This window comes from Parahaliea aestuarii (genome assembly GCF_008064635.1).
GTDB classification, from domain to species: domain Bacteria; phylum Pseudomonadota; class Gammaproteobacteria; order Pseudomonadales; family Halieaceae; genus Parahaliea; species Parahaliea aestuarii.
In genome coordinates this window covers 57,411-115,081 of record NZ_VRYZ01000002.1, presented here as the reverse complement: position 1 = coordinate 115,081, position 57,671 = coordinate 57,411, and the positions used below count along the sequence as shown (strand labels likewise).

General features: G+C 62.9%; 49 protein-coding genes and 2 tRNA genes (2 of these 51 cut by a window edge). 38 read left to right on the top strand and 13 right to left on the bottom strand.

The features are described from left to right. Positions 1-3,309, bottom strand: the 5' portion of a protein-coding gene (gene mfd / locus FVW59_RS04775; RefSeq protein ID WP_148063108.1) for a transcription-repair coupling factor. Its footprint begins 156 nt before the window's first position; 3,309 of the gene's 3,465 nt are visible here — the first part of the coding sequence; it begins with the start codon at positions 3,307-3,309; its stop codon lies off the left edge, out of view. Positions 3,310-3,526: 217 nt separating this feature from the next. On the opposite strand from mfd, the gene FVW59_RS04770 reads away from it, so the two are divergent. The 12 genes from FVW59_RS04770 to FVW59_RS04715 all read left to right on the top strand — a co-directional run bounded on the left by FVW59_RS04770 (position 3,527) and on the right by FVW59_RS04715 (position 15,590). After that, on the top strand, positions 3,527-4,996 hold the full coding sequence (locus tag FVW59_RS04770) for a glyceraldehyde-3-phosphate dehydrogenase (protein WP_246139635.1): 1,470 nt from the start codon (positions 3,527-3,529) through the stop codon (positions 4,994-4,996). 242 nt (positions 4,997-5,238) lie between these two features. After that, entirely contained in the window at positions 5,239-6,588 is a 1,350-nt protein-coding gene (locus FVW59_RS04765) for a Na(+)-translocating NADH-quinone reductase subunit A (protein WP_148063106.1), read from the top strand. Positions 6,589-6,592: 4 nt separating this feature from the next. Beyond that, positions 6,593-7,792, top strand: a complete 1,200-nt coding sequence (locus tag FVW59_RS04760) for an NADH:ubiquinone reductase (Na(+)-transporting) subunit B (protein WP_148063105.1) — start codon at positions 6,593-6,595, stop codon at positions 7,790-7,792. After that, a complete protein-coding gene (locus FVW59_RS04755; protein WP_148063104.1) occupies positions 7,782-8,555 on the top strand; it encodes a Na(+)-translocating NADH-quinone reductase subunit C in 774 nt (257 codons plus the stop codon). Before FVW59_RS04760 ends, FVW59_RS04755 begins: the two co-directional genes overlap by 11 nt. A gap of 1 nt (position 8,556) precedes the next feature. Continuing rightward, positions 8,557-9,219 carry an NADH:ubiquinone reductase (Na(+)-transporting) subunit D gene (locus FVW59_RS04750; RefSeq protein WP_148063103.1) on the top strand — a complete coding sequence of 221 codons (663 nt, stop codon included), beginning with the start codon at positions 8,557-8,559 and terminating at the stop codon, positions 9,217-9,219. Next, on the top strand, positions 9,220-9,828 hold the full coding sequence (gene nqrE, locus FVW59_RS04745; RefSeq protein ID WP_148063102.1) for an NADH:ubiquinone reductase (Na(+)-transporting) subunit E: 609 nt from the start codon (positions 9,220-9,222) through the stop codon (positions 9,826-9,828). 18 nt (positions 9,829-9,846) lie between these two features. Beyond that, the gene (gene nqrF, locus FVW59_RS04740; protein WP_148063101.1) at positions 9,847-11,073 is read left to right on the top strand and encodes an NADH:ubiquinone reductase (Na(+)-transporting) subunit F; all 1,227 of its coding nucleotides are present in this window, start codon (positions 9,847-9,849) and stop codon (positions 11,071-11,073) included. Positions 11,074-11,214: 141 nt separating this feature from the next. Then, positions 11,215-12,168 carry an FAD:protein FMN transferase gene (locus FVW59_RS04735; protein WP_187275766.1) on the top strand — a complete coding sequence of 318 codons (954 nt, stop codon included), beginning with the start codon at positions 11,215-11,217 and terminating at the stop codon, positions 12,166-12,168. A gap of 2 nt (positions 12,169-12,170) precedes the next feature. Then, the gene (gene nqrM, locus FVW59_RS04730) at positions 12,171-12,404 is read left to right on the top strand and encodes a (Na+)-NQR maturation NqrM (protein ID WP_148063099.1); all 234 of its coding nucleotides are present in this window, start codon (positions 12,171-12,173) and stop codon (positions 12,402-12,404) included. Between the two features lie 27 nt (positions 12,405-12,431). Beyond that, entirely contained in the window at positions 12,432-13,694 is a 1,263-nt protein-coding gene (locus tag FVW59_RS04725) for a lipoprotein-releasing ABC transporter permease subunit (RefSeq protein WP_246139634.1), read from the top strand. Continuing rightward, positions 13,687-14,367, top strand: a complete 681-nt coding sequence (locus FVW59_RS04720; RefSeq protein WP_148063098.1) for an ABC transporter ATP-binding protein — start codon at positions 13,687-13,689, stop codon at positions 14,365-14,367. Before FVW59_RS04725 ends, FVW59_RS04720 begins: the two co-directional genes overlap by 8 nt. After that, on the top strand, positions 14,364-15,590 hold the full coding sequence (locus FVW59_RS04715) for an FtsX-like permease family protein (RefSeq protein WP_148063097.1): 1,227 nt from the start codon (positions 14,364-14,366) through the stop codon (positions 15,588-15,590). The genes FVW59_RS04720 and FVW59_RS04715 overlap by 4 nt, the downstream gene beginning before the upstream one ends. Here FVW59_RS04715 and FVW59_RS04710 read toward each other — a convergent pair. Next, a complete protein-coding gene (locus FVW59_RS04710) occupies positions 15,587-16,120 on the bottom strand; it encodes a DUF2062 domain-containing protein (protein WP_148063096.1) in 534 nt (177 codons plus the stop codon). The genes FVW59_RS04715 and FVW59_RS04710 overlap by 4 nt on opposite strands. Positions 16,121-16,240: 120 nt before the next feature. Here FVW59_RS04710 and FVW59_RS04705 point away from each other — a divergent pair, with 120 nt between their 5' ends. The 13 genes from FVW59_RS04705 to FVW59_RS04645 all read left to right on the top strand — a co-directional run bounded on the left by FVW59_RS04705 (position 16,241) and on the right by FVW59_RS04645 (position 28,400). Continuing rightward, complete coding sequence (locus tag FVW59_RS04705) at positions 16,241-18,559, top strand: DNA internalization-related competence protein ComEC/Rec2 (protein ID WP_148063095.1); 2,319 nt, start codon at positions 16,241-16,243, stop codon at positions 18,557-18,559. 70 nt (positions 18,560-18,629) lie between these two features. Then, positions 18,630-19,253 carry a MotA/TolQ/ExbB proton channel family protein gene (locus FVW59_RS04700; protein WP_148063094.1) on the top strand — a complete coding sequence of 208 codons (624 nt, stop codon included), beginning with the start codon at positions 18,630-18,632 and terminating at the stop codon, positions 19,251-19,253. Then, positions 19,250-19,681, top strand: a complete 432-nt coding sequence (locus FVW59_RS04695) for an ExbD/TolR family protein (RefSeq protein ID WP_148063093.1) — start codon at positions 19,250-19,252, stop codon at positions 19,679-19,681. The genes FVW59_RS04700 and FVW59_RS04695 overlap by 4 nt, the downstream gene beginning before the upstream one ends. Then, the gene (msbA, locus tag FVW59_RS04690) at positions 19,662-21,518 is read left to right on the top strand and encodes a lipid A export permease/ATP-binding protein MsbA (RefSeq protein WP_246139633.1); all 1,857 of its coding nucleotides are present in this window, start codon (positions 19,662-19,664) and stop codon (positions 21,516-21,518) included. The genes FVW59_RS04695 and msbA overlap by 20 nt, the downstream gene beginning before the upstream one ends. Beyond that, complete coding sequence (lpxK, locus tag FVW59_RS04685; protein WP_148063092.1) at positions 21,518-22,510, top strand: tetraacyldisaccharide 4'-kinase; 993 nt, start codon at positions 21,518-21,520, stop codon at positions 22,508-22,510. The genes msbA and lpxK overlap by 1 nt, the downstream gene beginning before the upstream one ends. 44 nt (positions 22,511-22,554) lie before the next feature. Next, a complete protein-coding gene (kdsB, locus tag FVW59_RS04680) occupies positions 22,555-23,331 on the top strand; it encodes a 3-deoxy-manno-octulosonate cytidylyltransferase (protein ID WP_222711429.1) in 777 nt (258 codons plus the stop codon). Further along, positions 23,328-23,810, top strand: a complete 483-nt coding sequence (locus FVW59_RS04675; RefSeq protein ID WP_148063091.1) for a low molecular weight protein-tyrosine-phosphatase — start codon at positions 23,328-23,330, stop codon at positions 23,808-23,810. The genes kdsB and FVW59_RS04675 overlap by 4 nt, the downstream gene beginning before the upstream one ends. Beyond that, entirely contained in the window at positions 23,794-24,822 is a 1,029-nt protein-coding gene (murB, locus tag FVW59_RS04670; RefSeq protein ID WP_148063090.1) for a UDP-N-acetylmuramate dehydrogenase, read from the top strand. Before FVW59_RS04675 ends, murB begins: the two co-directional genes overlap by 17 nt. Further along, positions 24,819-26,645, top strand: coding sequence for an excinuclease ABC subunit UvrC (uvrC, locus tag FVW59_RS04665; protein WP_148063089.1), 1,827 nt, complete (start codon positions 24,819-24,821; stop codon positions 26,643-26,645). The genes murB and uvrC overlap by 4 nt, the downstream gene beginning before the upstream one ends. Before the next feature lie 15 nt (positions 26,646-26,660). After that, on the top strand, positions 26,661-27,224 hold the full coding sequence (pgsA, locus tag FVW59_RS04660; protein WP_148063541.1) for a CDP-diacylglycerol--glycerol-3-phosphate 3-phosphatidyltransferase: 564 nt from the start codon (positions 26,661-26,663) through the stop codon (positions 27,222-27,224). Between the two features lie 97 nt (positions 27,225-27,321). Continuing rightward, a tRNA-Gly gene (locus FVW59_RS04655) sits at positions 27,322-27,397 on the top strand. Positions 27,398-27,535: 138 nt separating this feature from the next. Then, positions 27,536-27,609: transfer RNA gene (locus FVW59_RS04650), tRNA-Cys, on the top strand. A 98-nt stretch (positions 27,610-27,707) separates the two neighbouring features. Further along, positions 27,708-28,400, top strand: coding sequence for an SOS response-associated peptidase (locus FVW59_RS04645; protein WP_148063088.1), 693 nt, complete (start codon positions 27,708-27,710; stop codon positions 28,398-28,400). Between the two features lie 78 nt (positions 28,401-28,478). Here FVW59_RS04645 and FVW59_RS04640 read toward each other — a convergent pair whose 3' ends face one another. Beyond that, entirely contained in the window at positions 28,479-29,111 is a 633-nt protein-coding gene (locus tag FVW59_RS04640; RefSeq protein ID WP_148063087.1) for a pseudouridine synthase, read from the bottom strand. A 149-nt stretch (positions 29,112-29,260) separates the two neighbouring features. Between FVW59_RS04640 and icd the strand changes: the two genes are divergently transcribed. The 3 genes from icd to clpA all read left to right on the top strand — a co-directional run bounded on the left by icd (position 29,261) and on the right by clpA (position 33,388). Then, complete coding sequence (icd, locus tag FVW59_RS04635) at positions 29,261-30,514, top strand: NADP-dependent isocitrate dehydrogenase (protein ID WP_148063086.1); 1,254 nt, start codon at positions 29,261-29,263, stop codon at positions 30,512-30,514. Positions 30,515-30,754: 240 nt separating this feature from the next. Beyond that, positions 30,755-31,078 (top strand): ATP-dependent Clp protease adapter ClpS, encoded by a 324-nt coding sequence (clpS, locus tag FVW59_RS04630; protein WP_148063540.1) that lies wholly within the window; start codon positions 30,755-30,757, stop codon positions 31,076-31,078. A gap of 21 nt (positions 31,079-31,099) precedes the next feature. Continuing rightward, complete coding sequence (clpA, locus tag FVW59_RS04625) at positions 31,100-33,388, top strand: ATP-dependent Clp protease ATP-binding subunit ClpA (protein ID WP_148063085.1); 2,289 nt, start codon at positions 31,100-31,102, stop codon at positions 33,386-33,388. Positions 33,389-33,491: 103 nt separating this feature from the next. Here the strand turns inward: clpA and infA are convergent, their stop codons facing one another. The 4 genes from infA to trxB all read right to left on the bottom strand — a co-directional run bounded on the left by infA (position 33,492) and on the right by trxB (position 36,186). Beyond that, complete coding sequence (gene infA, locus FVW59_RS04620) at positions 33,492-33,710, bottom strand: translation initiation factor IF-1 (protein ID WP_148063084.1); 219 nt, start codon at positions 33,708-33,710, stop codon at positions 33,492-33,494. A 100-nt stretch (positions 33,711-33,810) separates the two neighbouring features. Continuing rightward, positions 33,811-34,524: an arginyltransferase gene (locus FVW59_RS04615; RefSeq protein WP_148063083.1), complete on the bottom strand. Its 714-nt coding sequence runs from the start codon at positions 34,522-34,524 to the stop codon at positions 33,811-33,813. Next, complete coding sequence (aat, locus tag FVW59_RS04610; RefSeq protein ID WP_148063082.1) at positions 34,521-35,231, bottom strand: leucyl/phenylalanyl-tRNA--protein transferase; 711 nt, start codon at positions 35,229-35,231, stop codon at positions 34,521-34,523. The genes FVW59_RS04615 and aat overlap by 4 nt, the downstream gene beginning before the upstream one ends. A gap of 1 nt (position 35,232) precedes the next feature. Beyond that, complete coding sequence (gene trxB / locus FVW59_RS04605) at positions 35,233-36,186, bottom strand: thioredoxin-disulfide reductase (RefSeq protein ID WP_148063081.1); 954 nt, start codon at positions 36,184-36,186, stop codon at positions 35,233-35,235. A 205-nt stretch (positions 36,187-36,391) separates the two neighbouring features. Here trxB and FVW59_RS04600 point away from each other — a divergent pair, with 205 nt between their 5' ends. The 4 genes from FVW59_RS04600 to crcB all read left to right on the top strand — a co-directional run bounded on the left by FVW59_RS04600 (position 36,392) and on the right by crcB (position 41,196). Further along, positions 36,392-38,710 carry a DNA translocase FtsK gene (locus FVW59_RS04600; protein WP_148063080.1) on the top strand — a complete coding sequence of 773 codons (2,319 nt, stop codon included), beginning with the start codon at positions 36,392-36,394 and terminating at the stop codon, positions 38,708-38,710. Positions 38,711-38,786: 76 nt separating this feature from the next. Then, positions 38,787-39,398 (top strand): outer membrane lipoprotein periplasmic chaperone LolA, encoded by a 612-nt coding sequence (lolA, locus tag FVW59_RS04595; RefSeq protein WP_148063079.1) that lies wholly within the window; start codon positions 38,787-38,789, stop codon positions 39,396-39,398. A 2-nt stretch (positions 39,399-39,400) separates the two neighbouring features. Continuing rightward, positions 39,401-40,726: a replication-associated recombination protein A gene (locus FVW59_RS04590; protein ID WP_148063078.1), complete on the top strand. Its 1,326-nt coding sequence runs from the start codon at positions 39,401-39,403 to the stop codon at positions 40,724-40,726. Between the two features lie 95 nt (positions 40,727-40,821). Beyond that, positions 40,822-41,196, top strand: a complete 375-nt coding sequence (gene crcB / locus FVW59_RS04585; protein ID WP_148063077.1) for a fluoride efflux transporter CrcB — start codon at positions 40,822-40,824, stop codon at positions 41,194-41,196. Positions 41,197-41,265: 69 nt separating this feature from the next. On the opposite strand, the gene FVW59_RS04580 is transcribed toward crcB, so the two are convergent. After that, positions 41,266-41,661, bottom strand: coding sequence for an H-NS histone family protein (locus FVW59_RS04580; RefSeq protein ID WP_148063076.1), 396 nt, complete (start codon positions 41,659-41,661; stop codon positions 41,266-41,268). 395 nt (positions 41,662-42,056) lie between these two features. Here FVW59_RS04580 and serS point away from each other — a divergent pair, with 395 nt between their 5' ends. Together serS and cysG are read left to right on the top strand one after the other, a co-directional pair. Beyond that, positions 42,057-43,355, top strand: coding sequence for a serine--tRNA ligase (gene serS / locus FVW59_RS04575; protein WP_148063075.1), 1,299 nt, complete (start codon positions 42,057-42,059; stop codon positions 43,353-43,355). 1 nt (position 43,356) lies between these two features. Next, on the top strand, positions 43,357-44,745 hold the full coding sequence (gene cysG / locus FVW59_RS04570) for a siroheme synthase CysG (RefSeq protein WP_148063074.1): 1,389 nt from the start codon (positions 43,357-43,359) through the stop codon (positions 44,743-44,745). Between the two features lie 26 nt (positions 44,746-44,771). On the opposite strand, the gene FVW59_RS04565 is transcribed toward cysG, so the two are convergent. The 4 genes from FVW59_RS04565 to FVW59_RS04550 form a co-directional block, all read right to left on the bottom strand. Further along, the gene (locus tag FVW59_RS04565; RefSeq protein WP_342779687.1) at positions 44,772-46,952 is read right to left on the bottom strand and encodes a carboxy terminal-processing peptidase; all 2,181 of its coding nucleotides are present in this window, start codon (positions 46,950-46,952) and stop codon (positions 44,772-44,774) included. Between the two features lie 150 nt (positions 46,953-47,102). Beyond that, complete coding sequence (locus FVW59_RS04560; protein WP_148063073.1) at positions 47,103-47,603, bottom strand: DUF6702 family protein; 501 nt, start codon at positions 47,601-47,603, stop codon at positions 47,103-47,105. Positions 47,604-47,715: 112 nt separating this feature from the next. Beyond that, a complete protein-coding gene (locus FVW59_RS04555; protein WP_148063072.1) occupies positions 47,716-50,073 on the bottom strand; it encodes a M1 family metallopeptidase in 2,358 nt (785 codons plus the stop codon). Positions 50,074-50,188: 115 nt separating this feature from the next. Then, complete coding sequence (locus FVW59_RS04550; protein ID WP_222711428.1) at positions 50,189-51,109, bottom strand: cation diffusion facilitator family transporter; 921 nt, start codon at positions 51,107-51,109, stop codon at positions 50,189-50,191. Positions 51,110-51,280: 171 nt separating this feature from the next. Between FVW59_RS04550 and FVW59_RS04545 the strand changes: the two genes are divergently transcribed. From FVW59_RS04545 to FVW59_RS04535, 3 genes are all read left to right on the top strand, one after another. Then, positions 51,281-52,927 carry a M28 family metallopeptidase gene (locus FVW59_RS04545; protein WP_148063071.1) on the top strand — a complete coding sequence of 549 codons (1,647 nt, stop codon included), beginning with the start codon at positions 51,281-51,283 and terminating at the stop codon, positions 52,925-52,927. Positions 52,928-53,194: 267 nt separating this feature from the next. Continuing rightward, positions 53,195-53,947, top strand: coding sequence for a glucose 1-dehydrogenase (locus FVW59_RS04540; protein ID WP_148063070.1), 753 nt, complete (start codon positions 53,195-53,197; stop codon positions 53,945-53,947). Between the two features lie 9 nt (positions 53,948-53,956). Beyond that, entirely contained in the window at positions 53,957-54,790 is an 834-nt protein-coding gene (locus FVW59_RS04535; protein ID WP_148063069.1) for an SDR family NAD(P)-dependent oxidoreductase, read from the top strand. 63 nt (positions 54,791-54,853) lie between these two features. On the opposite strand, the gene FVW59_RS04530 is transcribed toward FVW59_RS04535, so the two are convergent. Further along, the gene (locus tag FVW59_RS04530) at positions 54,854-56,236 is read right to left on the bottom strand and encodes an FAD-binding oxidoreductase (RefSeq protein ID WP_148063068.1); all 1,383 of its coding nucleotides are present in this window, start codon (positions 56,234-56,236) and stop codon (positions 54,854-54,856) included. 170 nt (positions 56,237-56,406) lie between these two features. On the opposite strand from FVW59_RS04530, the gene FVW59_RS04525 reads away from it, so the two are divergent. Next, on the top strand, positions 56,407-57,671 hold the 5' portion of the coding sequence (locus FVW59_RS04525) for an acetolactate synthase large subunit (protein WP_148063067.1). 298 nt of this gene lie beyond the right edge of the window; the window shows 1,265 of its 1,563 coding nt (coding positions 1-1,265); the start codon lies at positions 56,407-56,409; the stop codon falls past the right edge of the window.

Below are 57,671 nucleotides of genomic sequence, written 5' to 3'. Positions count from 1 at the left end.
CAGCGACAGGGGATTGACCCGGGTATTGTCGTTGAAATCGATAGTACCACCCTGCGCACCGACCTCAATGGCGCGAATACCGAGTTTCTCCGCGGCGATGCGCAGGCGCGATACCTGCACCAGGTTGTTAACCTGGGGCGGCAGCAGGCCGAAGCGGTCGATCATTTCCACCTGGATTTCCCGCAGCGCGTCTTCGCTGCTGGCGGCGGCAATGCGCTTGTACAGCACCAGGCGCGTATTGATATCCGGCAGATAGTCCTCGGGTATCAGCGCGGCAGTGTGCAGGTTGACCTCGGTGCCGGCATCCAGAGGCGCATCGATATCGGGGATTTCGCCCCGCCGCAGGGCCGCCACTGCGCGCTCCAGCATCTGCATGTAGAGGCTGAAGCCGACGCTGTGAATCTGCCCGCTCTGCTCATCCCCCAGCAATTCGCCGGCGCCGCGTATCTCCAGGTCGTGGGTGGCCAGCAGGTAGCCGGCGCCGAGATCGCCGGCGGCCTCGATGGCCTCCAGTCGCTTTTCGGCGTCGGGCGTGATGGCGGAGCGCGGTGGGCACAGCAGATAGGCGTAGGCCTGGTGGTGGGAGCGGCCGACGCGGCCGCGCAGCTGGTGCAACTGGGCCAGGCCGAATTTGTCGGCGCGCTCGATAATGATGGTATTGGCGTTGGGGATGTCGATGCCGGTTTCAATAATCGTGGTGCACAGCAGGATATGGTGGTGCTGGTGATAGAAGTCCGACATGACCTTTTCCAGTTGGTGCTCGCGCATCTGGCCATGGGCCACCGCGATGGATAGGTCTGGCAGCAGTTCCCGCAACTTGCTGGCGGTCTGCTCGATGGTCTTCACTTCGTTGTGCAGGTAGTACACCTGGCCGCCACGCAGGGTCTCGCGCAGCACCGCTTCCTTGATCAGGGCGATGGTGTGCTCGCGTATAAAGGTCTTGATCGACAGCCGCCGGGCCGGCGGGGTAGCGATGATGGACAGGTCGCGCATGCCGCCGAGCGCCATGTTCAGGGTACGGGGGATCGGCGTGGCGGTGAGGGTGAGGATGTCCACTTCCGCCCGCAGGGCCTTGATGGCCTCCTTCTGCTTCACGCCGAAGCGGTGTTCCTCGTCGATGATCAGCAGCCCGAGGTCCTCGAAGGCGAAGTCCTGCCCCAGCAGTTTGTGGGTACCGATAAGGATGTCGATCTCGCCGCTGGCCACCCGTTTGCCGACGGCCGCCAGCTCCTTGCCGCTCTTGAAGCGCGACACCACCTCGACGTTAAAGGGCCAGTCGGCGAAGCGGTCGGCAAAGGAGCTGTGATGCTGTTGCGCGAGGAGGGTGGTGGGCACCAGTACGGCGACCTGCTTGCGGTTGGCGGCGGCGATAAAGGCAGCGCGCATGGCCACTTCGGTCTTGCCGAAGCCGACATCGCCACACACCAGCCGGTCCATGACACGGGGGCTCGCCATGTCGTCCAGCACCGCTTCGATGGCCGCGGCCTGGTCGGCGGTTTCCTCGAAGGGGAAGGTGGCGGCGAAAAGATCGTAGTCCGGCTGCGGGATGTCGAACTGGTATCCCTGGCGCGCCTCCCGCCGGGCGTAGACCTCCAGCAGCTGCGCCGCCACGTCGGAGGCGCGCTCGCTGGCCTTGCGCCGGGCCTTGTCCCACTGGTCCGAACCCAGCTTGTGCAGTGGCGCCAGTTCCGGGTCGGCCCCGGCGTAGCGGCTGATCAGCTGTAGCGACGACACCGGCACATAGAGGCGCGAACCCTGGGCGTAGTCCAGGGTCAGGAATTCGTTGGTCTGGCCGTCCACATCCAGGGTCTGCAGGCCGACGTAGCGGCCCACACCGTGCTCCAGGTGCACCACCGGGACGCCTTCGCGCAACTCGGAGATGTCGCGGAAAATATTGGCGTTGCTGGTTTCCTCGGCCTTGCGCCGGCGGCGACGCTGGGCCACCCGGGCGCCAAACAGCTGGCTCTCGCACACCAGCGTGGGGGAGGCAGGGCCGAAGTACATGCCCCGGTCCAGCGGCGCCGTGGCGATGGCGAATGGCTCGCCGCTGGCTTCGAAGTCGGCCCAGTCGTCCACCGTGACCGGCTGCAGCCCCTCCTGTTTGAGGCTGTCCAGCAACATCTCGCGGCGCCCGGCGGACTCGGCGCACAGCAGCACCGGCCCCTGGTGGGTGTCGATAAACCGCGCCAGCCGTGCCATGGGTGCCTCGCGGTTGTCAGCGGCGGGCAGTTCCGGTGGCGGCAGGCTGGGGGTCTGTACATGGGTCGGGGCGTCGGGGTTCACGCGCAGTTCCAGTACCGCGCGCCGGCCCAGCAGCTGGTAGAGCTCCTCTACCGGGGTAAAACAGCGCGCCGGCGGCAGCAGGGGCCGCCGCGGATCGATGCCGTACTCCTCGAAGCGGTGGCTGGCCTCGCACCAGAAGCGCTGGGCCGCTCCGTGGTGATCGCCGATAGTCACTACCGGGGTATCCTCCGGCAGGTAGTCCAGCAGGGTACCGCAGCGCTCGAAGAACAGCGGCAGAAAGTACTCGCAGCCGCCGGGGGAGCGCCCGGCGCTGACTTCGCTGTAAACCGGGCAGGCGTCGTGATCGACCTCGAAGGCCTCGTACCAGTTGAGCTGGAAGCGGCCGATGGCAGTGGGGTTGAGGGGGTACTCCCGCGCCGGTAGCAGGTTGATGCGGTCGACTTTTTCGACGGTGCGCTGGCTCTCCGGATCGAAGGTGCGCAGGGTGTCCACCTCGTCGTCGAGCAGGTCGATACGGAAGGGCGTCTCCGAGCCCATGGGGAAAATGTCGAGCAGGGAGCCGCGCAGGGCGAACTCGCCGTGTTCGTAGACGGTGTCGACGTTGCGATAGCCATTGCGCTCCAGGTTGCGGCGAAAGGTATCCACGTCCACGGTATCGCCCGGCGCCAGCACCAGGCTGCTGCCGGCGATATACTCGGTGGGCGCGATGCGGTGCATCAGGGTCGGCATGGGTACCACCAGCACGCCGCCGCGCACCGAGGGCAGGCGGTGCAGGGTGGAGAGGCGCTCGGAGATGATGTCCTGGTGGGGCGAGAAGCTGTCGTAGGGCAGGGTCTCCCAGTCCGGAAAGGCCAGCAGCTCGATGCCGGGTGCCAGGAAGAAGGGCAGTTCGCGCTCCAGGGTGATGGCGGCACTGGTATCGGCGGTGACCACCAGAAGCAGGCGTTCGCGGCTTGCCAGTTCCGCCACACAGCGCGTCTGGGCGCTGCCGTACAGGGGCCCCAGGGCGGTGCGACTACCGGCCCTGGCGGGCCACGGTGTGTTGGCGAGAAGGGTCTGGAACATGGGCGTTACTGGCTCTGGCTGACGGAGTCCCGACCTGTCGCCGGGCCGGGGGCGCTATTGTACGGGCAAGGTGCAAGTGCCTCCACCCGCCCGGGGCGGACTGCCCCGGAAAACGCGGTGTGTAAATATGCCCGTGCGCCTTGCCCCCGGCGGAACGGGTGAGGATAATACGCGCGCCCAAAACCCGACCCGACCCGCACTAGAAAGGTATTCCACAGTGAGCGAACGCAAAAGAGAGCGCCCGGCAGATTACTTCCGGGACTGGAAAGAGCGCGAAGCGCTGGCCGAAGGCATGATCCCGCTGGTAGGCAAGTTGTCCCGCGAGCGCAACGTCAAGTGCTACGTATACGGCAAGTCACTGGTGAACCGCTCTGTGCTGGAGATCATGAAAGATCACCGCTACGTGCGCCAGGTCGAGAAAAACGAGCTTTCCGAGTTTGAAACCTTCCCGGTGCTGGAGGCCCTGAGCAAGCTGGCCCTGGGGTCCGCCCACATTGATATCGGCCGCCTGGCGGTCAACTACTACGACCGCGGCCACGGCGCCGGCAAGTCGGTTGAAGAGTATGTGACCGAGCAGGTCAGTGACCTGATCGGCTGCACTGAGAAGCCCGTCTCCGAGCCCCGCGATGTGGTGCTCTACGGCTTTGGGCGCATCGGTCGCCTGATGGCCCGCATCCTGATCGACAAAACCGACGGTGGCGACAGCCTGCGCCTGCGCGCCGTGGTGGTGCGCAAGGGCAAGGCGCCCAACGACCTGGTCAAGCGCGCCAGCCTGCTGCGTCGCGACTCGGTACACGGCGCCTTCGAGGGCACTATCCGGGTGGACGAGGAGCACGAGTCCTTTGTGGCCAATGGCAACGAAGTGAAGGTGATCTACGCCGACTCGCCCTCGGAAATCGACTACACCCAGTACGGCATCAAGAATGCCATCGTGGTGGACAACACCGGTGTGTGGCGCGACGAGGCGGGCCTGTCCCAGCACCTGCAGTGCCCCGGCGTCAGCAAGGTCATACTGACCGCGCCTGGCAAGGGCGACATGAAGAATGTGGTGGCCGGCATCAACAATGACATCATTGAAGATTCCGATACCATTATCTCCGCCGCGTCCTGTACCACCAACGCCATCGCGCCGCCCCTCAAGGCCATCGATGACGAGTACGGGATCATCACCGGCCACGTGGAGACCGTGCACGCCTACACCAACGACCAGAACCTGATCGACAACTACCACAAGGCCGAGCGCCGCGGTCGCAGCGCGCCCCTGAACATGGTGCTGACCGAGACCGGTGCCGCCAAGGCGGTGGCCAAGGTGCTGCCGCAACTGGAGGGCAAGCTCACCGGCAATGCCATCCGTGTGCCGACGCCGAATGTGTCCATGGCCATTCTCAACCTGACCCTGGGCCGGGCCACCGACAAGGAATCGCTGAACGAGTTCATGCGCAACGCGGCCCTGCATTCGCCGATGCGCAAGCAGATCGACTACTCCAATTCGCCGGAAGTGGTGTCGTCCGACTTTGTGGGTTCCCGTCACGCCTGTATCTATGATGCCCAGGCTACGATCGTCAACGGTACCCAGGCGGTGGTCTACCTGTGGTACGACAACGAATTCGGCTATAGCTGCCAGGTGTACCGCATCCTCGAGCAGATGGCCGGTATTGACTACCGGGTCTATCCGAAGGAGGCGTGAGCCGCGGTACTGGCAGGGAAAACCTGTTCAGAATCAGATAGCTGCTCCCCCTGTTGCGACAGTGGTCATGCGGGGGGGCATTCCGCTATAATGCGCGCGGCTCGAATCCGGGTGGCGGATTTTGCCTGTTTTTACGGCAAAAATGCTAACTGACCCGCTAGTTACGGCAGCACAATCGCCGGGCTTCAGTCGGGTCTCCAGTCGCTATATTTAATGAAGTTCTCAATCTGCAGGCAGATCGTATGATCAAGATCAAGCGGGGCCTGAATATCCCTTTACAGGGTGCGCCCCAGCAAACAATTACCAATGCCCCTGCCGCTCGTGCTGCCGCGCTGGTGGGCTTTGACTATGTCGGCATGAAGCCCACCATGGAAGTCGCCGTCGGCGACACCGTGAAAGCGGGACAATTGCTGTTTACCGACAAGAAAACCGAGGGGGTGCGCTACACCGCACCGGCCGGCGGTACCGTCGCCGCCATCAACCGCGGCGCCAGACGCGTGCTGCAGTCGGTGGTTATCGAGGTCGGTGCAGACGAGGCCTTCGAGACTTTCCCGGCCCACGATGCCACAGCCGCCCGCGCCCTTGACGGCGCCGCCGTGCGCGAGCAACTGGTGCAGAACGGCCTGTGGACAGCCCTGAGGACCCGCCCTTTCAGCAAGGTGCCGGGGCCTGCCACCGATGCCGCGGCCCTCTTTGTTACCGCGGTGGATACCCATCCGCTGGCCGCGGACCCGGCGGTGGTGATTGCCGGGCAGCAGGACGCCTTTGCCCTGGGTCTGGACCTGCTGGCCAAGTTGCTGGATGGCCCCGTCTACCTGTGCAAGGCCGCCGGCAGCGATATACCGGCCGGCAGTGCCGCCAGCATTGAAGTCCACGAATTTGCCGGCCCCCATCCCGCCGGTCTCGCCGGCACCCACATCAACCTGCTGCGCGGCGGTGTCACCGCCGACAAGCCGGTATGGACCATCGGTTATCAGGACGTGATCGCCATCGGTCGCACCTTCCTCGACGGCAAACTGTATACAGACCGGGTGATCGCTTTTGCCGGCCCGCAGGTGGATGAGCCGCGTCTGCTGCGCACCCGTATTGGCGCCGATCTGCAGGCGTTGTGCGCCGGCCAGGTAAAAGACGGTGAAAACCGGATCATCTCCGGCTCCGTTCTGGGCGGTCGTACCACCCACGCCCCCACTGCCTACCTCGGTCGTTATCACAATCAGGTATCGGTACTGCTGGAAGGACGCCAGCGGGAGTTTCTGCGCTACCTGAGTCCGGGCGCCCAGCGTCACTCCGCCCTCGGCATCTACCTGAGCAACCTGTTTGGCAGCAAGCCCCTGGCCATGACCACCAACACCAACGGCTCCGAGCGCGCCATGGTGCCGGTGGGTAGCTACGAGCGTGTGGTGCCCATGGATATGCTGCCCACGCAGCTGCTGCGCGCTCTGATTGTCGGCGATACCGAGACTGCCCAGGCCCTGGGCTGCCTGGATCTGGACGAGGAGGATCTGGCGCTGTGTACCTACGTCTGTCCGGGCAAGTATGAATACGGCCCCATCCTCAGGGACAACCTGACACGCATCGAGAAGGAGGGTTAATCCCGTGGGACTGCGCAAGATTCTCGACAACATGGAACACCACTTCCAGGACGGTGGTCGCTACCAGAACTGGTACGCCCTCTACGAAGCGGTGGATACCATCTTCTATTCTCCCGGCTCGGTGACCAAGAGCAATGCCCATGTGCGCGACGGTGTAGACCTCAAGCGCATCATGATTACGGTGTGGTTCTGTGCCTTCCCGGCCATGTTCTACGGCATGTACAACCTGGGTTTCCAGGCCAACGACATCATCGCGGCCCACGGCGGCGAAGTGGCCGGCTGGCGCGGAGCCCTGATCGGCATGTTCGGTGGCTACGACGCCGGCAGCCTGTGGGACTGCTTCTTCTTCGGTGCCCTCTACTTCCTGCCCATCTACCTGGTGACCTTCGTGGTCGGCGGTTTCTGGGAAGTGCTGTTCGCCATGAAGCGCGGTCACGAGGTCAACGAGGGCTTCTTCGTCACCTCCATCCTGTTCGCCCTGACCTGTCCGCCGGACATCCCACTGTGGCAGGTCGCCCTGGGCATCAGCTTCGGTGTGGTGATCGGCAAGGAAGTGTTCGGTGGTACCGGCAAGAACTTCCTCAACCCGGCCCTCACCGGCCGCGCCTTCCTGTACTTTGCCTACCCGGCCTCCATGTCCGGCGATGCCGTATGGACGGCGGTTGACGGCTACACCGGCGCGACTCCGCTGTCTGTGGTGGCTTCCGGCGGCATGCCGGCACTAGAGGCGCAATGGACCTGGATGGACGCCTTCCTGGGCAACCTGCCGGGCTCCATCGGCGAGACCTCCACCCTGGCCATCCTCATCGGCGGCGCGGTACTGCTGCTGATGCGCATCGCCGCCTGGCGCATCGTGGCCGGCGTGTTCCTCGGCATGGTGGCCCTGTCGACCCTGATGAACCTGGTCGGCTCCGACACCAACCCGGCCTTCGCCATGCCCTGGTACTGGCACCTGGTGACCGGTGGTTTCGCCTTCGGCATGATGTTCATGGCCACCGATCCGGTATCCGCCGCCATGACCAACGGCGGCAAGTGGGCCTACGGCATCCTCATCGGCCTGATGGCCGTACTGATCCGCGTGATGAACCCGGCCTTCCCGGAGGGCATTATGCTCGCCATCCTGTTCGGCAATATCTTCGCTCCGCTGACGGATCACTTCGTGATCCAGGCCAACATCAAACGGAGGCTCGCCCGTGTCCAGTAACGACGGCATCAAGAAAACACTGATCGTTGCCTTCTCCCTGTGCATCGTATGTTCCGTGGTGGTGTCCACCGCCGCGGTAGTATTGAAGCCCACCCAGGAGGCCAACAAAACCCTCGATCGCAAGCGCAACATCCTCGCCGCGGCGGGTATGCTGGAAGAGGGCATTTCCATCGACAAGCAGTTTGAGCAGGTGGAAACCCGCATTGTCGATCTGCGCACCGGCAAGTACAGCGATGAGGTGGATCCGAAGAGCTACGACCAGCGCAAGGCATCCAAGGATCCCGCCACCTCCAGGGACTTGAGCCAGGAAGAGGACATTGCCAGTATCAAACGGCGCGCCGACTACGCCGAGGTCTACCTGGTCAATGACGCCCAGGGCAAACTGGACCGGATCATCCTGCCGGTACACGGCTACGGCCTGTGGTCCACCCTCTATGGCTTTATGGCCCTTGAATCCGACCTCAACACCGTCGTCGGCCTGGGTTTTGCCGAGCACGGTGAAACCCCCGGGCTCGGTGGCGAAGTGGATAACCCCAGCTGGAAGGCCAAGTGGCCTGGCAAAAAGGTCTACAAGGACGGCGAGGTCGAACTCGGCCTGATCAAAGGCACTGTCGACCCGTCCGCCCCCAATGCCGACTGGCAGGTCGATGGCCTGTCCGGTGCGACCCTGACCTCCAACGGGGTGAGCAACCTGGTCCAGTTCTGGCTGGGTGAGCAGGGCTACCAGCCCTTTATCGAAAACCTGAAAGCCGGGGAGGCCTGAGATGTCTGAGATGAAGGAAACACTCACGCAGCCCATTCTGCGTAACAACCCGATTGCCTTGCAGATTCTCGGGATCTGCTCGGCGCTGGCGGTGACCACCTCGATGCAGGTGACCGTGGTGATGTGTATCGCCCTGACAACAGTGACCGCTTTCTCCAACCTGTTCGTGTCCAGCATCCGCAAGCACATTCCCGGCAGTATCCGCATCATCGTGCAGATGATCATCATTGCCTCGCTGGTGATCGTGGTGGACCAGGTGCTCAAGGCGTACGCCTTTGAAATCAGCAAACAGCTGTCGGTGTTCGTCGGCCTGATCATCACCAATTGCATCGTGATGGGCCGTGCCGAAGCTTTTGCCATGAAGAACCCGCCGCTGCCGAGCTTTGTCGATGGTATCGGCAACGGTCTCGGTTACTCGGTGGTGCTACTGGTGGTAGCTTTCTTCCGCGAGCTGCTCGGCGCTGGCAAATTATTCGGTATCCAGATTCTCCCGGTGGTGACCGAGGGAGGCTGGTACAACCCCAACGGCCTCATGCTGCTGGCCCCCAGCGCGTTCTTCCTTATCGGCCTGTTCATCTGGGCGCTGCGCTCCTGGGACAAGACCCAGGTCGAAGAGCCCGACTTCAAGATGGCCAAACACACCGCTGTCGAGGAGGCCGCGTAAATGGAACACTATCTGAGCCTGTTTATCCGTGCCGTGTTCATCGAGAACATGGCCCTGGCCTTTTTCCTCGGCATGTGTACCTTCCTGGCGATTTCCAAGAAGGTGCAGGCAGCGCTGGGGCTGGGCATTGCCGTGGTGGTGGTGCTGACCATCACCGTGCCGGTGAACAACCTGATCTACAACAATCTGCTCGCCGATGGCGCGCTGGCCTGGGCCGGTCTGCCCGACGTGGACCTGTCGTTCCTCGGCCTGCTGTCCTATATCGGGGTGATCGCGGCCATCGTGCAGATCATGGAGATGTTCCTGGACAAGTTTGTGCCGGCACTCTACAACGCCCTCGGCGTGTTCCTGCCGCTGATTACCGTGAACTGCGCCATCCTGGGTGCTTCACTGTTCATGGTGGAACGCGACTACACCTTCGGCGAAAGTGTGGCCTTTGGCTCCGGTGCCGGGGTCGGCTGGGCGCTGGCGATTGTGGCCCTGGCGGGTATCCGCGAAAAGCTGAAGTACTCTGATATTCCCGCCGGCCTGCAGGGCCTGGGTATCACCTTCATTACCGTCGGCCTGATGTCGCTGGGCTTCATGTCCTTCGGCGGCATCTCCATCTAAGCGGGGCGAGAGGTAGCAATGGAAATCAACACAATCTTTCTCGGCGTCGGCATGTTCACTGCAATCGTGCTGGCGCTGGTGTTTATCATTCTGTTCGCCCGCTCACGCCTGGTGAGCAGTGGTGATGTGAGCATCGAGATCAACGGCGAAAAGACGATCACAGTACCTGCCGGTGGCAAGTTGCTGCAGACACTGTCTGAGAGCGGCCTGTTCCTGCCTTCCGCCTGTGGTGGGGGCGGCACCTGTGCCCAGTGCAAGTGCATCGTCAACGAGGGAGGCGGCTCCATGCTGCCCACCGAAGAAGGTCACTTCACCCGTCGCGACGCCCAGGAGGGTTGGCGCCTGTCCTGCCAGACTGCGGTCAAGCAGGACATGAAGATCGAGGTGCCGGAAGAAGTCTTCGGGGTGAAGCAGTGGGAGTGCACGGTTGAGTCCAACCCGAACGTGGCCACCTTCATCAAGGAACTGACACTGAAGCTGCCGGAAGGCGAGAACGTGGACTTCCGTGCTGGCGGTTACGTGCAGCTGGAATGCCCGCCGCACCTGGTCAAGTACGAAGACTTCGACATCGACGAAGAATACCGCGGCGACTGGGAGCGCTTCGGCTTCTTCAAGATGCAGTCCGAGGTGAAAGAGCCCGTTATCCGCGCTTACTCCATGGCCAACTATCCGGAAGAGCGCGGCGTTGTGAAGTTCAATATCCGTATTGCCACGCCGCCCCCCGGCAGCGAAGGCATTCCGGCCGGCCAGATGTCGTCCTGGGTGTTTAACCTGAAGCCGGGCGACAAGGTCACCGTATACGGGCCCTTCGGTGAGTTCTTCGCCAAGGACACCGACGCCGAGATGGTCTTTATCGGCGGTGGTGCCGGTATGGCGCCGATGCGCTCGCACCTGTTTGACCAGCTCAAGCGACTCAACAGCAAGCGCAAAATCTCCTTCTGGTATGGCGCACGCTCCCTGCGCGAGATGTTCTACCAAGACGAGTACGACCAGCTGGCGGCGGAGAACGACAACTTTGAGTGGCACGTAGCCCTGTCTGATCCTCAGCCCGAGGATAACTGGGACGGCCTCACCGGGTTTATCCACAATGTGCTCTACGAGGAGTACCTGAAGAACCACCCGGCGCCGGAGGACTGCGAGTACTACATGTGCGGCCCGCCGATGATGAATGCCGCGGTGATCCAGATGCTGACCGACCTCGGCGTCGAGCCGGAAAATATCATGCTGGACGACTTCGGCGGCTAGGTGAAAAGTACTGGCCCAGGCATAGAAAGCCACTCTCAGGGGTGGCTTTTTTGTATTCTGCTGCCCCTGCTGTGGATGCTGGCCGGTTGTGGCGAGCATAGCAGTGGCGCTGGAGATGCTGTACAACTGGCAGGCGACACCATGGGCACCACCTGGCATGTGACCTATGTGGCGCCCCCATCGGCCCCGCCCGCAGACACGCTGCAGGCCGGGCTGGAGGCAGAACTCGAATCGGTCAATGACAGCATGTCGACCTATCGGGAAGACGCCGAGATCAGCGCCTTCAACCGGCTCCCCGTGGGGCAGTGGTTGACGGTTTCCGCGCCCTTCATGACGGTGCTGCGGGCGGCGCTGGAGATCGGCGAGCAGAGTGATGGCGCCTACGATGTGACGGTGGCCCCGCTGGTCAACCTGTGGGGCTTCGGGCCCGGGCGCGGTGCCGCGAAGGTGCCCGCAGCGGAGACCATTGCCGCCCTGCGCGAGCAGGTTGGCCAGGGTAACCTGGACATCGATGCAGAGGGCAGCCGGGTTCGTAAAACCCGCGAGGTCAGCCTCGACTTTTCCTCCATTGCCAAGGGCTATGCGGTGGATCGCCTGGCAGAGTACCTGTTGGTGCAACCTGTCAGTGATTTTCTTGTCGAAGTAGGTGGCGAGATGCGCCTGGCGGGTGCCAGCCCGCGCGGTGACCGCTGGCGAATTGCCATCGAACAGCCCTCGGCCGGGGGCCGGGCACCGGCCGTGGGCCTGTCGCTCAGCGATGTGGCTGTGGCGACTTCCGGCGATTACCGCAACTTTTTTGAGCTGGACGGCAAGCGTTTTTCCCACAGTATCGACCCGCGCACCGGCTACCCGGTAGCCCATGACCTGGTGTCGGTAACGGTTCTGGCGGAGACCGCCATGCGCGCCGACGCCTGGGCCACCGCTCTGGTGGTGCTGGGGGCGGACGAAGCCATGCGAGTGGCCAGCGAGCTGGGGCTGGCGGTATATTTCATCAGGCGGCAGGGCGAGGGTTTTGCCGCCAGTCATACAGATGCCTTTTCTCCCTGGCTGGGGGAGGGCGCAACAGAGCAGGCCCCCGGTGGGCCGCAGAGGTGAGCATGACCATTTTTCTGATGAGTACACTGGTGTTTGCCGCGGTGATCGCGGCCATGGCAGTGGGTGTGATGGCGGGGCGCGCTCCGATCAAGGGTTCCTGCGGTGGCATCGGCGCACTGGGTATCGACCAGAGCTGTGAAATCTGTGGTGGTGATCCCAAGCGCTGCGACGAGGAAACCCGCGCCGGAGAAGGCGACACCAAGGCCGTATTCTACGACGCCAGCGACAAGCGCTAGGCGCGCTCGGGCAGGGACGCGCATCGCTTGCGGCCATTCTCGACACTGGCGGACCACTACGCGCTGTTCATCGGGCTGCGTTACAGCTTCAGCCGCAAGCGCAGCCGCTTCACCGGCCTGATTGCCCTGGTCTCCATGCTCGGCATGGTGCTGGGTGTGGCCAGCCTGATCACCGTGCTCTCGGTGATGAATGGCTTCGCCGGCGAGTTGCGCCAGCGCATTCTGTCGCTGGTGCCCCACGCCTATATCGAGTCCACCAGCGGCGGCATCACAGACTGGCGAGCGCTTGTTGAACAGGTAACGGCGCAACCCGGCGTCGTGGCCGCTTCCCCCTATATCAGTGACAAGGTGATCTTCGGTGGACCTTACCTGATGCACGGCGGGGTCCTTACCGCAATTGATACCGCCAGTGAAGGAAACGTATCGCGGATGCCGGAAGCCATCGTCACCGGCTCCCTGGCTGCGCTGGATAGCACACCGTTTTCAGTCATTCTCGGCGCCTCGCTGGCACGCGTTCTCGGCGTCATGCCAGGGGACACTGTCGAGGTCACCCTGCCGCGCATCACCGTGACGCCCCTGGGGGCATTTCCGCGCAGCAAGCGGCTGCAGGTGGTCGGTTTGTTCGAAGTCGGCGCACAGCCTGACACCTACCAGGCCTATGTCTCGCTGGACAGCGGCCAGAAGCTGTTTGGCGAGCAGGGACGGGTCGGCGGCCTGCAGGTAAAAACCGTGGATCTTTACCAGGCGCCGGATATCGCCGGGCAGCTGCGCCGGCAGCTGCCCGATGATAGTGAGGTGCGGGACTGGAGTCAGACCCAGGGCTCGCTGTTTCGCGCGATCAAAATGGAGAAAATCATGGTCAGCCTGTTGCTGCTCAGCGTGGTGGCGGTGGCCGCCTTCAATATTGTGTCGACCCTGGTGATGTCGGTGGCGGAGAAGCGCCGGGATATCGCTGTGCTGCGCACCATGGGCGCCAGCGCGCGAGGCGTGATGGCGGTGTTCGTGGCCCACGGACTGGGTCTTGCCCTGGCAGGCATCAGCATTGGCGCGCTGCTCGGCGCGTTGCTGGCGTCCTACATCGCCCCGGTCACTGCCTTCGTGGAGGGCCTGCTCGGGGTAAAGCTGTTCGACCCGAACGTTTACTTCATCAGTGAATTGCCCTCGGTCCTGATGGGGCGCGATGTGGCGGTGGTGGTGCTGGCATCGTTGTTGCTCAGTTTGCTGGCCACACTGTACCCGGCCTGGCGCGCCGCCCAGGTGGCGCCGGCGGAGGTGCTGCGCTATGAGTGAGCCAGTGCTGCGCTGTGAGAACCTGGGCCGCGTCTACAGCGACGGCGACCAGCATGTGCAGGTGCTGGACGGGGTCGAGTTCACTCTGCTGCCCGGTGAAACGGTCGCCGTGGTGGGCGCCTCGGGCTCCGGCAAGTCGACCCTGCTCAACCTGCTGGGTGGACTGGATGACCCCAGCAGCGGCCGGGTACTGATGGCGGGGCAGGACATTGCCGCGCTGGATGAACGCGCCCGCTGTCGCCTGCGCAACGCCCGTATGGGCTTTGTGTACCAGTTCCACCACCTGTTGCCGGAATTTGATGCGGCGGAAAATGTCGCCATGCCGCTACTGATTGGTGGCGAACGCCGCGCGCGTGCGGCAGAGCGGGCGGCGGCGATGCTGGAGCGGGTGGGCATGGCCCATCGCCTGCGGCATCGGCCGGGCCAGCTGTCTGGTGGCGAGCGCCAGCGCGTCGCCATCGCCCGCGCCCTGGTGGCGGCGCCGGATGTGGTATTGATGGATGAGCCGACCGGCAATCTCGATCCGGATTCGGCGGCCCAGGTGCTGGCCCTGATCGACGAACTGGGCCGGGAGCAGGCCGCCTTCGTGGTGGTTACCCACGACCCGGGCATCGCGGCGCGCATGCACCGGACCCTGGAACTGGTACAGGGCAGGCTGCGGGCGCGCCCGTGAGTTTCGCGGAGAAACTGCGCTTCGCCCTGCGCTACAGCTTCGCCTTCGGGCGCGGCCATCTATCGACCTTTCTGTCGTCGCTCTCCATGCTCGGGCTGGTGTTGGCCATTACCCTGCTGGTCACCGTACTGTCGGTGATGAACGGCTTCGACCGGGAGATGCGCGAGCGGATTCTGTCGCTGGTGCCGCATATCACCCTGCAGGCCCACCAGGGAATGGTGGACTGGCGCCAGCGGCTCGAACCGGTGGCCCTCCACCCGGATGTGACTGCGGTGCGGCCCTTTGTGCAGTTCAATGCCCTGTTCATGCACGGGCGGCGCATTGAAACCGCGCAGGGGCTGGGAGTACCTACCCAGGGTGATGTGGGGGCGCTGCTGACCAGCCTGGGGCCGGAGGCCTATCAGTCCTTCGCCGGCACCGACAACGGGCTGGTACTGGGCAAGGGCCTCGCCGGGCGCCTGGGCCTGGCGCCGGGCGCCAACCTGACGCTGATCGTACCGGGGCAGGGCGGGTCAGAAGCCCGCTTTGTCCAGGTCGAACTCAGCGCTGTGCTCGACACCGGAACGGAACTCGACGAAAGCATCGCGCTGGTGGACTTCGACTTCGCCCTCGACAGACTGTCGCCCGATGGCCGGGTCAGCGGTCTCCAGGTGGAAACCCGCGACCTGTTCGACGTGGCCCGTATTGGCTGGGAGCTGGTGCAAAACCTGCCGCCGGGCTACTACGCCAGCAACTGGATGCAGACCCACGGCAACCTCTACGCCGCCATCCAGCTGTCGCGCGACCTGGTGTCCATCCTGCTGTTTTCCATTATCGCGGTGGCCGCGTTCAACGTGGTGTCGTCGCTGGTGCTGGTGGTTTTCGACAAGCAGGGTGATATCGCCATCCTGCGCACCCTCGGCGCCAGCGGCGGCGATATCGGCTGGGTGTTCGTCCTGCAGGGGGCGGTGATCGGCCTGGTCGGGGCTGCGCTGGGTTGCCTGTTCGGCGTGGGACTGGCGCTGGCGGTGCCCGGGCTGGTGGACGGCCTGGAGCGGCTGCTGAACTACCGCTTCCTGAACACCGATGTCTATCCCGTGTCCTTCCTGCCAGTGGATGTGCTGGCCTCTGACGTGCTGCTGGTGGGTGGCGTAGCCTGGGCAATGTGCGTGCTGGCGGCCCTCTATCCGGCCCTGCGAGCAGCCCGCCTGGCGCCGGCCCAGATCCTGCATCAGGAGGGCTAGCCGGCCTCCCTGGCCTGCTGCCGACGCAGTTTGCGCGCCTTCCAGCGATTGGCAACGTGCAGACGCCACAGCATGCTGATCACGAAATAACCCAGCGAACCGAAGAACAGGCCGCACACCAGGCAGCCCAGTAGCAGCGGCTGCCAGATGGCGTGCAGGCTTTCACTGGCCCACTCCAGGCTGAGTTGGAAGTGGATGAACTGCACCGGCTCGTTCATCAGCAGCGCGCCCACCCGGTAGGCCAGGTAGAACAGGGCCGGGATCGTCAGGGGATTGGTGACCCAGATCAACGTGACTGCCAGGGGCAGGTTGCAGCGCACCAGAATGGCGAGCAGGGCCGCGAATACCATCTGTCCGGGCAGCGGGATAAAGGCCACGAACAGACCGATGAAAAACGCCATCGACGCCGAATAGCGGTTCAGGTGCCAGAGGTTGGGCTGGTAGATCCAGTCGCCGAGGAAGCCCAGCATCTTGATTTCCCGGAGCCGGGCCGGGGAAGGCATGATCTGTTTGAGGGTGTGCTTGGGCATCGCTGGCCTGAATTGGTGTGTGATCCCTCTGTCGCTTGTGGTCGACTGGCGATTCCGGCGCCTTGCGTCGCAACGGCAGAGGCCGGCCATTATGCCCACAATCGCCGGGGTTGCCCACTGATGGGGGCACTGCCGCTGGTGCTGGCAATCGGTTTGCTGGCAACGGGGTGGTTGCCGCGCCTGCCCGGGGCCGCGGAGCAGGTCGGTATGGCGCTGACGGCCCTGGTGCTTGCCTGCTCCCGCTGGCGAGCCACAGGCATCGCCCTGGCGGCCCTTGTGGTGGGAGTACTGATTGCCTGTTACTTTGGTCAGGCGCTATTGTCTCGCGCGCTGCCAAAGGACTGTGTGCGCCTTCCTGTACAGGTTGAGGGGCGGGTTGTATCGCTGCCGCGGGTAAGCCGCTTCGATCCCGAGACCCGGCAACAGCGATTCGAGTTTGCCGTCAGCAGCGTGAGCCCGGCCAGGTGTAGTGGCCCCCGTCGCCTGCTGTTGTCCCACTATGGCGACGAGGTGCTTGCTCCCGGCGAAAGCTGGCGCTTCGAAGTGCTGCTCCGGCGCCCCTGGGGGCTGGTGAACCCCGGGTCCTTCAACATGCAGGCTTGGTTTGCGCAGACCGGCATCGATGCCACCGGCAGTGTTCGCAGCCGCGACGGTGCGGCGCAGCGTCTGCCTGTCCCCCAGCATGGTTTATGGCACCACCGCCTGCGTGGCAGGCTGAGTGAGCGCATTGGCGCACTGAGGCTGCCCGCAGACAGCCAGGCGGTGTTGCAGGCCGTTACGGTGGCCGACCGCAGCGCGCTCGACAGCGATCTCTGGCGGCTTTTCCAGGTGTTTGGCCTGAACCACCTGCTGGTGATCTCCGGCTTGCACATCGGGCTGGTGGCCGGCCTGGGCTACCTGCTGGGCAGGGTGCTGGTGTTGCCACTCCAGTGGGCCGGATATACGGGTGCGGGACTGTTACTGCCGGCATTGACGGCACTGGTGCTGGCGGTGTTCTATGCGGCGCTCGCCGGCTTCTCGCTGGCCACGGTTCGCGCCCTGACCATGCTGTTTTGCGTGGTTGCGGCCAGTTGGCTGGGGCGCGGGGCCGGGGCCTGGCACAACCTGTTGCTGGCGGCACTGGTGCTGTTGCTGTGCAATCCGCTGGCCGGGCTGGGCAGTGGTTTCTGGCTGTCATTTGGTGCTGTCGCCTGCCTGCTGTGGCGCCTGCAGTGGGGCAGCGGACGCAGCGGGCCGCTGCAGATGATTCTCACACATGTCTATATGGCACTGGCGATGGTACCGCTTGCCGGTGGCTGGTTTGGCGGCGCCAGCCTGGTCTCAGCCCCCGCCAACCTGCTGGCGGTCCCTCTGCTGGGACTGTGGGTCGTGCCCCTGTCGCTATTGGCGACCGGGCTGGCCCTGCTGGAGACAGGGCTGGCCGACACCCTGTGGCGCTGGGCGGCTGTACCGCTGAATACCCTGTTGCCCCTGGCAGCCACCTTGCAGCAGGCGCGTCCCGCCTGGCTGTACTGGCATTTCAGCCCGGGCCCGGCGCAACTGGCATTGGCGGTGGTGGCAGTGGGTCTGGCTGTTTTCCCGCTGCCGCGCTGGCGGCGATTCGCCGCGCTGTGCCTGTTGCTGGCGCCCGCACTTCTGCCGCCAAAGCAGGCCAGGACCGCCGGGCCAAACGCCGTACACCTGGCGTTTATCGACGTGGGGCAGGGCACTTCGGTGCTGTTGTACGACCGTGAGCGCGCCCTGTTGTACGACACCGGCGGAGGGGTGCCCGGCGGTCCAACCGTTGCCGACAGTGTGGTGGTGCCGCTGCTGCGCCAGCGAGGTATTCGCCACCTGGACACCCTGGTGCTGAGTCACGGTGACAGCGATCACAGCGCCGGCTGGCGGGATGTGGTGGACAGCGTTCGGGTCGACGCGATTCTGACCGGGGCCGACCTCGACATCGCGGGCGCCCGTCGTTGTGTGGCCGGCAGGGCCTGGCAGTGGCCCGGTGCCGGTGTCGTCGTAAGAATCCTGGCGCCGGCCCTGGAGGCCTCATCCGGGCTTTCCAGCAACAATGCCTCCTGTGTTCTGCAGGTTCAGATTGGCGGCGAGGGCCTGTTGCTGGCTGGCGATATTGATGTCGAGCGGGAGCGGGAGCTGGTGCGCTACTGGCGCAGCGATTTACGGAGCGACTGGCTGCTGGTGGCCCACCACGGCAGCAAGACCTCCAGCGGATTCGCTTTTCTCAAACAGGTGGCGCCGGCCCATGCGGTAGTCAGCGCCGGTTACGCCAATCGTTTTGGCCATCCCCACCCCGGGGTGGTCGCGCGCTTACAGGCAGAGCGCAGCAGGGTGTGGTACAGCGCGAGTGAAGGGGCGCTGGAAGTGATTTTCCGGCCCGGCCAGGCGCCACAGGTCATTTCCCATCGGCGCCAGAGGCCGTACTACTGGCAATGAGCCGCGCGCTTTCTCCGCTGCCGGGGCTGTGCGTATAATGGCGCGAATTTCGCTGTTACAGGACACAGGTGTGCTCGAACTGGTAACGGCAGGCGGCTGGTTGATGGTGCTGATCCTGCTCTGTTCTATTGTCGCAGTAGCGATCTGTATCGAACGTCTATACACCCTGAACCCGAAAAAAATTGCCCCGCCGCATCTGCTGGCCACGGTGTGGAAGCAGCTCAAGGCCGGTGAGATCGACGCCAACCGCCTGAAAAGCCTGCGCCAGTCATCGCCGCTTGGCCGCATCCTGGCCGCCGGCCTCGGCAACGCCTCCCACGGTCGCGACGTGATGAAAGAGAGCATCCAGGAGGCAGCCAGTCATGTAATACATGATCTTGAGCGCTACCTGAACACCCTCGGCACTATCGCCGCAGTGGCGCCGCTACTGGGCCTGCTGGGTACCGTGGTGGGTATGATCAAGGTCTTCGCCGAGATCATGGCCCAGGGCACCGGCAATGCCAGTGCGCTGGCGGGGGGCATCTCGGAAGCCCTGATCACCACGGCTGCCGGGCTCAGCGTGGCCATTCCGGCGCTGGTGATGCACCGCTATTTCAGTGGCCGCATCGATGGCATCGTGGTCGAACTGGAGCAGGAAACGATCAAGCTGGTAGATGCGCTGCACTCCGAGCAGAGCGGGGAAGTGCGGCGTTGAAGTTCCGCCGCCAGAGCCGGGAGGAGGTCGGGGTCAACCTGACTCCGCTGATCGATGTGGTGTTCCTGCTGTTGATCTTTTTCATGGTTTCGACCACCTTCACCCGTGAAACCCAACTCAGCATCGACCTTCCCGAGGCCAGTGGCGAGCCGCAGCAAAACGATGGCGAGCGGGTGGAAATACTGATCGATGAGTCCGGCACCTACCGTGTCAACGGCCAGCGCCTGGTGGACAGTCGTCCGCGTACGTTGCAGGCGGCAATTTACAAGGTGTCCGCCGGGGACACCACGCTGCCGATGATCATCACCGCCGACGCCCAGTCGAGCCACGAATCAGTGGTGCGGGCCATGGATGCCGCTGGCCAGATGGGCTTTGCCCATCTCAGCATCACCACCCGGCAACCGGCTGATGCCGGTGCAGCGAGGTAGTGCCGTGCCGCGCCTGAATACCGCATCGCGCCCCCTGCAAATGAGCGACTGGGCCCTGTACCGCCGGCTGCTGCGCTATGTGCTGCCCTACTGGTACTTTTTTGCCATCAGCATCGTCGGCTACATCATCTATTCCCTCGGCAATGTATTGCTCGCGGATATGATGCAGTTCCTGCTGGACTCCCTCGGCGACTCAAAAAGTGTCGACCAGGGCATTATCGGCGGGCTCGCCTATCGATTGGCCGACCCCGGTGACATGAGCGCGCTGGAATTTGCCCGCATCGCGGTGCCTATTGCGGCTATTGTGCTGGCTTTCACCCGCGCCATGGGCTATTTCGTCGGCACCTATTTTATGAGCCATGTGGCACGCAACCTGATTCACGAGCTGCGCTGCGAGCTGTTTGGCAAGATGCTGGTGGCCCCGAGCAGCTATTACGACCGCCACAGCCAGGGTGTGTTGATCTCCAAGATCACCTTTAACGTTGAACAGGTCACTGGTGCCGCGACCAAGGCCCTGACCATTATCGTGCGCGAAGGGCTGACGGTGGTCGCCCTGCTGAGCTACATGCTCTATCTCAACTGGCGCCTGTGCCTGGTGTTTTTCGCGGTGGCGCCGTTTATCGCCATTGTCGTAAGGGTCGTGGGCAAACACTTCCGCCGCTACAGCCGCCGTATCCAGTCCTCCATGGGCGATGTGACCCAGGTCAGCAACGAGACCATCGGCGCCTACAAGGAAGTGCGTATTTTCGGCGGCCAGGCCCAGCAGGAGCAGCGCTTTCGCGCCGCCAGCGAGTACAACCGCAACCAGACACTGAAACTGGCTTTCGCCGATGCCATGAGTACGCCGGTCATCCAGACCCTGCTGGCGGCGGCGCTGTCGGCGCTGGTCTGGTTTGCCCTCAATCCCAGTATTCTCAGTGGTTTCTCCGCGGGATCGCTGGTGGCCTTTCTCACCGCGGCCGGTCAACTCGGCAAGCCGATACGCCAGCTGAGCGGCATCCAGAGCGTGATTCAACGGGGCCTGGCAGCCTGCGAAGATATTTTCAGCCAGCTCGACCAGGACTCCGAGCGCGACACCGGCAGCCACCGGGTAGAACGTGCCACCGGGGATATTCGTTTCAACGACGTCGGCTTTGCCTACCCGGGGTCGGATGCCCCTGTACTGCAGAAGATCAACCTGCATATTCCCACCGGCACGTCGGTGGCCCTGGTGGGGCGCTCCGGCAGCGGCAAAAGTACGCTGGTGCAGCTGCTGGCGCGTTTCTACGATTGCAGTAGCGGCGAGATCACTCTCGATGGTATCGCCCTGCAGGACTATCGCCTCGCCGACCTGCGCGCGCAGATGGCGGTGGTGTCCCAGGATGTCAGTTTGTTTAACGACAGCATTCGCAACAATATCGCCTTCGGTACCATGCAACGCGCTGACGACGCCGCCATTCGTGCGGCACTGGATGCGGCCTACGCCTCGGAGTTTGTCGACCAGCTGCCGCAGGGCATGGAGACCGTGCTGGGTGACGATGGCGGCGGCCTCAGTGGCGGTCAACGCCAGCGCCTGGCCATCGCCCGGGCCATTCTGAAAGACGCCCCGGTACTGATTCTCGACGAGGCCACTTCGGCCCTGGACAACGAGTCCGAGCACCGCATCCAGCGCGCCCTGGAGGACATTACCGCCAACCGCACCACCATTGTTATCGCGCACCGCCTGTCCACCGTAGAGAAGGCTGACCACATCGTGGTGATGGATGCCGGGCGCATCGTCGCCCAGGGCAGCCACGCCAGCCTGCTGGCGGAGGGCGGTCTGTACGCGCAGTTGTATCACCAGGAATTCAGCGACTGATGTCCGCAGTCGAACGCCTGGAGCGGGCCTGGTACCAGGGCGCGCCCTGGCTGTGTCTGCTGTGGCCGCTGGAGGCGCTGTTCCGGCTGATGACAGCACTGCGGCGCTGGCTGTACCGCCGAGGCGTGCTGGCCCGGTACCGCCCCGCCGTGCCGGTGGTGGTGGTGGGCAACATCACAGTGGGTGGCACCGGGAAAACACCCGTGGTGATCGCCCTGGTGGAGGCCCTGCAGCGCGCCGGGCTGCAACCGGGCGTTGTGAGCCGGGGCTATGGCGCAACAGCCGGGCACTTTCCCCATCGACTTGACGGGCAATCCACTGCCGCCCAGGCGGGCGATGAACCGCTGCTGATATTCCAGCGCACCGCTGCGGCCTGCGTGGTCGACCCGCAACGTGCGCGCGCCGCGCGGGAACTGGAGGGCTGTGGCGTCGATATCATTGTCAGCGACGATGGCCTGCAGCATTACGGCCTGGACCGGGATTATGAGATCGCCGTGCTCGACGCCGCCCGCGGCAGCGGCAACGGTCACTGCCTGCCTGCCGGCCCCCTGCGCGAGCCGGTGTCCCGTCTGCAGCGTGTGCAGTACCGCCTGTACCGGGGCAGTGACGACGCCGCTACGGGGGTACGCTACAGGGCCGATGCGCTGATCAGTCTCTGCGGCACACAGCGTCGTCTCCTGTCGGACTTTGCTGGCGCAGAAAGAGTGCAGGCGCTGGCCGGTATCGGCCAGCCGGCGCAGTTCTTCGCGACGCTGGAAGCCGCCGGCCTCAGTGTGCAGGCTCACAGTTTTCCGGATCACCACGCCTATTCAGCAGCGGACTTTGCGGCGCTACCCGCAGGCCCCATTATCATGACCGAGAAGGACGCGGTAAAATGCCGGCCGCTGTTGCCCGCCGGTCGTCGCGCCGATGCCTGGTTTTTGCGCATCGATGCCGAGTTGCCGCAGGCGCTGCTCGAGCAGGTGATCGCCCTGGCCCGGCGCGGGCACTGATCGACACTTCACTACTTCATCAGCAAACGGTTGTTACCCTGACTATGCCATTTTCCGTTGTGATTCCAGCCCGCTATGCCTCTTCGCGCTTGCCGGGCAAGCCCCTGCAACTGATTGCCGGCCTGCCCATGGTGCAGCGCGTGTGGCAGCAGGCCAGCGCCAGCGGGGCGGGGCGGGTGGTGATCGCCACCGATGACCCGCGTATCGCCGACTGTGCCGCCGGCTTTGGCGCCGAGGTCTGCATGACGCGCAGCGACCACCCCTCCGGTACCGATCGGTTGCAGGAAGTGGCGGCCCAGCTGGGGCTGGACGACGAGCATATCGTTGTCAACGTGCAGGGCGACGAGCCCCTGATACCGCCGACCGTGATCGACCAGGTAGCCGCCAACCTGGCGCGCCATCCCGAGGCCGGTGTGGCCACCTTGTGCGAAACCATCGACAGCGTCGACGCCCTGCGCGACCCGAACGTTGTCAAAGTGGTACCGCGGGCGGACGGGATGGCCCTGTACTTCAGTCGCGCCACAATTCCCTGGCCACGGGATGCCGGGCTCGGTGGTGGCGATGCCTTGCAGCAGGCGATGCCGATGGGGGACTGGTACCGTCATATCGGCATTTACGCCTACCGCACGGCCTTTCTGCACCGTTACATTACCTGGGACCCGGCACCGCTGGAGCAGCTGGAGCAGCTGGAGCAACTGCGCGCCCTGTATCACGGCGTGGGTATTCATGTTGAAGAGGCGCGGGCCGCGGTACCTGGCGGTGTGGATACGCCGGCAGACCTGGATCGGCTGCGCCGCTATCTGGGGGAGGTGCCGGCATGAGCAGCCAGGTCAGGATACTGTTCGTCTGCCTCGGCAATATCTGTCGCTCACCGACGGCTCACGGCGTGTTCGAGCAGATGGTGGCTGCGCGAGGCCTCAGTGCACGGGTCGAGGTGGATTCCTGTGGCACGGGTGACTGGCACATCGGCCGGGCCCCCGATCAACGCGCCCAGGCAGCGGCGGCGGCCCGCGGCTACGATTTGCAACATTTGCGTGCCCGACAGGTAAGCCCCGCCGATTTCGATCGCTTCGATTACATACTGGCCATGGACGAGAGCAACCTGCGGGACCTGCAGGCCATGCGCCCGGCCAGTTTTACAGGCCACCTGGGACTTTTCCTTCCATTCGCCGATAGCCCGGAGAGGGAAGTTCCCGATCCCTATTACGGCGGCGACGAAGGCTTTGATCGTGTGCTGGATCTGATTGAAGCGGCCAGCAGCGGACTGCTGGCGGAGATAGACGGTGCAGATCGAGCCTAACGCAGACCTGTCTACGCTGAATACCCTGGCACTGAGCGGCAGGGCCAGGGCCTTTGCGCGCGCCGCAGACGCGGGCGATATCGACACGGCGCTGGATTTTGCCAGGGCGCAGGGTCTCGCTGTATTGCCCTGGGGCGGGGGCAGCAATATCGTGGTGGCCGGTGATGTCGACGCGCTGGTACTGCAGGTCGCTACCCGCGGCCGGCAACTGCTTTCCAGCACGGGCGACACGGTACTGTTGCGAATAGAGGCCGGTGAGAACTGGCACGACCTGGTGCGCTGGACGGTCGAGCAGGGCTATTCGGGGCTGGCGAACCTTGCCCTGATTCCCGGCACAGTGGGTGCTGCGCCGATCCAGAACATCGGCGCCTACGGCGTGGAGCTGGAACCCTTTGTCGACGCCGTCCATGGGCGTCGTATCGATAGCGGCGAGCCCATCCGGCTGAGCGCCCGCGACTGCGCCTTTGGATACCGCGACAGCATCTTCAAGGGCGAATTGCGTGACACCGTGGTGATCACTGCTGTCGATCTGCGTCTCAGCGCCAGCGCCGCCGTGGAGTGCAGTTACCCCGGCCTCGCGGCCAGACTGACAGAGCAGGGCATTGCCAGGCCGGCGCCCCGCGATGTGTTTGATGCGGTGGTGGCGATTCGCAGGGCGCGCCTGCCGGACCCTGCAAAAGAGCCCAATGCGGGCAGCTTTTTCAAGAATCCGCTTGTGTCGGCGGGCCAGGCCGAAGTTTTGCAGCGCACCGAACCGGAGATGCCGTCGTTCGCCGCCGGCCAGGGGCTGGTCAAAATCCCCGCTGCCTGGCTGATTGAGCGCTGCGGCTGGAAGGGGCTTGTGCGGGACGGGGTGGGTGTACATCCCGCCCATTCGCTGGTGCTGGTGAACTGCGGCGCCAACATCGGCGAACGCCTGCTGCAACTGGCCGCGGATATTCGCGCTTCCGTGCAAGCCCGCTTTGCAATCGACCTTGAAATCGAGCCGCGTATTTACGGCGCTGCGACATGAGCGAGTTCGATCACAAGTCCTTCCTCAAACGGCTGACCACCCGCCCGGGTGTGTACCAGATGTACAACGCCGAGCGGGAATTGCTCTACGTCGGCAAGGCCAAAAACCTGCGCAACCGGGTGTCCAGTTATTTCCGCGCCACTGGCCTGACGGAAAAAACCATGGCCCTGGTGAGTCGTATTGCCGATATACAGGTCACCGTTACCTCGACGGAAGTGGATGCCCTGCTGCTTGAGCACAACCTGATCAAGAGCCACCACCCGCCCTACAATATCCTGCTGAAGGACGACAAGAGCTACCCCTACATCTTCCTTTCCAGCGAGGATACCTATCCGCGGCTCAGTCTTCACCGCGGACCAAAGCGGCGCAAGGGCACCTATTTCGGCCCTTACCCGAGTGCTGCGGCGGTGCGGGAATCACTGCATTTTTTGCAGAAAGTGTTCAAGGTGCGCCAGTGTGAAGACAGCTTTTTTCGCAACCGCTCCCGGCCCTGCCTGCAATACCAGATTGATCGCTGCACCGCTCCCTGTGTGGAACTGGTCACACCTGGGGATTACGCAGAGCAGGTGGAGAACACCAGCCTGTTCCTGCGCGGCAAGTCACGTGAGCTTATGGTGCAGCTGGCCGATGACATGGAACGCGCGGCCACCGAGTTGAAGTACGAAGAGGCGGCGCGCTACCGCGACCAGCTCGGCCAGTTGCAGCATGTGCAGGCGACCCAGGGCATCGAAGGTGGCAGCGGCGATCTCGATATTCTCGCCGCGGCGCTGGATCGCGGCCGCGCCTGCGTGCAGGTGCTGTTTGTGCGGGGCGCCCGGGTACTCGGCAGCAAGACCTACTACCCGCCGCTGAAACTGGAAGAGAACGAGGCAGAGGTACTGGCTGCCTTTCTGCCCCAGTACTACCTGGGTGGCGAGCGCCAGATACCGCCGGACATCGTGGTCAACGCGCTGCCGGAAGACGCCGATACCGTGGCGGAGGCCTTCAGTGTTCACAGCGGGCGCAAGGTGCGTCTGCGCTACAGGGTGCGGGAGGCGCGGGCGCGCTGGCTGCAACTGGCTGTGCAGACCGCCCAGACGAATCTGGCTGCGCACTTGTCCGGCCGTGAAACCACGCTGGCCAGGGTCCAGGCCCTGCAGGCCGAGCTGGGGCTGGACGATCTTCCCGAGCGGATGGAGTGTTTCGATATCAGCCACAGCTCGGGCGAAGCGACCGTGGCATCCTGCGTGGTGTTCGACCAGGAGGGGCCGCGCAAGGGCGACTACCGCAAGTTCAATATTGAAGGTGTGGCGGCCGGCGACGATTACGGCGCCATGCAGCAGGCCTTGGAGCGCCGCTACAAACGACTGCAGTCGGGGGAGGGCGCCATGCCCGACCTGTTGCTGATCGATGGCGGCAAAGGGCAGGTGGCCCAGGCGCTCGGTGTGCTGGAAGCGCTGCAGATCAATGACATCACCGTGGTGGGCGTCGCCAAGGGCGTTACACGCAAGGCCGGTTTTGAAACCCTGGTGATGGGCGCCAGTGGCATCGAGAGGCAGCTTCCGGGGGACAGCCCGGCGCTGCACCTGATACAGTATATTCGCGACGAGGCGCACCGTTTTGCCATCACCGGCCATCGCGCCAGGCGCGACAAAACCCGGCGCCAGTCTCAACTGGAGGGGATTCCCGGTGTCGGCGCCAAGCGGCGCAGGGAACTGTTGCGACACTTTGGCAGCGCCCGGGGGGTGAAGAATGCCGGTGTCGATGAACTGAAAAAAGTGGGCGGCATCAGTGCCACCATGGCCCAGCAGATTTATGACCATCTGCATACGGCCACTGACTAGGAGCACTACTTGCACATCAATATTCCCAATGCGCTGACCATGCTGCGCATTTTCATGATCCCTGTGCTGGTACTGGTGTTTTACCTGCCCTTTGAAAAGCACCTACTGGTGGCGGCGGGCATCTTTGGTCTGGCGGCCATCACCGACTGGTTTGACGGATACCTGGCGCGTCGCCTCGACCAGATGACCTCCTTTGGCGCCTTCCTCGATCCGGTGGCAGACAAGCTCATGGTGGCCGTGGCGTTGGTGCTGCTGGTCGAGCGCCACGACACGATTCTCTTTACCCTCGCGGCCTGCGTGATAATCGGCCGGGAAATTGTAGTCTCGGCGCTGCGCGAGTGGATGGCGGAACTGGGCCAGCGCACCTCGGTCGCGGTGTCCTATGTGGGGAAGGTGAAAACCGCCTTCCAGATGGTCGCCATCGTCGGCCTGCTGGCTATCGATCCGGCTACCGATGAGAGCTGGCTGCTGGCCCTGTCTTACCTGATGCTCTACACCGCCGCGGTGCTGACCCTGTGGTCGATGATGATCTATCTGCGTGCGGCCCGGCAGGTGATGGTCGAACACTTGAAAGTCTGACTACAAAATCGCCGGGTTTCAGCGAGTTACAGGAATTTTCTTCAGAGGTTGTTGACTCCGGCGCCGCAATTCATACAATGGGCACCCTCTGTGTGAGGCGGGAATAGCTCAGTTGGTAGAGCGCAACCTTGCCAAGGTTGAGGTCGCCGGTTCGAACCCGGTTTCCCGCTCCAATCCTCACTGCCTCCGGCATTAGGTAAGGCAATGAAGGTTGAGGAGTTCGAAATGGTGCGCCATCCCGGCCGTTTCCCGCTCCAATCCTCACACACAAAGGAGTTAGGACGCGCCCCAGCGTATCTCTACATCCCCATGGCTCGGTGGCAGAGTGGTTATGCAGCGGACTGCAACTCCGTGTACGCCGGTTCGATTCCGACCCGAGCCTCCATTTTTATCCTGATACTTTTCGAATAGCGCCCTCTGGCGCCACCCCGCTTTTCGCTGCCCGCGCATCGTGCGCCTGACGGCGACTGTTATACTTCGCCCATGTGTGGAACCTACGCAACGCATGGCAGTGGCACCTGGCGCGAATACCGGGGCCAGATAGACCCGCAATGGCCGGAGCCGGAAAACCCGGGTAGCGCCCGCTTCAATTTACGCCCGACCGACGCCGTACCTCTGGTGCGCCTGAACGAAGGCGAATTCCGTATTGATGACGCTCACTGGTGGCTGATTCCCGCGACATCCAGCGGCGCGGCGAATCGCCAGTATCCGATGTTCAATGCGCGCGCTGAAACACTGGCGGAAAAGCGCTCCTATCGCGGGCCTTTTCTGCGCCAGCGTGGCGTGTTGCCGGTCAGCGCCTTCGCCGAGCGTGTAAAAGCGGGTGAACTGGCGGGCTGGTGGTCGGTTTCCAGCGAACAGGGGGCGATAGCCGTCGCCGCGCTCTGGGACATCTGGAAAGGCGAGGGCAGAGAACTGCTGTCCGTCACCATGGTGACAACGGCTGCGGCGCCGGAGTTTGCCCCCTGGCATTCGCGAATGCCGGTGATGCTGACCCGCGATGAATGTGACCGCTGGCTGGATAATGCGGCGCCGGTGCCGGCTAACGACACGCTGTTCCGTGCGGAGTTGAAGTTTCCCTTGCTGCTGGCGCGGCTCGACGGAACGGTTGGCAATGTGCGGGACAAGTCGCCCAGCACCATGTCGCCGGTCGCAGCGGCGATACGGGTTGAGTAGCAGAGGGCCGAAGCCTAGAGTATCCCTGGTCGGTTATCAGGGGGAGTAGGCTCAGTCCGGGCTCCAGTGGCCGGTAATCTAGCGGGAGCTTTTTCGCCGTGCCCTGCGCCGGGCAGGGTTTGTTTTGCTTGCGCCGGGTTTGCGGTGCGCGACGGGCGCCGCAACTTCAATTGTTCTGAATTCTCCCGGCGCCAGTCCCTCCAGCGTCCAGTCACCGACCTGCGTGCGTACCAGTCTCAGCGTCGGGTAGCCCACGGCGGCGGTCATTCTTCGCACCTGCCGATTGCGGCCTTCCTGAATCGATAGTTCCAGCCAGCTGTCCGCGACATTTTTACGCTCCCGGATCGGCGGGGTACGCGGCCACAAGCCTTCTGGCTGATCCACACGCCTGGCTTTTGCCGGCAGGGTGGGGCCGTCCTTGAGTTCGAGGCCGGCGGCGAGTCGCTGCAGTGCGGCGTCACTGATGTTTCCCTCCACCTGCACCAGGTAGGTTTTCCAGCGCTTGTGGCGCGGGTTGGCAATCTGCTGCTGCAGGGCGCCATTGTCGGTGAGAATCAGCAGCCCCTCGGAGTCGTAGTCCAGTCTGCCGGCAGCGCGAAAGCCCGGCGCGTCGAGATAATTCGCCAGTGTAGCGCGGGGCTCGCCACTGCCTTCATCGGTGAATTGACTCAAAACCTGGAAGGGTTTGTTGAACAGAATAAGCTGGGCCATGGGCTGTCGGATCGGGGAAAAATGTCCGTTTCAATCAAGAGAAAGGGGGCAAAACCTGCTACACTACGCGCCGCTCGAACCGGGGTCATTCCCATCAGGATAACGCACCCCGCCTTCCATTGAACCTGCTAATGCTACGGAGTACGACCATGGGCTACAAACATATTCAGGTGCCGACCAGCGGCGAAAAGATCATTGTCAACGATGACAACAGCCTGAACGTCCCCAACAACCCTATCATCCCCTATATCGAAGGTGATGGCATCGGTGTTGATATCAGCCCGGTCATGATCGACGTTGTAAATGCCGCGGTAGAAAAGGCCTATGGCGGCGACAAGAAAATCTCCTGGATGGAAATCTACACCGGCGAGAAAGCCGCCGAGCTGTACGATGGCGACTGGTTCCCCGAAGAAACCCTGGAAGCCATCAAGGAATATTCCGTGGCCATCAAGGGCCCGCTGACCACGCCGGTTGGCGGTGGCTTCCGCTCCCTGAACGTGGCCCTGCGCCAGGAACTGGACCTCTACACCTGTCAGCGCCCGGTGCGCTGGTTTGAAGGCGTGCCTTCTCCGGTGAAAGATCCCGGCGCCTGCAACATGGTGATCTTCCGCGAGAACTCCGAAGACATCTACGCCGGTATCGAGTACAAGGCCGGTACCGAAGAGGCGCAGAAAGTCGTCGATTTCATCATCAACGAAATGGGCGCCACCAAGATCCGCTTCCCCACCAACGTTGGTATCGGCATCAAGCCGGTGTCTGAAGAGGGCACCAAGCGCCTGGTGCGCAAGGCCATCCAGTACGCCATCGACCAGGACCTGGACTCCGTGACCCTGGTACACAAGGGCAACATCATGAAGTTCACCGAAGGCGCCTTCCGCGACTGGGGCTACGAGCTGGCCCAGGAAGAGTTCGGCGGCGAACTGCTGGACGGCGGCCCCTGGGTATCCATCAAGAACCCCAACAACGGCAAGGACATCGTCATCAAGGACGTGATTGCCGACGCCATGCTGCAGCAGGTACTGACCCGTCCTAAAGAGTACAGCGTGGTCGCCACTCTGAACCTGAACGGCGACTACTTGTCCGACGCACTGGCGGCACAGGTAGGCGGTATCGGTATCGCCCCCGGCGCCAACCTGTCCGACAAGGTGGCCCTGTTCGAAGCCACCCACGGCACCGCGCCCAAGTACGCCGGCCAGGACAAGGTCAACCCTGGCTCGCTGATCCTCTCTGCCGAGATGATGCTGCGCCACATGGGCTGGAACGAAGCCGCTGACCTGATCATCAAGGGTATGAACGGCGCCATCCAGCAGGGCACCGTCACCTACGACTTCGAGCGTCTGATGGAAGGCGCCACCCTGGTGAGCTGCTCCGAGTTTGGCCAGAAGATGGTCGACAATATGTAAGATCCGCAGACGCCGGCCCAGCGCCGGCGTATTGTTGCTTTTACGCGGAACCCCGGCCATTGCTGGGGTTTTTTGTGCCTGCAGGCGGCAAAAACTAGACCCGTTTCACGCCGCCTTACGGCGGGTCGGGGGCCAGTTGCCCTTGAAATGACGTATACTCCCACCATATACCGCTGACCTACAGGCAGAGTACGAGAGAAGTAACGCGTGATCGAATACCGCACATACCAGCAGTGGCGCATGGCCGGCGAAGATGAGCACCATGACGGCAATCTCGCGCTGCAGGAATCAAAACCTGAACTCAAGCGACCGCCGCTGTTCAAAGTGGTATTGATCAATGACGACTACACGCCCATGGAGTTTGTGGTAGAGGTACTGGAGACTTTCTTTCGGATGAATCGCGAGCAGGCCACCCACGTGATGCTGACGGTGCATACCAAGGGCAAGGGTGTGTGTGGTATCTATACCCGTGACATCGCCGAGACCAAGGCGGCGCAGGTGAACCAGTATGCGCGGGAAAACGAACATCCACTGTTGTGTGAGATCGAGGCATCGGAGGGGTAATCCCCCGGGGAGCGGTAACTTATGCTGAGCAAGGATCTGGAACAGACGCTGAACGAGGCCTTCCGCGGAGCGCGGGCCAAGCGCCACGAGTTCATGACTGTGGAACACCTGTTGCTGGCGCTGCTGGACAACAACGATGCTATCAGGGTGCTGAAAGCCTGCGGCGCCGACATCGGCGGCCTGCGCGGCGACCTGGTGGAGTTTGTAGACGCCACCACACCGCTGATTCCCGAGGACGAGGACGACCGCGACACCCAGCCCACACTGGGCTTCCAGCGCGTACTGCAGCGCGCCGTATTCCATGTGCAATCCTCCGGCAAGAGCGAAGTTACCGGTGCCAATGTGCTGGTGGCGATTTTCTCCGAGCAGGAAAGCCAGGCCGTGTACTTCCTGAAAACCCAGAGCGTTGCCCGCCTCGACGTGGTGAATTTCATTACCCACGGCATTTCCAAGGTCGGCAATGACGCCGAGGGCGATGGTGTGGAACCCGGCCAGGCCCCCGGCGAAGAAGGCGCTGGCGAGGAGGGTGAAGCCAACCCGCTGGACAGTTTCGCCACCAACCTGAACGAGGAGGCCGCAGCCGGGCGTATCGACCCGCTGATCGGTCGCATTCCCGAAGTTGAGCGGGTGGCCCAGATTCTGGCGCGCCGGCGCAAGAACAACCCGCTGCTGGTGGGCGAATCCGGTGTCGGTAAAACCGCGATTGCCGAGGGGCTCGCCAAGATGATCGTCGATGGCGAAGTGCCGGAGATACTGCAGGGAAGTGTGGTCTACTCGCTGGATCTCGGCTCCCTGCTGGCGGGTACGAAATACCGCGGTGACTTCGAGAAGCGCTTCAAGGGCCTGCTGGCAGAGCTGAAAAAGCGCGAGGGCGCCATCCTCTTCATCGACGAGATACACACCATTATCGGCGCCGGCGCCGCCTCTGGCGGGGTCATGGACGCCTCCAACCTGCTCAAGCCGCTGCTGACCTCGGGCAAGATGCGCTGTATTGGCTCCACCACCTTCCAGGAATACCGCGGAATTTTCGACAAGGATCGCGCCCTCAGCCGCCGTTTCCAGAAAATCGACGTGCTTGAGCCAAGCGTGGAAGACGCCTACAAGATCCTCAAGGGGCTGAAGTCGCGTTTCGAGGAGCACCACGGCCTGCGCTACACCGACAAGGCCCTGCGCACGGCCACTGAGCTGGCCTCGCGCTACATCACCGACCGTTTCCTGCCGGACAAGGCCATCGATGTCATCGACGAGGCGGGCGCCTACCAGCAACTGCAGACACCCTCCAAGCGCAAGAAGGTCATCGGCGTGGGTGACATCGAGGCAGTGGTGGCCAAGATTGCCCGCATTCCCCCGAAAACCGTCAGCTCGGACGACAAGGAAACCCTGCAGAAGCTGGAAAAGAACCTGCAGATGGTGGTGTTCGGCCAGAACCAGGCGATCAGCAGCCTCGCCACGGCCATCAAACTGGCCCGTGCCGGCTTGCGCTCTCCCGACAAGCCCATCGGCTCCTTCCTGCTGGCCGGCCCTACGGGTGTCGGCAAGACCGAGGTGACACGCCAGCTCGCCAAGCAGTTGGGCCTGGAGCTGATCCGCTTCGATATGTCCGAGTATATGGAGCGCCACACCGTGTCACGCCTGATTGGCGCGCCTCCCGGCTATGTCGGTTTTGACCAGGGTGGCCTGCTTACCGATGCCGTGACCAAGCACCCCCACGCGGTGGTGTTGCTGGACGAGATCGAAAAGGCCCACCCCGAGGTGTTCAACCTGCTGCTGCAGGTGATGGATCACGGCACACTCACCGACAACAACGGCCGCAAGGCGGATTTCCGCAATGTGATCGTGGTGATGACCACCAACGCCGGCGCCGAGAGCATCAGCCGCAGGACGATCGGCTTTACCTCCCAGGATCACAGCACCGACGGCATGGAGGCGATCAACCGCATGTTCACGCCGGAATTCCGCAACCGCCTGGATGCCATCGTGCAGTTCGAGCCGCTGGGCGAGGATGTGATTCTGACCGTGGTGGACAAGTTCCTGACCGAGCTGCAGGGCCAACTGGACGAGAAGCGTGTCACCCTGCAGGTGGATGAAGACGCGCGCCTGTGGCTGGTGGAGAAGGGTTACGACCGCAATATGGGTGCGCGGCCGATGGAACGGGTCATCCAGGACCACATCAAGAAGCCGCTGGCGGAACTGGTGCTGTTCGGAGCGCTGGCCCACGGTGGCGGCACAGCATTAGTCACCCTGGACCGGGCGGCAGATGCGCTGGTGGTCAGCGTGGAGGAAGAGGAGGCGGTGCTGGCGGATTCCTGATGACGCAATGCAGCGGGCGCAATTCGATGTAATTGCGCCCCTGTTCTATCCGCGCCGCTGAAAGGGTGGGCGGAGCAAGCGCCACCACATCAGAGCGGTGCGCTTAACGCTCCCGATAGGTAATGCGACCTTTGCTCAGGTCGTAAGGGGTGAGTTCCACACGGACTTTATCGCCGGTCAGGATGCGGATGTAGTTCTTGCGCATCTTGCCGGAGATGTGTGCGGTCACAACGTGGCCATTTTCCAGCTGCACGCGGAAAGTGGTGTTGGGCAGGGTGTCGATCACCTCGCCTTCCATTTCGATCTGGTCTTCTTTTGCCATGCCCTTGGCAGATCCTCGCGAAAAAATAGGGGCGCATTTTGCCTCAAACGCAAGGGATGTGCCAGATGTATCTTTGGCGCTTTGACGACAATAGTGGTGGTTACTCCGCCAGCCGCCGCCAGCGGTTGTCCAGCAACAGTTCCAGTGGCTGGTAATCCGCCTTGTAGGCCATTTTCTTGCAGGCCTCGATCCAGTAACCGAGGTAGAGATAGTGCAGGCCCATCTCCCGGGCCTGTTCGATCTGCCACAGGATGGCGTAGCTGCCCAGACCGCGCTGTTGCTCGTCGGGGTCAAAGAAGGTGTAGATGGCCGACAGGCCGTCGATCATTACATCCACCACTGCCACCGCAAGCAAGCGGCGGTGGTCGTAGAAGCGGTAGTAGCGGGTGCAGTCCCAGGCATTGTTGAGGAAGGATTCGTACTGCTCGCGATCCGGCGGGAACATGTCGCCGTCGGCGTGGCGTTGCTCGATATAGCGCTGGTACAGGTGGTAGGCCTGGTTGTCGCGAATATCCGCCGTGCGCTCCACGCTCAGGTCCCGGTTCTGCCGCAGGCTGCGGCGCTGGTTGCGGCGGGGCTGGAAGTCCTGCACCGGAATACGCGCCGGGATGCAGGCCTTGCACTGCCCGCAATGCGGTCGGTAAACGTGGTTGCCACTGCGGCGAAAGCCCAGGGTGGAAAGGCTGCTATACAGGTGCTGGTCGACCTCCTGGCGGGGGTCGATAAACAGGGTAGTCGCCTCCTGGTCGCGCAGGTAGCTGCAGCTATGGGGGTAGGTGGTGTAGACCTTGAGATCCCGCAGGGAAGATGTCACAGCAACTCTCCACAAGACGCTGGCAGTCGCCAGTTGAGCGACTGCGGATGCATGTCCACAGTTTGGGCAAGCTCTTGCTCGAAGTCCAGCCGGGAAATAGTGCGGGCGCCCAGTGAGTTCAGGTGCCCGCTCTCCACCTGGCAGTCGATCAGCCGGCAGCCGGCCCCGCGCAGCAGCCACGCCAGTGCTACCAGCGCCGTTTTCGAGGCATCGCTGGCGCGGCTGAACATCGATTCGCCAAAGAAGGCGCCCCCTATGGCGATGCCATAGAGCCCGCCCACCAGTTCGCTGTCCCGGTAGACCTCGATGGAGTGGGCATGTCCGAGTCGGTGCAGTTCGCTGTAGGCCGACACCATGGCGTCGCTGATCCAGGTGCCATCCTGACCGGCCCTGGGGGCAGCGCAGGCCAGCATGACTTCGCGAAAGCGGGTGTCGGCGTCGAGAGTAAAGCTGTTGCGGCGCAGGGTTTTCGCCAGGCTGCGGGAAATATGCAACTGCTCGGGGTACAGCACTGAGCGGGGGTCGGGCGTCCACCACAGCACCGGGTCCGGTGGCTGGTACCACGGGAATATACCTCGGCGGTAGGCAGAGAGCAGGGTTTGCGGGGAGAGTTCACCCCCTGCCGCGAGCAAACCGTTGGGATAGTCCAGGGCCTCGCAGCTGGGGGGGAAGTCCTCGCCGGGGGCGAGGACAGGCAGCAGGGGCATGTCAGCCGTTCAGGTGATCCAGGTATTTCTCGGCATCCAGCGCCGCCATGCAGCCAAATCCGGCCGACGTGACGGCCTGGCGGTAAACGTGGTCGCCCACGTCGCCGGCGGCGAATACGCCCGGCACACTGGTCGCCGTGGCATTGCCCTCCAGGCCGGAGGTGATCACGATGTAGCCGTCCTTCATGTCCAGCTGGCCGGCAAAAATGTCGGTGTTGGGCTTGTGGCCGATGGCGATAAATACGCCGGCCAGGTCGATATCGGCAGTGCTGCCATCCGCGGTGGATTTCACGCGCATGCCGGTAACGCCGCTGGCGTCACCCAGTACCTCGTCCAGGGTGTGATCCCACAGGATCCGGACCTTGCCTTCTTTCTCGCGGGCGAACAGGCGATCCTGCAGCACCTTTTCGGCACGCAGGCTGTCGCGGCGGTGCACCAGCACCACTTCCGACGCGATATTGGCCAGGTAGAGGGCCTCTTCAACGGCGGTATTGCCGCCGCCGATCACCGCGACTTTTTTGTTGCGATAGAAAAAACCGTCGCAGGTGGCGCAGGCGCTGACGCCCTTGCCCATAAAGGCCTCTTCACTGGGCAGGCCCAGGTACTGGGCGGAGGCGCCGGTGGCGATAATCAGGGCGTCGCAGGTGTACTGGTGGCTGCCGGACAGGCGGAAGGGGCGACTGGACAGGTCCACCTCCTCGATGTGGTCGAACACCACCCGGGTTTCGAAGCGCTCAGCGTGCTCCTGCATTTGCTGCATCAACAGCGGGCCCTGCAGATCGGCGGGGCCGCCGGGCCAGTTTTCCACCTCGGTGGTGGTGGTGAGCTGGCCACCCTGCTGCATCCCGGTGATCACCACCGGATTGAGGTTGGCGCGGGCGGCGTAAACCGCGGCGGTGTAGCCGGCCGGGCCGGAACCCAGAATGATCAGTTGGTGGTGCTGGACGTCGCTCATATCGATAGCTTCCTGCGCTCTGGAGGTGGAATCAGGGGGCGCAAAGTCGGCGCCTGCCCCCAAATATGGAGGCGGAGTATGGTAATTTAAAGGGGCGCTTGCGGGGAAGCCGAGAGCGATTCTAAAAACAGAACATAAGCTTCTGAAAAATCTAAGAAAGTGGCAGAATATCGGGCATGGAAAAAGGCGAGCATTGGCAAACACCGTGACAGACACCACCGACACCCGGAGCTTTCTCGGCCCGCGCCTGCGCGAAGGGGCCTTTATCGGTGTCAGTGCCGTGTGCCTTTACCTGCTGCTGGCACTGGTAACCTACAGCCCCGGTGACCCGGGCTGGTCGGCCACCGGCACCGGCGGCAAGATTGCCAACGCCGGCGGCCCCACCGGCGCCTGGCTGGCCGATGTGGCCTTCTCGCTGGTGGGTTATGCGGCCTACCTCTTCCCCCTGCTGCTGGCCTATCGCGCCGTGATTATCCTGCTGGAGCGCTACGAGGCGCGCCCCTTCGACTGGGTCACCTTCGGTATCCGCGCGCTGGGGCTGGTACTGGTGATGATGGCGGGCACGGCCCTGGCCGCGATGAACGACAGTGGCCAGTCAGGCCTGCCCCAGGGCGCCGGCGGTATCCTCGGCCAGGCCATAGGCGACGCGTTTACCGCGGCCTTCAGCGCCATTGGCAGCCGCCTCATCCTGCTGGCGGTGTTTCTGTTTGGCATGACCATTTTTACCGACCTCAGCTGGCTGGGGCTGATGGATCGCCTCGGTGGCTGGACCCTGAAGATTGTCCGCGCCAGCTATGGCCGTGTGACCGGCCTGATCGACAGGACCCGGGATCGCCGGGCGCGGGAAAAGGCCCTGGAACTGCGCAAACAGCAGATCGAGGAGCATGTCAGCGAGTCGAAAAAGCGCAAGCCGCCGAAGATCAAGCCTCTCAAGCCCCGGGCCGAGGCATCCGAAAGGGTCGAGAAAGAGAAGCAGCAGCCGCTGTTCGACGCCCCGGTCACCGGCGAACTGCCCCACCTGGACCTGCTGGACTCCGTAGAGCACGACCCCACCAAGGGCTATTCCAAAGAGGCCCTGGAGGGGCTGTCCAAGCTGCTGGAGTTGAAGCTGGCGGACTTTGGCATCAAGGCGGAAGTCGTGGCGGTCTATCCGGGCCCGGTGATTACCCGTTTCGAAATCCAGCCGGCGCCGGGCACCAAGGTATCGCGCATTTCCAACCTGGCGAAGGACCTTGCCCGTTCCCTGGCGGTTATCAGCGTGCGGGTCGTGGAAGTGATTCCCGGCAAATCGGTGGTGGGCATCGAAATTCCCAATGAAGACCGGGAAATCGTCAGTTTCCGTGAAGTCATTTCCTCCCGCGCCTTCGACCAGAGCCGCTCGCCGCTGACCCTGGCCCTGGGGCACGACATTTCCGGCGAGCCGGTGGTGGCCGACCTGGCCAAGATGCCTCACCTGCTGGTGGCGGGCACCACCGGCTCCGGCAAGTCGGTCGGTGTCAACGCCATGCTGCTCAGCCTGTTGTACAAGTCGTCTCCGGACGATGTGCGGCTGATCATGGTGGACCCGAAGATGCTGGAGCTGTCGGTCTACGACGGCATTCCCCACCTGCTGACGCCGGTCATTACCGACATGAAAGACGCGGCCAACGGCCTGCGCTGGTGCGTGGCGGAGATGGAGCGGCGCTACAAGCTGATGGCGGCGCTGGGTGTGCGCAACCTGGCCGGCTACAACCGCAAGGTGGCCGACGCCAACAAGGCCGGGGAGCCCATTGCGGACCCGCTGTGGAAGCCGGACCCGATCTATGCCGAGACCGACGAGGAACAGACGCCGCCCCATCTGGAAAAGCTGCCCGCAGTTGTGGTGGTGATCGACGAGTTTGCCGACATGATGATGATTGTCGGTAAAAAGGTGGAAGAGCTGATCGCTCGCATCGCCCAGAAGGCGAGGGCGGCGGGCATCCACCTTATCCTGGCGACCCAGCGCCCGTCGGTGGATGTGATCACCGGCCTGATCAAGGCCAACGTGCCGACGCGGATTGCCTTCCAGGTGTCCTCAAAAATTGATTCCCGTACCATTCTCGACCAGGGCGGGGCGGACCAGCTTCTGGGCCATGGCGATATGCTCTATCTGCCACCGGGTTCCGGCTTGCCGAACCGCGTTCACGGCGCCTTCGTTTCCGACGAGGAAGTTCACCGGGTGGTGGCGGACTGGAAGAAACGCGGTGAGCCGGCCTATATCGAGGATCTGCTCGACGAAGGCGGCAGCACGCCGGTTACCGCGGCGGAACTGCAGCAGGCCGGCGCCGGTGGCGAGGACGACGACGAAAACGACGCGCTCTACGACGAAGCCGTACATTACGTCACCAAAAGCCGTCGTGCCTCCATCTCGTCAGTCCAGCGCAAACTGCGCATCGGCTACAACCGCGCCGCCCGTTTGATCGAGGCGATGGAAATGGCCGGTGTGGTTTCCGAAATGGGCAGCAACGGCCAGCGCGAAGTGCTGGCGCCGCCGCCACCCGAATAGCGGGGGATGATGCCGCCAATGGCGGGAACCCCTTTGTATACACGCTCTCTGTTTCCACCTCCACCGGAAGGTTTCTATGCGCAACAAACTACTCCTGACACTGGCCCTGCTGGTCGCGGCCGTGCCGGCCCTGGCCGATGCCACAGACGATTTGCTACAGCACCTGGCCGGCTTCAAATCCCTTACCGGGCAGTTCAGCCAGCAGCAGTTCCCCGAGGGCGGCGGTGAGGCCATTGCCTCCGAGGGTCAGTTCAAACTGCTGCGCCCGGATTACTTTGCCTGGGAGATAACCGCGCCGGACAGCCAGCTGGTTATTGCCACACCGGAATACCTCTGGCAGCACGACCGCGACCTGGAAACCGTTACACGCCGCCCCATCGCCGGCACCGGCCAGACCAGCCCCCTGCAGGTACTGGCAGGCGACGAATCCGCACTGCGCGAGGGCTATCGGGTTGAGGAGGCCGGCCCGGGTCGTTTCCGGCTGGTTCCCAGCGGGCAGGACGCCGCCTTCCGGCAACTGGAAGTGGAGTTTGCGGGCAATATTCTTACCAGCATGGAAATCCTCGATAGCCTGGGGCAGCGTGTGGTGGTGAATTTCACTCGCCTGGTCCGGGATGCACCTTTGAATCCCGGCGATTTTGAATTCAGCCCGCCGGCGGGCGCGGATTTGTTCTATTACGATGAGTAGGCATGAGCTCGGACCTGTTCGCTAGCGGAGACCCCGGTTACCAGCCGCTGGCCGCGCGCCTGCGCCCCACATCGCTGGATGATTACGCGGGGCAGGACCATGTCCTGGGGCAGGGCAAGCCCCTGCGCCTGGCCATTGAGCGCCGGCAGCTGCACTCGATGGTGTTCTGGGGGCCGCCGGGCGTTGGCAAAACGACACTGGCCCGTATTGTCGCGGGCAACGCCGATGCCCACTTCATCCAGCTATCGGCGGTGTTGTCCGGCGTCAAGGAAATACGGGACGCCATCGCCCAGGCGCGGCAGAACAAAAGCACCGGAAGGGATACGGTACTGTTCGTGGACGAGGTCCACCGCTTCAATAAATCCCAGCAGGACGCCTTTCTGCCCCATGTGGAAGACGGCACCATCATCTTCATCGGGGCGACAACGGAAAACCCCTCTTTCGAACTGAACAATGCACTGCTCTCCCGCGCCCGCGTCTACAAGTTGCGCAGCCTGGAAGCCGGGGCCCTGTGGGATGTACTGCAGCGCGGGCTGGCGGAACTCGGCGGCGCAGTGACTGCCAGCGAGCACTGCCTGGGCTTGATTGCCAGTGCTGCCGACGGCGATGCCCGCCGGGCGCTCAACCTGCTGGAGTTGGCTGCCGACCTGGCGGCCGACGAGGGCGGAGGCAGGAAAGACATTACCGAACAGACACTGGAAGAAGTACTACAGGCTTCGTTGCGTCGCTTCGACAAGGGCGGCGACCTGTTCTATGACCAGATCAGCGCCCTGCACAAGGCGGTGCGCGGCAGCGCGCCCGATGCCGCCCTGTACTGGTTTTGCCGCATGCTCGACGGGGGTTGCGACCCGCTGTATATCGCCCGGCGTGTTGTGCGCATGGCCAGCGAGGATATTGGCAACGCCGACCCGCGGGCTCTCGGCCTGTGCCTGGATGCCTGGCAAACCCAGGAGCGCCTGGGTAGCCCAGAGGGCGAACTGGCCATCGCCCAGGCCATTGCCTACCTGGCCTCGGCGCCCAAAAGCAACGCGGTTTACAGCGCCTACAATGCCGCGCGTGCAGAGGTGGCGGCCACACCGAGCTACGACGTGCCACTGCACCTGCGCAACGCCCCCACCGCCCTGATGAAATCGGAGGGCTACGGTGACGAGTACCGCTACGCCCACGATGAGCCGGAGGGTTACGCCGCGGGCGAAAACTATTTTCCGCAGGAGCTGCAAGATCGCCAGTATTACAAACCGGTGGATCGCGGGCTGGAACAGAAAATTCGCGCCAAACTGGATTATCTTCGCCAGAGGGACAGGGAAAGTGACAAGCGGCGATATTGAATGGGTGCGCGCGTGGTTGCCGGGACTTTAGATAGGAATCAGGTATTGAATCGCGCAGACTCGCCCCGGAACACAGCAATTATGAAAAGTGCCCGATGACCAATCTTTTGTTTATTGCCATTGGCGGCGCTGGTGGCGCCCTATCTCGCTATTTACTGTCGAACTGGGTGCACAGTAGCTGGCAGGGGCATCTGCCACTGGGGACTCTGCTGGTGAATAGCCTCGGGTCATTCGCCATTGGCCTGGTTTTTGTCCTCATTGAAAGGCAGGTCATACACCCGGACTGGCGAGGCGTGTTGATGGTCGGTTTTCTCGGCGCCTTTACCACTTTTTCAACCTTTTCCCTGGAGACAGTCACCCTGATCGAGCAGGGCGAGTACCTGCATGCCGGCGGTTATATCCTGTCCAGTGTGCTGGTGTGTATTCTGGCGGCTGGTGCTGGCATCTGGCTGATGCGAACGCTGACCTGACGATCGGCATTTTTGGAGTTATGGCGGGGGATAATAAACCCGCCGGTTTGAACCGGCGGGTGGGCAGGGTTAAACGCGGTATTTTTCCAGCTTGCCCTGGGCCTTGAGTTCGGCGAACACCTTGGGAGCGCGGCCAACACCCGCCCAGCTATGCTCCTCGCCGGATTTATCGGTAAAGCGGTATTTGATGGCCCGCTTGCCAGCTTTGCGTTTGCGGACCTTTTTCGTACCCTCTTCGGCCAGATCGGAAATATCCAGGCCGGCTTCCTGCATTTGCGCAAGAATGGACGCCTTCATGGCCAGTTTTTCCTGCTCTTCCTGAATGGCCGCTTCTTCTTCGACTTTTTTCTCTTCAATTAACAGACCGAGCTGGTCGTGGGCTTTTTCAAGATCGGAAACGGAAGCCGATTTTACAGCGGCTTTAAGGCGGCGCGCGTGAGTAAGAATGCTCAGAAAATCTTTCATACTTTGGAATTGTCCTGTTTGAAATTGCTTGGGAAAAGAATGAATGCAATCCCTGCCCCTATAAAATAATCAGAAAGCGGTAATAGCTCAATACAAAAGCGAATTAATTTGCCGGTATTTATGTGTGTACCACCCATTTTCCACCCCGATCCGGTCAATCGACATTAAATTAATTTCGCCAAGGCAGGGTTCCGTGTTTTAAACGCGATGTTTTACGAGTGTGGAAGGGGGCGTTCTGCCCGCCGATTTGCAGCAATCAGCGCCGGTGTCGGGGGAGTGCTGCGCGCTGCTGTCGCCGCCCTGGAAAATAAAGAAGCCGTGACAGGCACTGCGCTCCCAGAGTAAAACCAGTACAATACGCCGCCTGATTTTTTGCTAACCGGGGCACACTGAGAATGCTGGATATTAAAGCGGTCCGACAGGATCCGGAGGCCGTGGCGCAGGCTCTGGCCAGGCGCGGTTTCACTTTTGATGTTGATCAATTCACCGCGCTTGACGGGCGCCGCAAGCAGGCGGATGTCGACAGCCAGGCCCTGCTGGCGGAGCGCAAAAGCGCATCCAAAAAGATCGGACAGCTGGTGGGCCAGGGCCTGAGCGTGGATGAGGCCAAGGCCCAGGTCAACGAGACCCTGGAAAAGATCGCCGCCCAGCTCGACGAACTCACCGAGCAGGCAAAGCGCGTACAGCAGGAGCTGGATGATCTGCTGCTGGGCCTGCCCAACCTGCCGGCAGATGAAGTACCGGAAGGGCAGAGCGAGGATGACAATGTCGAGGTGGCCCGCTGGGGCGAGCCACTGGCTTTCGATTTTAACCCCCGAGATCATGTGGAAATCGGCGAGGCACTGGGGCAACTCGACAGTGAGACCGCGGGCAAAATCACCGGGTCGCGCTTCACCGTTATGTACGGCGAGCTCGCGCGCCTGCATCGCGCCCTGATCCAGTTCATGCTCAACCTGCATACCGGAGAGCATGGCTACCAGGAGATCTACGTACCCTACATTGTCAATCGCGATTCCCTGCGCGGCACCGGGCAACTGCCGAAGTTTGAGGAAGACCTGTTCAAGCTCCGCGCCGACCAGGACTACTACCTGATTCCCACTGCCGAAGTGCCAGTGACCAACGTCGCCAGGGACCGCATATTCGAGGACGCCGAACTGGGTGAGTCCGGCCTGCGCTTCGCCTGCCACAGCCCCTGCTTTCGCAGTGAAGCGGGCAGCTACGGCCGCGATACCCGCGGCATGATCCGCCAGCACCAGTTCGAGAAGGTGGAGCTGGTGCAACTGGTGCGTGCGGCCGATTCGGACCGCGCCCTGGAGTCTCTCACCGGGCATGCCGAGGCGGTATTACAGGCGCTGGCGCTGCCCTACCGCAAGGTGATTCTGTGCGGCGGCGATATTGGCTTCTCGGCCCGCAAAACCTACGACCTCGAGGTTTGGTTGCCGGGGCAGAGCGCCTACCGGGAAATCTCCAGCTGCAGCAGCTTCGGTGACTTCCAGGCGCGCCGCATGCAGGCCCGCTGGCGCAACCCGGCCACCGGCAAGCCCGAGCTGCTGCACACCCTGAATGGCTCCGGGCTCGCCGTGGGGCGCACTCTGGTGGCGGTGCTGGAAAACTACCAGCGCGCGGACGGCAGTGTTGTCATCCCGGAGGCCCTGCGTCCCTACATGGGCGGTGCAGAACAACTCGGAGGCTGAGGTGGACTACCTGCCCGTATGCCTGCGTCTGCGTGGCACACCGGTTCTGCTGGTCGGAGCCGGCACCGTAGCCACTCGCAAGGCGCGACTGCTGCTGCGCGCCGGCGCGCGCCTCACGGTGGTGGCGCCTCAGGCCAGCGCCGAACTGCAATCCCTGCTGGCCGACGCCGACGGCGAATGGCGGCGGGTGGTCTACAGCAATTCCGCCCAGGACGGGCAGGCACTGGTGGTGGCCGCCACGCCCGATGCCGAAACCAATCGCGCCGTCTACCGCGACGCCTGCGAGCGGGGCATTCCGGTCAACGTGGTGGATTCCCCAGAACTCTGCAGCTTTATCTTCCCCGCGGTGATCGATCGCAATCCGCTGCTGATCGCGATCAGTTCCAGTGGCCGCAGCCCGGTACTGGCGAGACTGGTGCGACGCAAGATTGAAACGCTGATTCCCGCGGCCTACGGCCGCCTGGCAGAGTTTGCCGGGCACTGGCGCGACCGGGTACGCACAGCGCTTCCGGAGGAGGGCGCGCGTCGTCTGTTCTGGGAGCAGGCAGTGGACGGCGCCGCCGGCGAACTGGTGCTGGCCGGTCGCGAAACGGAAGCCGCGACGCTTATGGAGCGGCGCCTTGCGGACAGCTCGGCACTGCACCGCGGCGAAGTCTATCTGTTGGGAGCCGGGCCGGGCGATCCCGACCTGCTGACCTTCAAGGCGCTGCGCCTGCTGCAGAGTGCCGACGTGGTGCTCTATGACCGCCTGGTGGCGCCGGCCATTGTCGATATGGCGCGCCGGGATGCCGAGCGCATCTATGTCGGCAAATCACGGGCCGACCACGCAGTGCCGCAGCAGGACATCAACCAGAAGCTGTTGGAATTGGCCCAGGCCGGCAAACGGGTGGTGCGCCTGAAAGGGGGCGACCCCTTTATATTCGGCCGCGGCGGTGAGGAAATCGCCCTGTTGGCCAGCCACGGCATTCCCTTTCAGGTCGTGCCGGGCATTACCGCTGCGAGCGGCGGCGCCTGCTATGCAGGCATTCCACTGACTCACCGCGACTACGCCCAGTCGGTGCGCTTTGTCGCCGGCTACTTGAAAGGCGACCGGGTTGAGCACGACTGGCAGCAATTTGCCTCCACCACAGAAACCCTGGTGTTCTATATGGGGCTGATGGGGCTGCCGGTTATCTGCCGCGAGCTGCAGGCCATCGGTCGCGCGCCTGACACGCCGGTGGCGCTGATCGAGCGTGCCACCATGGAAGGGCAGCGGGTGCTGGTGGGAACACTGGCGACGATGGAAGACATCGTGGCGCGGGAGAAGCCCCATGCGCCGACCCTGATCATTGTCGGGGACGTGGTGCGCCTGCACCGCGACCTGGCTTGGTTCGGTGAGCGGGACGGCTAGAAAGCCGGCCCGCTGGCCACAGGCGCCTATTCAGTCACAGCTTTCTCGCCGCCCGGGGTGTGCGCGGCGAAGCGCTGTTCTCTCAGCAGCAGTGTGTCCACCAGAATGTTGCCGGCTTCGGTCAGCAGCACATCCGGGACTTCCTCTTCCTCACTGGCAAGACTTTCGCCTTCACCAGTGCTGTCGTCGTTTTCCGCCTCGTCACCATCGGCAACGTCTTCTGCGTCGGTGACTTCTTGGTCTTCATCCAGCGAGGTCAGCAGTTCCTCGCCCAGAGCGGCGCGACGCTTGTTTTCAATGGCCAGCGCCTTGCTGTCCTGTTCGTCGGCCAGCGCGCGACGTGCTTCCTCGTTCAGCGGCAGGTATTTTATTTCCCGGCTTTCCTCGGCCAGGTCCACCTGGTCCTCCAGGAAGATGTACTCGGGATTGTTGCCGCTGCGTTCCTGGAACAGGCGGGTCACTTCCGGCAGCAGATCGTTGATGTCCTGATAGCGGCGATGGCGCACCGGGTTGATCTTGTCCCAGTTGAGGGCGTGGTCGAGGGCGCTCTCGCCGATTTCCTCGTGGTCGTAGAGGGCGGGGAAAGTGACGTCTGGCACCACGCCGCGGTGCTGGGTGCTGTCGCCCGAGATGCGGTAGAACTTGCTCTCGGTGAGTTTTAGCTGGCCTTCGGGCAGCGGGATCAGGGTTTGCACGGTACCTTTGCCGAAGGATCGGTCGCCGACGATCAGCCCGCGCTGGTAGTCCTGGATAGCGCCGGCGAAAATTTCCGAGGCAGATGCCGACAGGCGATTGATAAGCACTACCAGCGGGCCGTCGTAGTAGGGGCCGCGCAGGCGCTTGCCGTCGCGCCATACCCGGCGCGAGGAGTGGCGAATCTGCACTGTGGGCCCGTACTCGATGAACAGGCCGGTGAGCTCGTTGGCTTCCTGCAGGGAACCGCCGCCGTTGTTGCGCAGGTCGATGACTACGCCGTCGACCTGGTCCTCGTTCTGTAGTTCGTCCAGCAGCACTTTGACATCGCGGGTGGTGGACTTGTAGTCCTTCTCGCCACGGCGCATGGCGTCAAAGTCGATGTAGAAGGCGGGAATATCGATTACCCCGACCTTCATCATCTTGTCGCCATTGGGAATTTCCAGCACTTTCTTCTGCGCCGCCTGCTCTTCCAGCTTGACCTTGTTGCGCACGATGGTGACAACCTTGCGCTCGCCGGTCTTGGCGGCCTTGCCCGGCATCACCTGCAGGCGTACGGTGGAGCCCTTGGGGCCGCGGATCAGCTCCACTACCTCGTCCAGGCGCCAGCCGATCACGTCCTCGAACTCCTCGTCATCGCCCTGGGCCACGCCCACAATGCGGTCGGAAGGTTTCAGTTCGCCCTGCTTGTCGGCCGGGCCAGCAGGCACAAGGCGCACCACCTTGGTGTACTCGTCCTCCAGCTGCAGCACTGCGCCGATACCTTCCAGCGACAGGCTCATGTTGATGTTGAAGTTCTCGGAGCGGCGCGGCGACAGGTAGTTGGTGTGCGGGTCGTACAGCTCGGTGAGGGCGTTGGCGTAAATCTGGAATACATCCTGGCTGTTGTACTGCTGTACACGCTTGAGCTGGTTCTTGTAGCGCTTGCTCAGCGTCTCGGCAATTTCGTCCTGGGGCTTTTCGGACATGCGCAGGCTCAACACCTGGTTTTTCAGGTGGCGCCGCCAGCGGTCATCCAGCTCCGCCTGGTCCGTTGCCCAGGGGCGATCTTCAGCGTCCAGCAGGTAATCCTCCTCGACGCTGAAATCCATGGCGGCAATGGCTTCGGGCAAGGTATCGACCACACTCTCCAGTCTTTCGACCAGGCGCTGCTGGAAGCGGTTGAAGATATTGAAACCGGCGTCCAGACGCCCCTTGTGCAGATCGTCGTCCATCTGCATGCGGTAGCTTTCGAATTCAGCCAGGTCGGAGGCGGTAAAGAACATGCGCCCGCTGTCCAGGCTATCGATATAGTTGTCCAGATGCTGGGAGGATAGCTCGTCGTCGTAACGCAGTTTGGCGTAGTGCCGCTCCTCGAGCTGGTCGATCATATCGACCATGGTCTCCCGCTGGGTGTCGGTGTATTCGATCAGTGCCAGGGCCGGGGCGGTGCTTGCGAGAAGCAGCATCCCGCTGGCGACGGTGAATACCAGGCCGCGGCGGGCCCGACTCAGCAGGGTGGTGGGAGTGTTCAAAACAGCGTTACCTCGTGGTCTTATCGTGCGTCCGCGGATGGACGGGCGTCACTCAAGTGTAATCCTTCGGTACGGTGGGTCAAATACCGGCGGCTGTCGATTTTAGAGTCGGGCCCGGCGGGAAAGTTCGCAGTGCACACAATGCAGTGCTCAGCGCCCCTGCCAGAAAGGCAATTCCGGGCGCGCCGTGGTGAACAGCAGTGTCTCGTCGGCGGGCGTCCACAGGCGCTGCACCCGGTTGGTCTGGTTGCTGCCCACATCCATCAGCACGGAGTTGTGCAGGCTGAGGCGCAGGCTGGCATTGGCGGGAACGGTGAAAAAGAGCCAGCTGGCGTCATAGGCGAGCTCCATTCCCAGGATCTCAGCGGGCCGGAACGACTGCCCGGACTCGCTGTAGACCACAAAATGGTCCGCCAGATAGGCCAGGGCGAGGGTACGTACCTGTGGGGTGTCTACCAGGACGACGGGCTCACCACTGCGCCAGGTGAGAGCGGTTTCCAGGTCTTCCGGCAGCACGCGGAGGGCGATTTCCAGAGTATCGCCGGCTTCGTTCCAGTCCATCTCGGCAAAGCTGGTGTGCCAGGGGTGGGCCTGGGCGATGCCAGCGAAGAGAAACAGTGCAGTGCAGAGTATCAGCTGCAATCGGCGCATGGGCTTATTCCGGAGCTTCGGTGACGGCATTGGATTCCCGCCTGCGCGGGAATGACTCGGGGATCGATGAGCGGCAAGGGCCCGTTTTTCCACGCTGGAGCCTGCCGCCTGTTCAGAGTATCGGTTGCTCCCACTTCGATTTTTCATCGCGGCGCATCGGGTTCGGCTCTTCCTTCTCCTTGAACAGCTTGAAGCGACTGGCCTTCGGCTGGCGCGGCCAGGCGTTGTTGCTGGTGTCGCTGTCGGCCGTGCTGCGATAGGGGTCGAATGCGATGCCGGTGATTTCCTTTTCCGTGATGAACAGCTTGGTCACCTGTTCTGCGTTGTGGCGCCAGATTTCCGCCGGTATCTGCAGCTCTTCCATCTTGCCGTCGCTGTAAGTTATACGCAGCGGCAGGGGGGTCACCAGCCCGCCGATATTCTTGAAGGTGACTGCGTAAAAATTCTTGTCCGCGTTGAGCAGGGCCTTTTCGCGGTCGGTGAGGGATTGCTGTAACTGCTCATACTGGGCGTAGTCCCAGGGTGTCACCGAGAACTCGTCACTCTCGGTGTAAAAGTCCCGCAGCTGGGGATAGCGCTGGACCAGGGTCTGGGCATCGGCGTTGCGCTGCTGGCTGAGGGAGGGCTCCTGTTTATCCTTCTCCGCCTTCTGCCAGGCTTTTTCCACCTCGGGGTCGCCGGTATCGAGCTGGTACAGGGCGATATTGTCGATGCCGACGTCGACGTGTTCGGTGCCGTAGAACCAGCCGCGCCAGAACCAGTCCAGATCCACCGCGGAGGCGTCTTCCATGCTGCGGAAGAAGTCAGCCGGGGTCGGGCGCTTGAACTTCCAGCGAGTGGCGAACTCACGGAAGGCGTAGTCAAACAGCTCCCGGCCCATAATGGATTCGCGCAGGATATTGAGCGCGGTAGCCGGCTTGGCGTAGGCGTTGTTGCCGAACTGGTGAATGGATTCCGAGTTGGTCATGATCGGCACCTGCGGGGTGCTGATCATGTATTCCACGATGCTCGCAGGCTCGCCGCGGCGGGAGGGATACTCCTCTTCCCAGGCCTGCTCGGTGACAAATTGCAGGAAGGTGTTGAGGCCTTCATCCATCCAGGTCCACTGGCGCTCATCGGAGTTGACGATCATCGGGAAGTAATTGTGTCCCACCTCGTGGATGATCACCGAGATCAGCCCGTACTTGCTGCGTTCCCAGGTCTTGTCGTCGGGATTCTGGCGCACATCCCAGTAGGTGCCGTCCGCGTAGGGGCGCGGCTTGTTGAAGGTGATCATCGGGTACTCCATGCCGCCCACCGGCCCGTTCACCGAGATGGACACGGGATAGGGGTACTCAAAGGTATAGCGGGAGTAAACGTCGATGGTGTGGGCGATGGCGGGTGTCGAGTACTGGCTCCACAGGGGCTCCGCCTCGTTCGGGTAGAAGGACATGGCCAGCACCTCGCGGGAGCCGCTCGGCGCCATGCGCGCGTCCCAGATGAACTTGCGCGAGCTGGCGAAGGCGAAGTCGCGCACGCTCTCGGCCTTGAAACGCCAGGTCTTTTTCACCGAGGTGCGGCTGCTCTCGTTCTTTTTCGCCTCCTGCGGCGTCACGATGAAGCGCTGCTCGGTAGAGGCCTGGGCGGCCTCGTAACGCTCGCGCTGCTTGCTGCTCAGAACGTCGCCCGGGTTTTGCAGCACACCGGTGGCGGCGACGATGTGATCAGCCGGCACCGTAATGGCCACCTCGAAAGTGCCCATTTCCAGGGTGAATTCACCGCTGCCGAGGAACTGTTTGTTCTGCCAGCCCTGGTAGTCCGTATAGGCCGCCATGCGCGGGTACCACTGGGCGATTTCGTAGAGGTAGTTCTTGTCTGCCTCGAAGTATTCGTAACCGCCACGGGCGCCCACCGCCGTGGCATCGATGATGTTGTGTTCCCAGTCGACACTGAAGACAAACTGCGCGCCCGCCGCCAGCGGCCGGGGCAGTTCCACCCGCATCATGGTTTTGTTCACTGTGTGGGGCAGGGGGTTGCCCTCGCTGTCGCGCACAGCCTTGATGTCCACGCCACCGTCAAAGGCCGAGCGGGCCAGCAGGTCGGCCATGCTCTTGTAGGGGAAGTGGGCAAAATCCGGGGCCGTTTTGGTCAGCATATCGTCAGAGTCCGCACGGAAACGGTTCTGGTCCAGTTGCAGCCACAGGTAGCGCAGGGTGTGGGGGCTCTGGTTGTAATAGGTGATGGTCTCACTGCCGATGATGCGCTGGGCGCGATCGTCTACTTCCACGTCGATGCGGTAGTCCGCACGCTGTTGCCAGTAGGCGGGGCCGGGGGCACCGCTGGCCAGGCGGGTTTCGGTGGGGGTATCGAGCAGATAGTCGAGCTGGGCGAACTTTTCCGGGCCGCTCAGCTTTTCCGCTGCAGCCAGGGGATGGCTGATGGTGACAATGAGCAGTAAAAATAGGTTAAAAGCCTTGTTACTCAATGGCATACGGCGACCTTTTAAATTGAATTCATGGAATAAGTGCCGAATCACTTATTCCTGTTAGACGTAGGGGAATGAAAAAACCGCAATGGGAACCAGCAATCTGGTCACGTGAACGGGCCTAGCAGGCGAACTTCCTATCCCGGACAAACAGCATGTCCATGACGATCTCAGGGTTCCAACTCACCAGCGCGCGCTCGCTGGTGCGGCGAATACTGTCGAGTTCGGCCACAGTGCGGATGGAAAATGCCTCTGACACGACCACATGCACCAGCAGGTAGGTGTTGCGCCCGCGCTTGGTGACGCGCAGTTCAACATGGTCGTAATCCACCTCTGCCAGGGTGGCGAGCAGGCGCGCCTTGATATCCTCCACGACCGCTTCCGGTGGCGCCATGTTCACAATCTCCCGCAAGCTGTCCCTGAGAATCCCCAGTGGAATGGGCAGGGCGCACAGCACGATGGCGATCAGCAGGATGGGGTCCACCAGGGGCGCCCACTCGGCCCAGGGAGAGTTTTCCAGATACCAGGCACCGAGAAAGCCGAGGAACACAGCGGCGCTCAACAGGCCGTCCACAAACCAGGTGCGCGATTCCACCTGCACCAGGTCTGAGCGGTACTGGCGGCTGACCCGGTGCATCAGTACGGACACGGTAAAGCAGCCGAGGGTGGCAATGGCGCCGTACAGTACCGCCAGACCGTAGGCTGCTTCCGTGCCCCCCGCCAGCAGTCGCTTTGCCGCCTCGGTCAGGGCATAGACGCAGGCCACCATAATGAATAGCGACTTGAACAGATTCAGGGTCGGCTCCATGGCGGTGTAGCCGAAGTGGAATTTGTCGTCGTCCGGGCGCTCCGCCAGTTTTGCCACCCGCAGCGTCAGCAGGGCTACGCAGAAGGCAATCAGCGAGTAGATGCCGTCAAACAGAATGGCATCGGAATTGGTCAGCAGGGCAAAGCCGAGGGCGAGGGCGACGAAAAACACCACGCCGTAAAGGGCAAAGGTCAGCGCCCGCTGTTCATGGTGTACATGCAGCTTGTCTTTCAACCTCGGCTCCACCGGTCCATGGTCTGTATCAATGGCGGATTCTAGCGCCGCTGGCTGCCGAAGGTCATTCCCCCTTAGGGGGGGCTGCGGTGCTGCGACATGGGGCGGCGGGGTTGAGCTGATTGGTTGCGGGTGTAACAATCAGCGCCCCAACACCACTGGAGCAAGACCATGCCCGGAACCTCACGTCACCTGCTGGGTGCCCTCTGCCTCGCCGCTGTCGCCGGCCAGGCGGTAGCGGAAGTGCCCGCCCTGTCTGTCGATACCATGAAGAACATCACCCGCGAACTGTCTTCCGACGCCTTCGAGGGACGAGCGCCAGGGTCCGCCGGTGAAGAGAAAACCGTTGCCCTGTTGACCAAAGAGTTCAAGGCCGCCGGCCTTAAGCCCGGCAATGGCGACAGCTGGGTGCAGGATGTGCCACTGGTACAGATCACCGCGGAAAATGTCAGCGATTTGAAAGTGACCGGTGGGGAGGATGAATTCAGCTTTGCCTACGGTTCCGACATGGTGGTAGGCACCTACCGGGTGACGCCGGAAATAGAGGTCAAGGACAGTGAGATCGTTTTCGTCGGCTACGGCATCAACGCTCCGGAGAAGGGCTGGAACGACTACGCTGGCCTCGATGTAAAGGGCAAGACAGTGATGATCCTGGTCAATGACCCGGACTACGAAACCGAAGGGCTCAATGGCCCCTTCAACGGTCGCGCCATGACCTACTACGGCCGCTGGACCTACAAGTACGAAGAAGCCGCCCGCCAGGGCGCCGCCGCGGCACTGATCGTGCACGACACCGTGCCGGCCGCCTACGGCTGGAACGTGGTGGAGTCCTCCTGGAGCGGTCCCCAGCACGTGGCGGACGCCGACAACGGCCACATGGATACCGCCAAGGTCAATGGCTGGGTCCAGAACGAGGTGGCGCGCAAGATATTGGCCAGTGCCGGTCAGGACCTGGACCAACTGACCGCCGCGGCCAAGAAGCCGGGGTTCAAGGGGGTAGAGCTGGGCCTGAAGGCCTCGGTCAGCTTCGACAACGAGATCGAAAAACAGTCCTCCAGAAACGTGGTCGGCCTGCTGCCCGGCAGCGAGCGCCCGGACGAGGTCGTGCTCTACACCGCGCACTGGGATCACCTGGGCCGCTGCGGCGCCGATGAAAGCGGCGATGATATCTGCAATGGCGCCATCGACAACGCCACTGGCACAGCGGCCCTGGTCGCCCTGGCGCAGGCTCACGTCAAGGCGGGTGCGCCGGAGCGCAGTATCCTGTTCCTGGCCGTCACCGCGGAGGAGTCCGGCCTGCTGGGTTCCGAGTCCTACGCGGCCAACCCGATTTTCCCCGTGAACAAGACGGTTGGCGGTGTGAACATGGACGCCTTCGCCATGACCGGCCCGGCAAAGGATGTGATCGTCGTCGGCAAGGGCAAGTCGGAACTCGATGACTACCTGGAGCGCGCCCTGCAAGCCCAGGGTCGTACCGCCACCACAGAGCCGACCCCGGAGAAGGGCTACTACTACCGCTCGGATCACTTCAGCCTGGCCAAGCGCGGCGTGCCGATGATCTACTTCGACGGTGGCGAGAATCTGGTTGAGGGCGGCACTGCTGCCGGCCGAGCCGCGGCCGAGGATTACACCAAAAACCGCTACCACGGTCCCCAGGATGAGTTCGACGAGAACTGGGACTGGAGCGGTGTGATGCAGGACCTCAAGCTCTACTACAGCATCGGCCGGGAAATGGCTGACTCCAACGAATGGCCCAACTGGGTGGAGGGCGACGAGTTTCGCGCTATCCGCGACGAGAGCCGGGCCGCGGCCAAGTAACGCCTCTGCACTGCACTTCTCGCTCCCGCCCGTCTGGGCGGGAGCGGCTACAGCCGGGAGGCCCGGCTGTAACACTTCCCCGCAATCCCCCCTTCACAAGCACTTCCGGCGAGCCTGGTTCAACTATCTGGCAGAGTCGTCCCGGGAGCCTGGTGTACGCTGCTCATCCAAATGCAGGAAGCCACTGGCACCTCCAGCTTCTATGCTCAGAATCCAGTTCCCGGCGATGCATCCGCGCGCTGGAGATAACGTTAACAGGAGTACTTCATGCAGCAGTTCGACAACAAAATCGCCCTGGTGACCGGTGCCGGCAGCGGTATCGGTGCCGCCGTGGCAAAGGCGCTGGCAGCGAGCGGCGCTCGAGTGGCGGCCGTGGATGTCACGCCGGGCGGCCAGGTGACTGTGGACACCATCAAGGCCAGCGGTGGCGAGGCGATTTTCCTGCAGTGCGATATCCAGGACAGCGCCGCGGTGGCGGATGCCGTGGCAAAAACCGTGGCGCAGTTTGGCGGGCTCGACATCGCCGTGAACAACGCTGGCGTGGACCCGGAAGTGGCGCCGGAGGCCGATTGGGACGAGACGGCGATGGAGCGAATTCTGTCCATCAATATCAAGGGGCTGTTCCTGTGCATGAAGCACGAAATTGCCCATATGGTGGGGCAGGGCAGTGGCGCCATCGTCAACCTGGCATCGGCCGCCGGTGTGGTCGGTGTCGCCAACAAACCGGCCTACACCGCCAGCAAGCACGCAGTGGTCGGATTGACGAAGGCCTCGGCCCTGCAATACGCCGCGCGCGGCATTCGTATCAACGCGGTATGCCCGGGCGCAGTGGATACGCCGATGCTGGATCACAACCTGCCGCCGGGTGTGGACAAATCCCTTATCGCGGCCAACCACCCCATCAACCGGCTGGCCAGCCCCGAGGAGATTACCCAGGCCATTCTCTGGCTCTGCTCCGAAAGTGCGAGCTATGTGGTAGGACATTCGCTGACTGTCGACGGCGGACTGACGGTTCAATAGGGGGACGCCATGAACGATCTGGATTTCAGCGGCAAAATTGTTGTGGTCACCGGCGGCGGCGCCGGTATCGGCCGCGCCATTGCCGAGGCCTTTGCCCGGCGCGGTGCAACCCTGGCGGTGGCGGAAATCGACCCGGCGCGCTGCGACGATACTGCTCAGGCTCTGGGTGAGACGGCGCTGGTAAAGTGCTGCGATGTGACCCGCCGCACCGATGTCGATGCGTTTATCGGCGAGGTGGGCGAGCGCTTCGGGGGCATCGACGTATTGGTGAATAACGTGGGTGATTTCCTCGGAGTGATCAAACCCTTCGAGTTTTGTGAGGACGAGGAACTGGACCGGCTCTACCAGTGCAACCTGAACTCCATCTTCATGGTGACCCGCGCCGCGATTCCACTGCTGCGCGCGAGGGGGGAGGGCGGCAGTATCCTGGCGATCTCTTCCATCGAGGCCTTCCGCGGCATTCCCAACTGCGTGGCCTACAGTGCCTTCAAACACGCCATTACCGGCTTTGTCCGCAGCCTGGCCCTGGAGCTGGCGCCGGCGGGAATCCGGGTTAATGCGATTGCCCCGGAAACCACCGAAACTGCCCAGGTCCGACCCTCGGAACTCATTGCGGGGGAACACCAGGAGCACACCCGGCGCTGGATTCCGCTGGGGCGTTTCGGACAACCCGAAGATGCCGCCGGCTGCGCCCTGTTCCTCGCCTCAGCGCTTTCAGGCTGGGTAACCGGCACCAGCATCAACCTCGACGGCGGTGCGCTGGCGGCGGCCGGCTGGTATCGCGACCCGAACGACCTGTGGACCAACGTGCCGGTGGTGACGGGGAACGGCTTTAATTTTTAGGCAAATAACCTGCACTCATTCCCGGGCAGGGGGCGCCCTCGCTCACATTCCAAATGGAATATGTTACGGCGCCAGTACCTTGCCGGGATTGAGAATGCCCACCGGATCCAGGGCGGATTTAAGTGTGCGCATCAACGCCAGTTCTTCGGCATTGCGCGATACACCCAGCCAGGGCCGCTTCTCCAGCCCGATGCCGTGCTCCGCTGAGACCGAGCCCCGGAATGCGGCCAGGGGTTCGTAAACCAGGCTTTCCACCGTCTGTCGCCACTGTTCGCCTTCGGCCTCCGGCACCTGAACGGCCAGGTGCAGATTGCCGTCGCCAAGGTGGCCGAAAACCAGCAGGTGGTGGTCCGGTACTTTTTCTTCCAGGCTGTCGCGCAGTCCAGCAATGTAATTTTCCATTTCTGCCAACGGCAGGGAGATATCGAAAATAAAGGGATAGCCGCCGCGGAATACCTGGGCGACATCATCCCGCAGGGACCAGAAGCGATCGCAGTCCGCCTCGGACTGTGAGAGCGCACCGTCGACCACCAGTCCCTCCGCCATGACCGTTTCCAGCGCGGCGGCAAAGCGCCCGCTGTCGCCGTCAGGGTCGGCCCCCTGGCCTTCCAGCAGTACATAGAAGGGATAGTCCTGGGCGATGGGCGGGCGACCTTCCGCCGGTGCTGTTGTTACCAGTTGGTAGAAGTCCTGCCACATGACCTCGAAGGCCGACAGGGTGCCACCGAGATCCCGGTCCATGCGTTTCAACAGGGCTGTCACGCTGGCAAAATCGGGCAGGCCGAGCAGGGCCATATTGCGGGTGGTCGGCGCTTCCCACAGGCGCAGGTTGAGCCGCGTAATCACTCCAAGGGTGCCCTCAGAGCCGATAAACAACTGCTTGAGGTCGTAGGCTGCGTTGTTCTTGATCAGCTTATTCATGGACGACACGATAGTGCCGTCGGCCAGCACAGCTTCCAGCCCCAGTACCATATTGCGCATCATGCCGTAGCGGATTACCCGGTTGCCCCCCGCATTGGTGGCAGCATTGCCGCCGAGGGTGGCCGAGCCGCGGGCGCCGAGGTCAAGGGGGAAGATAAGCTGGTGCTGCTCCAGGGTTTCCTGCAAAACCTGCAGTATCACGCCAGCCTGCACCGTGGCACAGCGCTGGCGCGAGTCAATGGACTCGATGGCGTTCATGCGTTCCAGCGACAGCATGACGACTTCTGCTGAGCCATCGGCGCCGTGTACCAGCCCGGTGAGGCCGCCGCAGGGTACAACACCAATCCTGTGCTGGTGACACCAGCGCAAGACGGAGGCCACTTCGTCAGTGGTGCGCGGGCGGGCGAGGGCGGCGCCTTGCAGGGCATCCTGGCGCAGGGCGCCGGCGGAGCGCGTGGACAGCTCGGTGGCGTCCAGCACGCCGCTGTCGCCGATCAGTTGTCGAAGAGTCGCGACGATGTCCATGGGTAGATTCCTGTTACTGTTCTACGTTCAGCAGAGCCAATTGGGGATGGGGTAAGATTACTCTACTGCCGCGCTCTATACTGTATTTTGCCGCTGCTAAAGAAAAGCCGAAGCGAAGCCTGCGGCCTTGCTACACCGATACCGAATGCACCCATAAAAAGGAATGTGTCATGAATGGCGCCGAAAGCCTGATCCAGACCCTGGTCGATAGCGGGGTCGAGGTCTGTTTCACCAACCCCGGGACCTCGGAGATGCACTTTGTTGCGGCCCTGGATGAAGTAGAGGGGATGCGTTGCGTGCTGTGCCTGTTCGAGGGGGTGGTCAGCGGAGCGGCCCTGGGCTATGCGGCAATGGCGGAGAAACCAGCCTCGACCCTGCTACACCTGGGCCCCGGGCTCGGCAACGCGCTGGCCAATCTGCACAATGCGAGAAAAGGCAACCTGCCGATCGTCAATATCGTCGGTGACCACGCCACCTACCACCTGCAGTACGACGCCCCCCTGACCTCCGATATCACCGGCATAGCAGGCCCGGTGTCGCACTGGGTACACAGCTCAGCGGCCCCCGCCGACATCGCGCGCGACGCCGCGGAAGCAGTACAACAGGCCGGTATCGGTCAGATCGCCACTCTGGTACTACCCGCGGATGTCTCCTGGAGCGACAATCCCAGCGGGGCTGCAGCAGCGACCAGGAAAGTGCAGCCGGCACCGGTGGCGGCAGACAAACTGCACAAGGCGGTGGAGATTCTGCGGGACGATCGACCGACGGTGATCATGGTAGGCGGGCGCAATGTGAGCGAGGCGCAGGGCGTGAAGCTGGCCAGGCTGGCGGCCGCAACCGGTGCCAGGCTCCTGACCGAGACCTTCCCTGTCCGGATTCGCCGCGGAGCCGGCACAGCAGTCATCGACCGCTTGCCCTACCTGGCGGAGCTGGCCATCGACACCCTCAAAGGTACCGAACGATTGATCCTGCTTGGCTGCGCCAGTCCGGTGTCTTTCTTTGCCTACCCGAACGTGCCAAGCGTGCTGGAACCGGAGGGTTGTGATGTCTACCCGCTGGCCGGTCCCAACGACGATATCGACGGTGCTCTGGATTCGCTGCTGCAGGCTTTCGCCGCCGGTTCCGAAGTCGTTCCACTACGTGAGCTGCAGGTACCGCCTGCGCCCAGCGGCCCTCTGGATGCCAATAGTGCGGCCCAGGCCCTGGCCCACTACCTGCCGGAAAATGCCATCGTCGTGGACGAGGGGATTACTTCAGCCCTGGCCTGCTTTCCCTTCACCAGTGCTGCCCGTGCACACGACTGGATCAACCTCGCCGGCGGGTCCATCGGCTTTGGCCTGCCCGCTGCAGTAGGCGCAGCTATCGCCTGTCCGGAGCGCAAGGTGATATGCCTGGAAGGTGACGGGAGCGCCATGTACACCATCCAGTCCCTGTG

Coding starts and splice junctions, on each gene's coding strand:
- crcB (WP_148063077.1), top strand. CDS start 40,822: ATGACCAATCTTTTGTTTATTGCCATTGGCGGCGCTGGTGGCGCCCTA.
- FVW59_RS04765 (WP_148063106.1), top strand. CDS start 5,239: ATGATCAAGATCAAGCGGGGCCTGAATATCCCTTTACAGGGTGCGCCC.
- nqrE (WP_148063102.1), top strand. CDS start 9,220: ATGGAACACTATCTGAGCCTGTTTATCCGTGCCGTGTTCATCGAGAAC.
- FVW59_RS04705 (WP_148063095.1), top strand. CDS start 16,241: ATGGGGGCACTGCCGCTGGTGCTGGCAATCGGTTTGCTGGCAACGGGG.
- lolA (WP_148063079.1), top strand. CDS start 38,787: ATGCGCAACAAACTACTCCTGACACTGGCCCTGCTGGTCGCGGCCGTG.
- FVW59_RS04750 (WP_148063103.1), top strand. CDS start 8,557: ATGTCTGAGATGAAGGAAACACTCACGCAGCCCATTCTGCGTAACAAC.
- trxB (WP_148063081.1), bottom strand. CDS start 36,186: ATGAGCGACGTCCAGCACCACCAACTGATCATTCTGGGTTCCGGCCCG.
- infA (WP_148063084.1), bottom strand. CDS start 33,710: ATGGCAAAAGAAGACCAGATCGAAATGGAAGGCGAGGTGATCGACACC.
- FVW59_RS04540 (WP_148063070.1), top strand. CDS start 53,195: ATGCAGCAGTTCGACAACAAAATCGCCCTGGTGACCGGTGCCGGCAGC.
- clpS (WP_148063540.1), top strand. CDS start 30,755: ATGGCCGGCGAAGATGAGCACCATGACGGCAATCTCGCGCTGCAGGAA.
- FVW59_RS04530 (WP_148063068.1), bottom strand. CDS start 56,236: ATGGACATCGTCGCGACTCTTCGACAACTGATCGGCGACAGCGGCGTG.
- nqrF (WP_148063101.1), top strand. CDS start 9,847: ATGGAAATCAACACAATCTTTCTCGGCGTCGGCATGTTCACTGCAATC.
- serS (WP_148063075.1), top strand. CDS start 42,057: ATGCTGGATATTAAAGCGGTCCGACAGGATCCGGAGGCCGTGGCGCAG.
- msbA (WP_246139633.1), top strand. CDS start 19,662: ATGCCGGTGCAGCGAGGTAGTGCCGTGCCGCGCCTGAATACCGCATCG.
- FVW59_RS04710 (WP_148063096.1), bottom strand. CDS start 16,120: ATGCCCAAGCACACCCTCAAACAGATCATGCCTTCCCCGGCCCGGCTC.
- FVW59_RS04735 (WP_187275766.1), top strand. CDS start 11,215: ATGGGCACCACCTGGCATGTGACCTATGTGGCGCCCCCATCGGCCCCG.
- FVW59_RS04545 (WP_148063071.1), top strand. CDS start 51,281: ATGCCCGGAACCTCACGTCACCTGCTGGGTGCCCTCTGCCTCGCCGCT.
- FVW59_RS04560 (WP_148063073.1), bottom strand. CDS start 47,603: ATGCGCCGATTGCAGCTGATACTCTGCACTGCACTGTTTCTCTTCGCT.
- FVW59_RS04535 (WP_148063069.1), top strand. CDS start 53,957: ATGAACGATCTGGATTTCAGCGGCAAAATTGTTGTGGTCACCGGCGGC.
- aat (WP_148063082.1), bottom strand. CDS start 35,231: ATGCCCCTGCTGCCTGTCCTCGCCCCCGGCGAGGACTTCCCCCCCAGC.
- clpA (WP_148063085.1), top strand. CDS start 31,100: ATGCTGAGCAAGGATCTGGAACAGACGCTGAACGAGGCCTTCCGCGGA.
- FVW59_RS04555 (WP_148063072.1), bottom strand. CDS start 50,073: ATGCCATTGAGTAACAAGGCTTTTAACCTATTTTTACTGCTCATTGTC.
- FVW59_RS04590 (WP_148063078.1), top strand. CDS start 39,401: ATGAGCTCGGACCTGTTCGCTAGCGGAGACCCCGGTTACCAGCCGCTG.
- nqrM (WP_148063099.1), top strand. CDS start 12,171: ATGACCATTTTTCTGATGAGTACACTGGTGTTTGCCGCGGTGATCGCG.
- FVW59_RS04720 (WP_148063098.1), top strand. CDS start 13,687: ATGAGTGAGCCAGTGCTGCGCTGTGAGAACCTGGGCCGCGTCTACAGC.
- FVW59_RS04675 (WP_148063091.1), top strand. CDS start 23,328: ATGAGCAGCCAGGTCAGGATACTGTTCGTCTGCCTCGGCAATATCTGT.
- kdsB (WP_222711429.1), top strand. CDS start 22,555: ATGCCATTTTCCGTTGTGATTCCAGCCCGCTATGCCTCTTCGCGCTTG.
- icd (WP_148063086.1), top strand. CDS start 29,261: ATGGGCTACAAACATATTCAGGTGCCGACCAGCGGCGAAAAGATCATT.
- FVW59_RS04640 (WP_148063087.1), bottom strand. CDS start 29,111: ATGGCCCAGCTTATTCTGTTCAACAAACCCTTCCAGGTTTTGAGTCAA.
- FVW59_RS04645 (WP_148063088.1), top strand. CDS start 27,708: ATGTGTGGAACCTACGCAACGCATGGCAGTGGCACCTGGCGCGAATAC.
- uvrC (WP_148063089.1), top strand. CDS start 24,819: ATGAGCGAGTTCGATCACAAGTCCTTCCTCAAACGGCTGACCACCCGC.
- lpxK (WP_148063092.1), top strand. CDS start 21,518: ATGTCCGCAGTCGAACGCCTGGAGCGGGCCTGGTACCAGGGCGCGCCC.
- FVW59_RS04580 (WP_148063076.1), bottom strand. CDS start 41,661: ATGAAAGATTTTCTGAGCATTCTTACTCACGCGCGCCGCCTTAAAGCC.